We start from the raw sequence: 57671 nt of genomic DNA, 5'->3' as shown, positions 1-57671 counted from the left end.
GGACTACCAAGGCGTTGGCATCAGTGCCAACTATCAAACGGGTATCGAGCCTTCCCTGCAGAAGCAGATGACGGCTAGCGTCGTTGGTGGCTTCGGCAATTTGACCAAGGATCGATTCAACGTCTTGCTGAATGCTGAGTTCTACAAGCGCGAAGGCTATACCCTGGCCGATGCCTTGAGCTCCTATCACCCGTACTACAAGCAGATCGTGAGCCCTGCCCTGGGTGACCCTTCTCTGATTTCCTATCCGGGTAATCTGTTCAAAGGCAACACCCGTACCAAGCCTGTTGCGGGCTGCCCAGCTTCACAGCTGAACGCTGCTGGCGCTTGCACGACCAACATCAACGACCTGAATCAAATCTATGACCCGGCCAAGCGGGTGAACTTGTTCGCTTCGGGCCGATTCCTGGTTTCAGACTCGGTAGAGGCTTTCGCCGAAGCCTCGTACTCAAAGACCGAGACCGAGTATTTGGGTCTGCCCTTTGGTCTGAGTGCACCTGGCACGCAGTACAAGTGGTTTGACGGCAATAGCAAGAAGGTTCAGCTGGTCAACAAGCCCTTGATTGCTGCCAACAATCCTGCGAACTCCCTGGGTGTGCCCGCTGGTCTTGAGTACCGCTTCATGGATGACCTGGGTATGTGGGCTGCGCCGGCTGAAGCCACCCAGTACCGAGTTCAAGCTGGTCTGAAGGGAACTTTTGGCAACTGGGACTGGGAGACTGTGATTGGTCGCCTGGGCGCTGACGGTGAGAAGAATGGCGTTGGCGCTCATCGCACCGACTTCATCAACGCCGTCTCCAGCGGCGAGTACAAGATTGCTGGCTCCAACAGTGCCGATTTGCTGAATCGCATGTTCCGCAAGCACAGCCTGAATGGCTCGAACAGCACCAATTTCATCGATGCCAAGGTCAGCGGTGAATTGTTCAGCCTGCCTGCCGGTCCTGTGATGGGTGCTTTCGGTGTTGAGCATCGTGAAGAGAACGTCAAGATCAAGTCTTCCGAGAACCTGTTGAACGCTGAAATCATCGGCAATGGCTCGGTCTGGATCGAAGGTGATCGCAAGCTCGATGCCGCTTTTGCGGAAGTCGAAGCGCCGTTGTTCAAGGGCTTCACCGCCAATGCGGCTGTTCGCTATGACAAAGCCACCGGCTTTGAGGGCCATATGTCGCCCAAGCTGGGTCTTCGTTACGAAGTGCTGCCGCAAATGCTGATGTTGCGCGGTACTTTGTCGGAGGGTTTCCGCGCTCCCAACATCCCGGAAACCCTGGGCAAGGTGGGCTTGACCGGCTTCTTCAACAACACGGTTGACCCCAAGCGCTGCGAAACGGCCACCCAGATTCGCGACATCCTGAAGAAGGGCAATGCCAACGACGTTCAAGACGCCACGGCTGCTTTCAACTCGGGTTGCCTGGTCTCGGTTCCCGCCATGATCTCGGCCAATCCCAATGTCAAGCCTGAGTTGTCGCGCAGCGCAACCGTCGGCTTTGTGTTCGATCCGGTCAAGAACCTGTCCATCGCGGTGGACTATTACAAGATCGAGCGTCGCGATGAAATCTCCTACCGTGACCCGGCTTATGTGCTGGATCGCGAGGGCGACGCTGGATACAAGGATCTGATCGCTCGCGTGCCCGTCAGCGGTACCGACCAAGCCCGTGCCGATCGTGCAAACCAACTGGACCCCACAGCCAATGTGTCCTGGAAGGCCGGTGAGTTGGTCACCTTGCTGCTGCAGTATGAAAACTTCGGCAAAACCGAATCCTCGGGTATTGACGTAGACATCAAGGGTCAGGTCGGCAACGCTGAGTTCGGTACCCTGCGCATGGGCCTGTCGGCGACTTACGCTTTGACTGCCCGCGAGTGGGACATTGAGGCTAATTCCTATCGTCCGAATCGTGTTGGTCTGCGCAATACCCCGCGTCTGCGCAGCATCTTCAGCTTGGCCTGGGCCAAGAATGATTGGACAACCGGCCTGCGCTTCAACTACACCTCGGCTACCAAGCTGAATGACAGTGAAGCAGATGAGTCCAGCTGGAGCGAGGCGGCTTGCCAGGCTCGATTGAAGCCGGGCGCTTATCCTTGCTTCGTCGAAAGCTATGTGCGCACGGACTTGAATGTTAGCTACCGTGGCTTCAAGGGTCTTACCCTGAGCCTGAACGTTGGCAACCTGTTGAACAATCCAGCTCCCATCAATTTGCGCGATACGTACTCGATTCGTCCGCGCACCGTCAAGGTGGGTGCTGAGTACCGTTTCTAAGCCTAAATCTTGAGGTCCAGTGGCAGAGTTTTGCCACTCGCGACTCAACCCGAAAAGCCCGGCCAGTGCCGGGCTTTTTTTCGTTTGCCGCCAGGAATTATGACCACCCCCTCTATTTGTGCGAATGGCGAATGAGTCGGATGCATTTCGATACCTTTGTGCGACGCATCTGAAAATTAATGTCGAAATCTCAGCCAGTGCCTTAGGTCATATATGCCGTTGCTAACAAGCCAATTTGTCGGGCTCTGTGCAAGGTAAATGCCTTCTGGTGTGCGTTTGTCGCCCGTTTTGCCAAAAGTCATATATGCGGCAGCGAAGCAAGTATTTGTCGCGTTAGACCCATAGGTATTGACCCCTTGTAGGCATTCACATAGGCACTCCTAGACTTTCTTCGGCACACAGCTCCTCGGGTCTCTAGGGCGTAAACCTTAACGTCTGCGGACTTGCAATCAGAGCTCGGCATATCGCCAAATCCACGGAGGAAATTTGATGTTGAAGCAAGCAAAAGTCAGCGCTATCAGCGCTGCGGTTTCTCTGGCCCTGGGCGCCCTGGCGACCCCGGTGTTCGCTCAGCAGGCCAGCACCCAGCAACAGCTGGAGCGCGTTGAAGTCACCGGCAGCCGCATTCTGTCGATGAATGCCGAATCGTCGGCACCGATTCAGGTGATGACGGCAGCCGATATCGCTACGTCTGGCGCAGCCAATCTGCAGGACTTGTTGTTGAAGAGCCCGGTGTTTGGTACCCCGGGCTTGAGCCGCAGCAATTCCAACTTCTTCACCACTGGTGCGGGCGTTGCGACCATTGATTTGCGCAATCTGGGCTCTAGCCGAACCTTGGTCTTGGTCAACGGACGCCGGTATGTCTCAGGCGTTCCCGGTGACTCCGCCGTGGACTTGAACACGATTCCTACTGACTTCATCGAGCGCGTTGAAGTCATGACTGGCGGCGCATCTTCGACCTATGGTTCGGACGCTGTCGCCGGTGTGGTCAACATCATTTTGAAGCGCAACTTCAGCGGTCTGACTCTGGATGCTCAGCTTGGGCAAAGCCAGAAGGGCGACGATCAGAAGAAGAAGTTCAGTGCGACTTGGGGTACTTCGTCTGCTGACGGCGGATCCAATTTGATGGCTCACTTCGGTTTCAGCCGTCAGGGTGAAGTGAACTCGCGCGATCGTTCCGCGTCGGCCGTGGACCAAAACTCCTTGGTCGTTGGTGGCCGCTCGGTCGATCCGGCTGATTTGTACAAGGGCTATGTGTCCTTCTCGGGTTTCGCACCGGCCGGCCGCTATCAAGGCACCGACGCCAATGGCAAAGTCATTGACTTCACCTTTGACGCCAACGGCAAACAAATTCCTTGGAGCCAAAACGGCCCCGCCGGCGATGGCGTGAACGCCACGGGCTTCAACCGCTCGGCCTATCGCCGTATTGCTGTGCCGGTGGACCGCTTGTTGCTCGCCGTGAAGGGCGATCGCACTTTTGCCGAAGCACATCAGGCCTTCTTTGAAGCCACCTATGCTTCGACCAAAGCACAAACCAATATCGAACCCTTCCCCCTGGGTTCTGACTCCATCTATCCGGACTCTGGCGGTGACGTGCCCGCCAGCTTCACGGTTGACGGCAAGACGGTTCGCAACCCCTTGGTGCCCGCCAACTTGGTCGGCGACGTCTACTCCTTCCAGCGCCGTATGTCGGACTTCGGCCCCCGCACCTACACCGTTGAGCGCGACACTTTCCGCCTCGTGACCGGTGTGAAGGGCGAGATCAACAAGACTTGGAACTACGAAGCGTTTGCAGGCTACGGCTTCACCAAGGAAGCTCAGAACGGCACGGGTCAGGTCAATGTCTTGAACTTCCGCAGCGCCCTGGAAGCGATTCCTGACGGCAAGGGTGGAGCCATGTGCCTGGATGCGAATGCGCGTGCACAAGGCTGCGTGCCGCTCAATATCTTCGGTCTGAACTCGATGTCGCCCGAAGCCATCGCGTATGTCCAGGCGCCTCAATCGCTGACGACCAAGGTGACGCAGAAGACGGCCGGCGCCAGCATCAGCGGCGAGCCCTTCAATCTGCCTGCCGGTCCGGTTGGCATTGCGGCTGGTCTGGAGTGGCGTGAGGAAAGCTCCAGCTCGATCAACGACGCATTGACGGTGGCCGGCCTCAACGGTGGCAACAAGACGCCCAACACCATGGGTAGCTTCAACGTCAAGGAAGCCTTTGTCGAAGCTCGTCTGCCCTTGCTGAAGGATCTGCCGCTGGTCAAATCGCTGGACGGTACTTTGGCCTTCCGTACGGGTGACTACTCCACCGCGGGCAAGGCCAATAGCTGGAACGCAGGCCTGGACTGGGCGGCTAACTCGACGGTTCGTGTGCGCTTGACACGAGCCGTTTCGACCCGCGCCCCCAATATCGGTGAGCTGTATCAAGGCCCCTCGCAAGACTTCCCCTCGGTCAATGACCCTTGCGACAAGGTGAAGGCCACTGATACCGGTGTGTTGGCCGACCGCTGCAAGGCTGCACCTGGCGTCTTGGCCAATATGAACGCCAATGGCGGCGTTTTCACTTTGACTCAACCTGATACCCAAGGCGTCAGCGGCTTCAATAGCGGCAACCCCAACCTCAAGTCGGAGCAAGGGACTTCGTCGACCTTGGGCTTTGTGATCACGCCCAAGACGATTCCTTTGCTGAAGAACTTTGCTTTCACGGCAGACTACTTCGACATCTCGATCGACAAGGCCATTGCCAACCCCGGCCGTCAGTACGCGCTGAATCAGTGCTATGACGGAGGCGACCAATCGTTCTGCAAGTTCATCACCCGTCGCGCGGTCGCTAACAGCGCTGGCAGTGCAGGCGCGTTGACCTACATCGACCAAGCACCGGTGAACAGCGGTGGTTTGAATACCCGCGGCGTTGACTTGACTGCTAGCTATGCAGAAAAGGTCGGCCCGGGTCGTCTGAGCAGCCGTCTGTCGTATACGCATCTGATTGATGCCTGGAACCAAGCAACGCCGGAATCGACCGCTGACACCTACCGTGGTGAAGTCGGCGCCCCCGCCAACAAGTGGACCCTGAATCTGGGTTACGACTACGGCAACTGGAGCCTCAGCACCACGACCACCTATATCGGTGAGTCCTACTTGGACGATCAGTTCGCGAGCAAGTACCTGAACAATCCCAAGAAGTACCCCTTGTTCACCAAGAACAGCTTCAAGATTGCTTCCAAGGCTTACTTCGACATGCAGGGCAGCTACAAGTTTGGCAAGGCGCAGGTCTATGTGGGCGTTGATAACGCCTTCGACACCAAGGCACCTCCGATCATCACCGGCCTGCCTGGCAATACCACGGGTGCAGAAACGGCCGCGGCGGTTTACGACCCCATCGGTCGCCGCTACTACGTCGGCATCCGCTACAGCATGTAATTTCGTCTAACGAGCTGCCGCGGCGGCTCTTCTAGACGCATGCCTCCAACCGGCCCATCGGCAACGATGGGCCGGTTTTTTCTTGGCGATGTCGCCTTGGATGTGTGCCCGAAGTTCTCGGCTGTGCGGTGAGCAAATGCGCTGTCTCGCTTTGCCAGCAGGTCTTGCACAGCCGGTGGACGCTGAGGCGAGCCTGCCAGGCAGGGTTTGGCGTCGATGGCGTGCGAGGCTCGCCCCCGACTGCGGGTCGCAGACTTCGCCCGCTGTTGCCTTGCGTCCACAAGCCGTGGATTTCTTTCCTAGACTTGCGCCCCCTGCCATCTTGCCGGGCGCCCGCGCGCGGAGGTTTTGCCTTCCTGGACCGCGGCCCCGTGTCCCCTGGAAAGAAGCGCTGTTTGTTGTCCTCGTTCAAGCAATCCAAATTCAAGCTCGCGCCTGCGGCTGCTCTTCTGTGTCTTGGCGCGCAGGTCTCAACGCCCTGGGCGGCCGATGATGCCCCGCCCCGCCTGAGTCGTGTCGAGCTCACCGGCAGCCGCCTGCTGGCCATGACGGCCGAATCGGCGGCACCGCTACAGGTTTTGACGGCGGCCGATATTGCGGCCTCAGGCGCCGTCAATCTGCAAGAGCTTTTGCTCAAGAGCCCGTTGATGGGCGCGCCGCTGATCAGCCGCAACAACTCCAATATCAGCACCTCCAGCGCCGGCATCGCCACGCTGGATTTGCGCAATCTGGGTGTCGACCGAAGCCTGGTGCTGGTCAATGGGCGCCGCCATGTGGCGGGCATGGCCGGCTCCTCGGCGGTGGATCTGAACACCATCCCCGCGGACTTTGTCGAACGGGTCGAGCTGCTGACCGGCGGCGCCTCGGCCGCCTACGGCTCGGGCGCCGTGGCCGGAGTGATCAACATCATTCTCAAGCGCGAGTTCGAGGGCTTGCTGCTGGACGCTCAACTGGGCCAAAGCCAGCATGGCGACGATGCCAAGCGCAAGTTCAGCGCCACGCTTGGGCGCAAGTTCTCGCAAGGCAGTTTGATGCTGCACGGCGCCATCACCCGCCAGGGCGCGGTCTATTCGCGGGACCGCGCCGCCACGGCCAAGGACCAATACTCGCTGGTGCTAGACCCGGGTTCTAGCGACCCGGCCGATCTGTTCCGGCCCGGCCCCTGGCCTTCCAGCTATGCGCCGCAAGGCCAGTTCTTCGGCGTCGACGCGGCGGGCCAGGCGCAAGACTTCAGCTTCGATGCACAAGGCCGCCAGATCCCCTGGTCCTTGAACGGCCCCAACAACGATGGCGTGGGCGCCACCAGCTTTAACCGGGCGGACTACCGCGCCATTGCCGTGCCGGTGGATCGTTATCTGCTGGCGGCGAAAGGCGATCTGGTCTTGAGCCCGGCCCATGCCTTGTTTTTTGAAGGCACTTGGGCGCGCAGCCAGGCGAAGTCGTATATCGAGCCCTTCGCGCTCAGCTCCAGCGACATCTACCCCGCCACCGGCTGGGTGCCCACGGTGTTCGAGCACGAGGGTCAGGTCTTGCGCAACCCCCTGGTGCCGCAGAACCTGCAGGGCGACTACGCCTTCACCCGTCGGCTCTCCGACATCGGGGCCCGCCTGGTGAACGCCAAGCGCGACAGCCTACGCCTGCTGTTGGGCCTGCGTGGTGAGTTGAGCCCGGCCTGGTCCTACGAGGCCTATGCCGCCCATGGCCAGACCCGCGAGGCGCAGAGCAGCGCCGGCCTGATCGATGTGCGCAAGTTCCGCCATGCCCTGGAGGCGGTGCCGGACGCCAGCGGCCGTGCCATCTGCCGCGACGCCGAGGCGCGCGCCCAAGGCTGTGTGCCCCTGAGCCTGTTCGGCTACAACAGCATCAGCCCCGCGGCCGCGGCCTATGTGGCTGCGCCGGGCCAGATGGACACCCAACTCACCCAGCAGTTCGCCGGCTTCAATCTGAATGGTGAGCCTTGGCAGCTGCCCGCCGGCCCGCTGGCCCTGGCCCTGGGCGGCGAGCTTAGGCGTGAGAGTTCGGACATGGCCTTCGACGCCGTCTCCCAAGCCGGCCTGAACGCCTCCAATGCCCTGCCCAATACGCGCGGCTCGTTTGAGGTCAAAGAGCTGTTCGCTGAGGTGCGTCTGCCCCTGCTGAAATCCTTGCCCGCGCTGCAGCGCCTGGACGCCTTGCTGGCCTACCGCCTCAGCGACTACAGCACGGCCGGTTTGAACCACAGCTGGAATCTGGGCCTGGACTGGGCCATCAGCCCCAGCCTGCGGGCCCGCTTCAGCCGCGCCCAGTCCAGCCGTGCGCCCAATATCGGCGAGCTTTACCAGGCCCGCATGCAGAACTACCCCACGGTGCAAGACCCTTGCGAGGGCGTGCGGGCCAGCGAGACCACGGTGCTGGCGCAGCGCTGCATGGCGGCGGCCGGCGTGCAGGCCAATATGGCCACCCATGGCGGCGTGTTCACGCTGACACCGCTCGATCTGCAATCGGTCAGCGGCTACGACAGCGGCAACCCCTTGCTGCAGGCCGAGGTCGGCCGTTCCAGCACCTTGGGTCTGGTGCTCACGCCCAAGGGGCTGCCTGGGCTGAGCCAGGCGGTGTTCAGTGTCGATTTCTTTGACATCCAGATCGCCCGCGCCATCAACAACCCCGGTCGCCAGTACGAGCTGGATCAGTGCTACAACGGTGGCGCGCAGTCCTTCTGCCGTTTCATCAGCCGCCGTGCCGAGGCCAGCGTGGCGGGCAGTGCCGGTGCGCTGAGCCTGATCGACCAGCAGCCGGTGAATAGCGGTGGCCAGCAGGTGCAGGGCCTGGACTTCGCCGCTAGCATCAGCGAACCGATCGGCGCCGGCCGCCTGAGCGCGGGCCTGAGCTGGACCCATCTGCTGCGCGCCTGGCAAAAACCTAGCGACACCGCCGAGCGCGACAGCAGCCTGGGCGAGCTCGGTAATCCGGTCAATAAGTGGACGCTCAATCTGGGCTACGAGCAAGGCGCTTGGGGCCTGGGCGGCCGCGCCAGCTATCTCGGCGCCAGCGAGCTGGACGATCAATTCCAGAAGTCCTTGCCCGAGTTCCCGCGCTCGGCCTTCCGCGTGCCGGCCAAGCTTTATGTCGATCTGCAAGCCCGCTACCGCTGGGGCCGGGCCGAGCTTTACCTCGGCCTGGACAATGCCTTCGCCACCCAGGCGCCGCCCGTCATTGCCGGGCTGCCCGGCAGTGTGGATGGCAGCGAGACCGCGGCCGGCAGCTACGACCCCATTGGCCGGCGCTACTACCTGGGTCTGCGCTTGAGCCTTTGATTGCGAGCTTTCGGCCGGGCGGGGCGCGCCCTCTGCCTAAAATGCCGCGTCGCCCGGAGGAATAGAACAATGTCAGAGCAAGCAGCCAGCCCCGCCACCGCCAAGCCCCTGCCCTTAGAGGCCTTGCCGGATCGCTGCGAGGTGCTGATCGTAGGCGCCGGCCCGGCCGGCAGCGCCTGCGCACGCGTGCTGGCCCAAGCCGGTGTGGACGTGCTCTTGATCGACCAACAGCCCCAGGGCCGCGACAAGATCTGCGGCGATGGTCTGATCCCCGATGCCCACAAGGCCTTGCAGCGCTTAGGCCTGCTGGAGCCGGTGATGAGCTTGGCCCAGCATGTAGCCCATGTGGGTTGCATAGGCCCGCGCGGCGGCCGCATCGATGTGCCCGGCACCCTGGCCGTGCTGCCGCGCCGCCAGCTGGATCAGCTGCTGAGCCAGGCCGCCCGCGAGGCCGGCGCCAAATTCATCGCCCCGGCCCGTTTCGAGAAGCCGCTGGAAGACGAGCAGGGCCGCGTCATCGGTGCTTTGCTCAAGGTCGGCGACGCCTTGGTCGAGGTGCAAAGCCAATGGCTGATCCTGGCCACCGGCGCCGTGCCCAAGGCCTTGAGCGCCGCCGGCATGTGCGAGCGCCACACGCCCAGTGGCATCGCCCTGCGCGGCTATGTGCGTGCGCCCAGCATGGTGGGCCGCATCAAGGCCATGGACGTGGTCTGGAGCCAGGCGGTGCGGCCGGGCTATGGCTGGATCTTCCCGGCGCCCGACAACTGCTTCAATATCGGCGTGGGTGTCACCGACAGCCACAGCGCCGTCGGCGGCAAGGGCTCCAAAAAAGAGCTCAATCTGCGCGCCATCTTCGACGCTTTTGTGGCCAGCTACGAGCCCGCCGCCCAGCTGATGCGCGAAGGCGAGTTGGTGGGCGACTTGAAGGGCGCGCCCCTGCGCTGCACCCTGGAGGGCGCACGCTGGAGCCGGCCCGGCCTGATGGTGACGGGCGAGGCCGCGGGCAGCACCTATTCCTTCACTGGCGAGGGCATTGGCAAGGCCATGGAGACGGGCATTCTGGCCGCCGATGCCTTGCTGGCCGGTCGCCAAAAGAGCTGGAGCGAGGGCCAGGTGCGCGAGGCCTTTGAGCAAAGCCTGCGCGCGCTCAAGCCCAAGTTCGACCTCTATCAGCGCGCCAACAAGGTCAATGCATTCCCGTGGTTAGCCGACTTGCTGATCTGGCGTGCCCAGCGCAGCCCGCGCCTGCTGCAGCGCATGAGCGGGGTCTTGAACGAGACCAGCAATCCGGGCAATCTGGTCAGCCTCAAAGGCTTCTCACGCCTCTTTCTTGAATAGCCAAAACCATGTGCCAACTCCTGGGCATGAATGCCAACACGCCGACCGATGTGATGTTCAGCTTCACCGGCCTGGCCAACCGTGCCGAGGAGCACAAGGACGGCTTCGGCATCGCCTTCTTCGAGGGCCGCGGCCTGCGGCATTTTGTGGATCACCACAGCGCCCGCGTCTCGCCCCTGGCCAAGCTGGTGCAGGACTATCCGATCAAGAGCGATAACGTCATCGCCCATATCCGCAAGGCCACCCAAGGCCAGGTCGCGCTGGAAAACACCCACCCCTTCCAGCGCGAGCTCTGGGGTCGCTACTGGGTGTTTGCCCACAACGGCAATCTGAAAGACTTCAATCCCCGACTGCACGCCGCCTTCAAGCCGGTGGGTCAGACGGACAGCGAGCGCGCCTTTTGCTGGCTGATGCAGGAGCTGGCCAAGGCGCACTGCGATGTGCCCAGCATCGAGGAGCTGACGCACACCCTGCGTGAGTTGATGCCGCAGCTGAACGCCTACGGCACCTTCAATATGCTGCTCTCCAACGGCCAGGCCCTGTGGGCCCATGGCTCCACCCATCTGCACTACCTCTTGCGCAGCCACCCCTTTGGCCGGGTGCAGCTGCAGGACGAGGACCTGAGCGTGGACTTCGCGCCCCAGACCACGGCGCAAGACCGGGTGGTGGTGATCGCCACCGAGCCCCTGACCCGGGGCGAGCCCTGGATCGCCTTTCAGCCGGGCGAGCTGAAAGTGTTTGTGGACGGTTTGCCGCAGGGTTGATCCATTCGCCGCCGTTGTCGGCCAGTTATCCAAGCAATCCGCAGCTCGCCGCATCCTCAGCCGCCGAGCGGGTTGGCTCGCCTAGACTGCGGGCCATGCAAGACAAACAAGCCCCTCGCTTTGACTGGTCGCTGCTGCTGTGCCCAGGCCCCAAGCGCCGCTTCACGCCCGAGGAGATGCGGCGCGGCGGCAATCAGCCTTGGCCCAAGGCGATTGATGCTTATGTGGCGCTTAATATTTTCTTGCTGCTGATCCCCAGTGCGGTGAGCTTCCGTAGCCTGCCACCCGTCGTCACCGTGGGGGCCATGGTCGTCGAGGCCTTGATCGGCTGGATCGCCTTGCTGGTCGCCCGTCATTTGTGGCGTAAGCCCACCCGCTTACGCCTCAACCTCATCTCCTTCGGCTTTTCCCTCGTGCTCGTTTCTCCTTTGGGCTTGGACAAGTACTGGCTGCCGGAGGGCGTGACGCATAAGGACTTGGCTTTTCCCCTGGTGGGCGGCCTCACCCTGCTCATCATGACCCTCAGTTCCTGGTGGTTCCTGGTCATCTACCGCGTGCATCAGATCGACGCCCGCCTGCGCGAGCTGGACGAGCAGGAGCGCAACCTCAAGCTGGCCCGCCGCCTGGCCACGGCCCAGATCCAGCCGCACTTTCTGTTCAACACCCTGGCCTCCGTCCAGCACTGGGTGGACACCCAAGACCCCCGCGCCGGCAGCACCTTGCGCTCCTTCACCGCCTATCTGCGCGCCACCCTGCCCATGTTCGAGCGCGAGAGCTTGACGCTGAGCGAGGAGCTGCAAATCGTGCGCAGCTATCTGGAGGTGATGAAGGCCAGGCTGGGCGAGCGCCTGCAGTGGACGATTGAGCAAGACCCTTCGCTTGACGCGCTGCAACTGCCTCCAGGCCTGCTGCTGACCTTGGCGGAGAACGCCATCGCCCATGGCATCGAGCCCGCGCTCGGCGGCGGCCGTGTGCAGCTGCGGGCGTGTTTGGCTGCGGAGTCCATCTTGCTGGAGGTCGAGGACGACGGCGCGGGCCTCAGCCCCGAAGCGCAGGATCGGGTGGGCCTGAGCAATAGCCGAGAGCGTCTGTTGCAGCGCTTTGGGCCGCAAGCACGGCTGAGCCTCTTAGCTCGGGCGCCCGGCACCCTGGCGCAGATTGCGCTGCCTCTGGCAGCTTTACAAATGCCGACCAAGCAAGAAGAACAATGAACCGTTTGCGCAATTTCTTCCGCCAGCTGGACTGGCGCGTGGCCTTGATGCTGGGGCCGCGCCACCGCTTCAGCCCCGAGCAGTGGCGGCGCATGGCCCATCTGATCGAGATCTCGCCCAATGTGAAGGTGGCGGCGGTGATCAATGCCTTGCTCCTGTCCCTGATGCTGGTTTGGGGCTTGCCCGATGAGCTGATGCTGAGGGTCTACGGCGTGACGCTGCTTTTCAGCCTTGCCGTGCTGGGCCTGGGCGTGGCGGTCTGGCGGCGGCCCACCATGAAGCGCCTGTACCTGGCTTACGGGATCAGCATCTTTCCCCTGGGCGTGATCACCGGCATGGCCAAGGTGCTGTTGCGCGATCGACCCGATCTTGTGCCCTTGGCCCATGAGCTGCTGCTGCGCGGCGCGGCCTTTGCCTTCATCGCGGCCATGAGCATCTGGGTGCTGGCCATGTGGCGCAATGAGTTCCTGGCCGACTGGCTGCATGACGAGGACGAGCGGGCGCAGAAGCAGGAGTTGGCTCAGCGCCTGTCCAGCGCCCAGATCCAGCCCCACTTCTTGTTCAATTCCCTGGCTTCCTTGCAGCACTGGGTCAACACCCGGGATGGGCGAGCCGCTCCCTTGCTGGCGTCTTTGACGGCCTATCTGCGCGCCACCTTGCCTTTGTTTGATCGCCAGCTGCTGGCCATAGGCGAGGAGGCCGAGGCCGTACGGCGTTATCTGGAGGTGATGCAGGCCCGCCTGGGCCCGCGTCTGCGCTTCAGCCTGGAACTCGACAGCTCGGCGGCCCAGCAATGCCTGCCGCCCGGTGTGCTGCTGACCCTGGTGGAGAACGCGGTGGAGCATGGCGTGCAGACCCAGCTCAGCGGCGGCGAGGTGAAGCTGCGAGCAAGCCTGGCCGCCGACGGCGCCTTGCAGGTTCAGGTGCTGGACGATGGCCCCGGTCTGCCGCCCGATTGGTGTGGCGAAGCCGCAGCGGCCCAGCCCTTGAGCCATGCTCAGGGCAGCTTGGGCCTCTTGAATACCCGGCTGCGTCTGCAACAAGCGTTTGGCGCGCGCGCCAGCCTGTGCCTGAGCAATCGCGCGGAAGGCGGCTGCCAGGCCGAACTGCGGGTGCAGGCGCAGGCCTGAGGCTGAACCCATCCAATATCAAAAAACATGGAGGCATAGAGTGATGAGCCCTAGTCAAGCAAACCCCATCCGCGCCCTGATCGCCGACGATGAAGAAGGCCCGCGCGAGCAGCTGCGCGCCGCCCTCAAGCGCCTGTGGCCCGAGTTGGATATCGTGGCCGCCAGCGAGCACGGCGTCGACGCCTGGGACGATTTTTTGGCCCACGAGCCGGCCCTGTGTTTCTTGGACATCCGCATGCCGGGCCTGAGCGGCATCGAGGTGGCGCGCCGCATGGCCGCCACGGCCACACCGCCCCAGGTCGTTTTCGTCACCGCCTTTGGCGACCATGCCGTCTCGGCCTTTGACGCCGGTGCGGTGGACTATGTGATGAAGCCGGTGGATGACGCCCGCCTCGGCCAAGCCATTGCGCGGGTGAAGAGCCGCCTGCAAGCAGTCCAGCCCGGTGCTGCGCCCGGCCCCGATCTGCAAAGCCTGCTCAAGCAATTGCTGCCCGCGGCCGCCGCCCACAAGCCGCGCCCCATTCAGGCCAGCCTGGGCCGCGAGATCAAGCTGATCGCGCCCGAGGACGTGATCTATTTTGAGAGCGACAACCGCTACACCCGCGTGGTCTACCGCGAGCCCGGCGCGGCCAAGGACGGCGAGGCCCTGATCCGCACCCCGCTGAAAGAATTACTGGCCCAGCTGGATGCCGAGGAGTTCTGGCAGGTGCATCGCTCGGTGCTGGTGAACAGCCGCTGCATCGCCAGTGCCCTGCGCATCGATGAAAGCAGCATGGTCCTCAGCCTGCGCGGCCGCGACACGCAGCTGCCCGTCTCGCGGCAGTTCCAGTCGCTGTTCAAGGGGCAGTAAGCGCGAAGGGCACAAGGCCGGCCACCCCCGGTTCAGGTGCCGAAAAAACCCGCAGGCCAGAATCGGGTGGCTTCTTGGCCGGCTTTGTGCACAATCTGCGCCACCTCCCTGTCTTGAGATGCGAGCAGCCATGGCCGTCCTGCCGACCCCCCGATTCGACGAGTTTTATCGTTATGAAGCCCTGACCGAGCTGCTCTTCGCCTACGCCGAGGCCAGGCCCAATCTGGTCTCGGTGCGCAGCATAGGCAAAAGCCATGAGGGTCGTGACATCTGGGTGTTGGTGCTAACGAACACCGCCACCGGGGCCGATGTGGACAAGCCCGCCTTCTGGCTGGACGGCAATATCCATGCGGCCGAGCTGACCGCCTCCACCACCTGCCTCTACTACCTCAACCATCTGGTGACGGGTTATGGCGTGGACCCACAGGTCAGCCATCTGCTCGATACCCGCGCCGTCTATATGGTGCCGCGCCTCAACCCCGATGGCGCCGAGCTGGCCCTGGCGGACCGGCCGCGCCATATCCGCTCCTCCACCCGCGCCTATCCTTTTGATGAAGCGCCGGTGGATGGCCTCACCGTCGAGGACGTGGATGGCGATGGCCGCATCCTCAGCATGCGCGTCCGTGACCCGCATGGCACTTACAAAAAGCATGAACAAGACCCGCGCCTGATGGTGGCGCGCGAGCCCGGCGAATTCGGCGGCGAGTACTACCGCCTGATCCCCGAAGGCTTTATCAAGAACCACGACGGCCTCACGGTCACGGTCAACAAGGACCGCGAGGGCCTGGATTTGAATCGCAACTTCCCCAGCGAATGGCGGCAAGAGCACAAGCAGCTGGGCGCCGGCCCTTATCCGACCAGCGAGCCCGAGGTGCGGGCCATGGTGGACTTCATCGTCGCCCACCCGAATATCGGTGCGGCCATCAGCTATCACACGCATAGCGGTGTGATCCTGCGGCCCATGGGCTGCCAGAGCGATGACGACATGATCCCGGAGGACTTGTGGACCTATAAGCGCTTCTCGGCCCTGGGCGAAAAGTTGAGCGGCTACCCCGCCATCAGCATCTGGCACGACTTCCGCTATCACCCCAAGGAAGTCATCACCGGCACACAGGACTGGGTCTACGAGCACTTGGGGGCCTTGTTCTGGGTGGTGGAGCTGTGGTCACCGAACAAAGAGGCCGGCATCGAGGGCTATAAATGGATCGACTGGTACCGCGAGCATCCGGTGGAGGACGATCTCAAGCTGCTCAAATGGAGCGATGAGCACTGCGGCGGCCAGGCCCATGTGGACTGGCAGCCCTTCCATCACCCCCAGCTCGGCGACGTCGAGATTGGCGGTTGGGACAAGATGAACTTCTGGCGCAACCCGCCACCGGCCCTGCGCCAGCGCGAGGCGGCGCGTTTCCCGGCCTGGATGGACCAGATCGCGCTATCCCTGCCGCGCCTGGAGCTGCTGCGCACCGAGGTGCGCGCCCTGGGCCCGGACACCTGGCGGGTGCGCATGGCCGTGGCCAATAGCGGTTATCTGCCCGCCTATGTGACCAAGCGCGCCCTGGAGCGCAAGATCGTGCGCGGCGTGATGTTCGAGATCTATCTGCCCGCCGGCAACCCCGAGGTCAGCCTGGTCAGCGGCAAGGAACGCATGGAAGGCCCGCAGCTGGAAGGCCATGGCCCCAAAACCTCGCAGCAAGCCTTTCTGCCCAGCCGCGAGGTGACGGCCGACCGCGCGGTGGGCGAATGGGTGCTGCGCGCACCCAAGGGCACGCGCTTGGCCTTGAGCGCTTGTGCGGACCGGGCGGGCACGGTCAGGACCGAGGTGGTGTTGGACTGAGCTTGCGCCAAGCCAGCAAAGCGAGCCCGAGCAAAAGCAAGACCCACTGCTGGGGCTCTGGCACGGCGGCGGTCATCTGGCCGTATTGGACGTGATCCACCTCGATGCCACCGCTGCTATTGCTGATCTGGATGGACTGGATGCCCCCGGCAAACTGCAGGCCGAAGAAGCGATCCTCGGCCGTGGTGGCCGCAGCGCTGCCATCGGGGATGCCGTTGAAGCTGAAGCTGCCCAGGCTTTGCCCATCTGCGCCCTTGGCACTGAAGGTGATGGTGCCGAAGCCATCGGTCCAAACCAAGCCAAAGGCGGTGGGTAAGGCCCCGCTGCCGACAAAGCTGAAGCCCACACCGGGCACACCATTGCCAAACCAGCTGGCGCAGCGCCCTGCGGTTTGCGGCCCGCAGGTGCCGTCTATCGTGCCGTCATCACTGTCCACCGAATCGCGGATGCCGGCAAAGCTGACGCTGATGATGGAGCCGCCGCTGCCCTGCAGGCTGGCGTCCAGACTGCCGTCCTCAAAGGTTTCCAACAGCGTGGGGCTGCCGCCATGATAGAAGCCGGCCGGGATGTCGGCCGGCGAGAGGTAGGCGCTGGGGCCAAAGAAGATTGGGGCGGCTGAGGCGGCCGCCAAGCCCGGCACGGCGCTGGCCATGAGCGCGGCCGTGACCAGGGCGGTGGGCTGAGTTGAACGTGGCATGTCAATACTCCTGATGTGAAGGTGGGGTGCGGTCGATTTCAATTCCTGGGCGTGGTGGCGCTGCGGCGACGCAGGCCTAGAGCCAAAAGCCCTGTGGCCAGCAAGGCCCAGGCGCCGGGTTCGGGCACCGGGCTCAGGCTGGCGGCATAGGCCACGTCGTCGATGGCAAAGCTGCCCGAGCAGCAGCCCTGGCCTTCGAACACGATGCGGTTGAAGGTCTGGTCTGAGCTGAAGCCGATGAACTGCAAGTCCGTGCCTGCCGCGATGGGCATTTCGCCCACATGGCGGTAGGAGCCAAAGCCCTCCAGGCTGTCGGCATCGACCCTGATGCTCGCGGGCGCACGGCTGAACCAGGCGCCGAAGGCCTTGATGGGCTCGGCAAAGCGTAGATCGGCCCAGGCCCCGTAGCTCACGTCGATGAATAGATTGCTGCTGCCGTCCGAGGGCAGGCGGGTGGCGGGGGCATCCAGGGTCCAGGCCCCCTGCACGGCAAAGTCGCTCAGCATGAGGGGGCTACCTCCCCCGCTCTGGTCGACGGTGAAGGCGTTGAAGGTCTCGGTTTTGACCGTGCCTGCCGCAGCCAGAAAACTGGCCAGGCTCGTGTAGGTCTGTGAGGCCGCTTGGGCGCTGGCGCTGGCGGCGAGTGCGGCGCACAGGGTGCAGGCCAGGGCCAGGGGCTGTAGCATCGATGGGCGTTTGAGATCTGGCATGGTCGTTCTCCTTGAGGCCTTGGGGGACAAGGCTTGGTTAAAAGTGCCTGTGGACTTAGGGGGGGATCCGCGCCGGGTCTGCATGGACATGCCTGCAAAATCGCCGGGCTTGGATTTCTTTGGGAAGCCATGGTCGCTGAGGCCTGTCAGGCCGGGCTGATGAAACTCTTGCGCTTTTCTGAAGGATTTCTTTGTCAATGAAATCAACGGTTTACCGAAAGTTCTCATGAGTGATGCCGAGCTCGCAGCAAGGCCGTCCGGGCCACTCAAGATCGGCGATTGGTGGGCCGATCCGCAGCTGGATGAGCTACGCCGTGGCGATCAGGTCGTCAAACTGGAGCCGCGCAAGATGCACTTGCTGATGGCTTTGGCGCGGCGGCCGCAGCAATTGGTGACCCTGGATCAGCTGCTCGATGAGGTCTGGGCCGACCTGGTCGTCACCCCCAGCTCGGTGTATCAATCCATTTCCCAGCTGCGCAGCGTGCTGGGCGATGACGCCAGCCAGCCGCGCTACATCGTCACCGTGCCGCGCAAGGGCTACCGCCTGGTGGCCGAGGTCAGCGAGTGGCAGTCGGAGCCCGCCCCGCCGCCCAGCGTGGCAGCGGCGCCGGCACCCGAGGCGCAGGCAGCCCCCGAAGTCGTGGCGCCTCCGGCGCCTAGCCGGCGTTTGCTGCTGGGCGGCTCGGCCGTCGCCGCTGGCTTGTTGGGCTTGGGGGGCGCCTGGCTTTGGCAGCGCAGGGTGACCCCGGGCGGGCAGGAGATCATGCTGGCCGTGCTGCCTTTTGGCGATGCCTCGCCCAAGGCGCTGGAGCAGCCCCTGGCCGATAGTCTGGCCGAGAGCGTGATCCTCGCCCTGTCACAGCACCGGCAGATTCGCGTGGTCGCCCGCAGCACCTCGTTTCAATACCGCAATCCGCAGGCGCTGGCGCCGCAAGCCGGCCAGCTGGCCATCACCCATGTCTTGGGCGGCGAGCTGCGACGTTGGCAGCAGGGCCTGCAGCTCAAGCTCAGCCTGCATCGCGCGGCCGACAGCGAGCAGCTCTGGCAGCAGGTACTGGATGCGCCTTCGGCGGCCTTGGCCAGTCTGGCCCTGAGCGCCGCCAATGCGGCCTTGCAGGCTCTGGGCCAACCGCCCCTAGCGGCCGGCACGAGCAGCCCGCCCCTGGCCGATGCTTATGAGCTGTATCTGCTGGGCCTGCACCACCAGCGCAGCGGCCAGATCGAGGGCATTCTGAAGGCGCGCGCCTATTTCCAGCGCGCCATCGACAGCGATCCCGGCTTCGCCCTGGCCTATGTGGGCCAGGCCGCGAGCTGGATCGCCGAGTACCACTACGGCAGCGGCCTGAGCTTTCGCGCCATGGATGCTCGCGCCCAGCCCCTGATCGACCGCGCCCTGCAACTGGACCCCGAGCTGCCCCTGGCCCTGGGCTTGCAAGGCCATCTCAAGGCCAATCTCAGCCAGCATGAGGAAGCGCGTCGCTGGCTGAGCCGAGCGGTGGAAAAAGCCCCCAGCGATGCCAGTCTGCTGAACTGGTCGGGTAGCAATGAATCCGACGACGGCTGGCCGGCCCGTGCCCAGCCCTTCTTCAGTCAGGCGGCGCGACTGAGCCCGCTGGCGGTGCAGATCCAGCACCGCGCTGGTTTGGCGGCCATTCATGCCGGCCAGTACCAAGCGGCGGAGGCGGCTTTCCAGCGCGCCATCGGCCTGGCACCCCAGCATGCCAATGGGCATTGGGGTCTGGGCATTCTGGGCTTTGCGCGCGGGCGTTTGGCCGATGCGGTCCTGGGCTATCGCAAAGCGCTTTTGCTCGATGGCAAACGTGAGGCGCTGTGGGGCCAGCTGGCCTGGCTCTATCTGGACCTCGGGCTCGCCGACGAGGCCGCGCGCGCCTTTGCCCAGTTCGAGGCCTTGAGCGCCACCCCGGCGGCCGCCCGCATGGAGGCGGCCCGCCAGTGGGTGCGAGCGGGGGACCCGGCAGCCCTGGCCCTGGCCTTGCAAGCCCAGCCCTTGAAGCCCGCCCAGGCCGCGCTTGAGCGCTATGCCGTCATCGACGCCGCCCTGCTACAGCTCTGGCTGGGGCAGCCGCAGGCGGCGCTGCGCTCGCTGGAGTCCGTCATCGGCCTGGTGCTGGCCGACCCGGTGCCGCTCTATAACAACTGGCTGAGTTTTCAGGGTCACCATATCTTGCTCGATGTGGCCACGATTTACAGCGCGGCCGGGCAGCGGGACAAGGCCGAAGCCTTTATCGAGCAGGCCTCGGCCTTTGTGGAGCGCTATGTTCGGCAGGGCAATGTTTGGCACGCGGCCGGCTATCACCGGGCACGTGTGCTGGCCTTGCGAGGTCAGGTCGAAGCCGCGCTAGCGGCCTTGGAGGAGGCGGTCAGGCTGGGCTGGCGACGCGGCTGGTGGCTGGCCCAGGATCCTGCGCTACAAGGCCTGCGGGAGGCCCCGCGCTTCAAGGCCTTGCTGGCCCGTATCGAGGCCGCGAATCAGGAGCAGCGCGGCAAGCTTTTGCTCAGCTGATGGCCTCGGTCTCTTCCAGCCACGCCTGCAAGGCCTCGGGCAGTTCCTCCCGCTCCTCCTCGGTAGGCCGAGGCGCCCCGGCCGCCAAGAGCCGCTGCAGCGTGGTCAGATAGTCGCCCCCGGGCTGGGGCAGATGCACGGCGGCATGCAGCAGGCTGCCCATCGCATCGCCGCCGTAGCCATTGCGCTCCTGCCAGCTGGCGCCGTGTTCCAGCAGCGATTGCACCAGGGCGGCGTCGCCATTGAAGGCGGCCTGGTTCAGGGCGCTGGCCTCCCAATCACCGCGCACCGCGATCGGCCAGCCTAGCGACAGCATCAAGGCCACCGAATCCCGCGCGCGGCGCTGGGCTTGGTCGGGCAGTAGGCGTAGCTCATGCGCGCCCAGTTGCTGCAGGAGTTCGGCTTGCTCGGCGAGCAAGGCCTTGGCCCTGCGGGCATCGGCGGCCGCGCAGGCGGCCAGGAAGCGCTCCTTGCGCGAGGGCAGTTCCGGCTCCGCGCCCTGCGCCGCCAGCAGCGCCAGCGCCGCACTTTCGCCCAGCAGGGCCGCTAACGTGGCGGGCTTGCGGCCCTCGGCGTCGCGAGCCGAGAGGTCGGCGCCATGGTCGATCAGCTGGCTCAGGCAGGCGTTGGAGCGGCCTCTGCGCAGGGCGTGGTGCAGGGCTGCACCGCCTTGTGGGCCGGGCTCGTTGACGTCGGCGCCCAGGCTCAATGCCAGGCCGAGGCCGCTGGGGTCTTCAAAGTCCAGCAAGCGCAGAAGCGCGTTCGTGCCCTGCCAGCGTGCGCCATGCGCGATCAGCTGGCGGATCTGCAGGGCGGCACGGGGGCGCTCGCTGTCTTCGCAGGCGTGATACAGCGACTCCTCATCGTTGGGGTTGGCTCCGGCGGCCAGCAGTACGGCGGCAAGCGCCGGGCTTTGCGCCCGGGCGATGGCGCCGTAAAGCAGCGGCAAGCCGGGCGAGGGCTCGACTTCAGGGTCGGGCATGCGCAGGGCGTCGAGCGAGCTATAACCCTGTGCCAGCAGGGCTTGGGCGCTGCGCATCAAACCTTCTGCCCAGGGCTCGCCGAGGCGATGCAGGCTGGAGAAGCACACGTAAGCCAAGGCGGGCGCATCGAAGGGGGGCAGTCGCTGGCCGGCAGCGGGCATGCGTTCAAGCGATTCCAGCTCGCCCTTCACCAAGGCCAGGGCCGGGCGCAAGTGTGCTGGGCAAGGGCCGCGCATGCGTTGCATCAGCGCCAAGGCGCGTTCAGGCTGCGGGCTGTCCCAGCCGCGGCCCAGGGCCAGTTTGAGGATGCGGGTGACCAGGGCTGCTTGGTCCAGTAGGCGGGCTTCTTGTTGCGCCGTGACGGCGCGGTGCAGGGCGGGCCAGCTGGCAAAGCCCAGTTCGCGCGCGATCACCAGCTGGGCAAGGCTGAGCGTGGGTGGCGCGGCGCCATGCTCGCCTTGATAGGGCGCGGCGCGCGTCAGGCTGGCGGCCTCGGCATTGCGCCAGCCGCGCAGCAATTCGCGCGCTTGGCGCTTGAGCTGCTGCAGATCGGCAGAGTCGGGAAGGGTGGGCTTGCTGGGCTGAGATGCAGCCGCGGTGTGGCTTGTGTTCACAAAAAACCTCCATGCGTATCAAGCCTGCGATCCGCGCGATCAGGCCGCACAAAGGCAAGACAAGCGGCAATGGAAGTGCGGACGGAGTTCTTGCTGAAGAACGCGCGTCCGTCCGGGTGGCCTCGGGCCTGCCTGCGGATCCAGCAGCGCCCCGGCTGGCGCTGTGGGCGCAGTGTGCCATAAGGCAAGGTGGCTCAGTGCTTGGTTTGCTGGTCCTGCTCGGCCGCCGCCGCTTGCGCCGCGCGCCACAGGCGTGCGGGCAAAAAGGTACGCAGCTGTTCCATGGCCTTGTCCACCAGCTTGGGGTGGAGTTCGTGGCCGACGCCGGGCAGTACATCGGCGGTGATGTCGGCGCCCAGGGACACCAGGGTGCGGGCCATGTTCACCACCGGCGGGTAGGGCACCATGGCATCGTCCAGGCCGTGCAGCAGGTGGATGGACACCTCATGGGGCGCGTGTTTCGGCAGCCGCACATGGCCGCCCGAGAAGGCCAGCACCCGGCCGGCCAAACGGTCTTGCGCTTGCACCGCTTCCAACGCCAGGGTCGCACCTTGCGAGAAGCCCGCCAGGGCGACGCGCTCCCAATCGAGTTCGAAATGTTTTGCCCAGGCCTGCACGCGCTGCACCAGGGCGGGCAGGGCTTGCTCCAGGCGCTCCGCCAGGCGCTGCTCCAGGACTTCCGCGTCCAGATCATTCAGACCCTCGACGGCAAACCAGGCCTGGCCGCCTTCGGCCAAGCTCAGCGGCCCATTCAGCGAGACCAGGGCCGCCTGCGGGTACTGAGCGCGCAGGGCGGCGCGTACCGGCTCCATGCTGGCGGCATCCGCACCCAGGCCGTGCAAGAGCACAAAACACAGATCCACCGGGCCACTGGCGGGCAGATGAACAAGGGCTGGCGGAATGTTCGACTCTTGCGGGGTGACGGAATTCATGGTGGCGGCAGGCGTTTTCTGTAACAAGTTCAGATTGTCGCTTGTGAGCCAATCTCTCGGTGAGGCCTGGGCTATGCTGCGCCGTCCCATGGCCTCATCGGCCGGGCCAGAAGGAGTCAAACACGTGGAATTGAAGGTCAATGGTCAGAGCATGGCGCTGCCCGAACATGCCAGCGATCCGGCCATGCCCCTGCTCTGGGCCTTGCGGGACGGCCTGCATCTCACCGGCACCAAGTTTGGTTGCGGCGTGGCCGCCTGCGGCGCCTGCACCGTGCATGTGGACGGTCAGGCTGCACGGGCCTGCGTCACACCCTTGGGCTCGGTGCAAGGCAAGGCCATCACCACCATCGAGGCCCTGGGCAGCGCCGAGCATCCGCATGCCTTGCAGCTGGCCTGGTTGGCCGAGCAGGTGCCGCAATGCGGCTATTGCCAGAGCGGCATGCTGATGGCCGCCGCCGCCTTGCTGGCCAAGAATCCCAAACCCACGGACGCCGATATCGACGCCGCGATGACGAATCTCTGCCGCTGCGGCACTTACCCGCGCGTGCGCCGCGCCATCCAGCAGGCCGCTGCCCTCGGAGGGGGCAAGCGATGAAGCGCCGCAGCTTGCTGCTCAGCGGCCTGGGCGCCTCGGCCGCCCTGCTGGTGGGCTGGGGCTATCTGCCGCCGCGCAGCCGCCTGGGCCATGCGGGCAGCCTGAGCCAGGTGGAGGGCGAGATCGGCCTGAACGGCTGGATCAAGATCGCCGCCAATGGTGATGTGATCCTGGCCATGAACCGCAGCGAGATGGGCCAAGGCGTGCACACGGCCCTGGCGCAATTGGTGGCCGAGGAGTTGAGCCTGCCCTTGGCACGGGTGCGCCTGATGCCGGCGGGCCATGAATCCATGTACGGCAATATCGCCATGTTCGTCGGCAGCCTGCCTCTGCATCCGCGCCAGACCGAGCCCGGCCATGCCAGCCTGGGGGCGCGCCTGGGCCAATGGACGGTGGCCAAGCTGGCGCGTGAATTAGGCATCAATGCAACCGGAGGCAGCAGCAGTGTGGCCGACGCCTGGGAGCCGCTGCGCTGGGCCGCGGCCACCGCCCGCCAGCAATTGCTGGGCGCCGCCTCCCTGCGCTGGAAGCTGCCCCTGCCGGAGCTGCTGCTGGAGGACGGGCTGATCAGCCATGTCTCCGGCCCCAGCGCGCATTTTGGCGAGCTGGCCAAGGAGGCCGCGGCCACGCCGCCGGGGGAGGTCAAGCTCAAGCCCAAGGCCAAATGGAGCCAGATCGGCAAGCCCCTGGCGCGCTCGGACCTGGCCGCCAAGGTGAATGGCAGCGCCGTCTTCGGCATCGATGTGCGGCCGGGCAAGGATCTACTCTTCGCCGCCGTGCGCCACAGCCCCATGCTGGGCGGCGGCTTAGGCGTCGTGCCCGTCAATGCCTTGTTGCAGCAGCCTGGCGTCTTGCGGGTGGTGCAGCTGGGCACGGTGGCCGGTAGCCATGCGGCCGTGGCCGTGGTGGCACGCAATAGCTGGCATGCACAGCGCGCGGCAGCATCCATAGAAATGGCCTGGCAGCAACGCCCGGCCGGAGCCTTGAACACGGCCGTGATCGAAAGCCGCCTGGCCGATCAAGCCCGCGAGGCGGCCGAGCAGGGCTATGCCTTTTTCTCGCAAGGCGAGGTGGACAAAGCGCTGGCGCAGGCGCCGCGCAAGCTGGAGGCCTTGTACGAGGCGCCTTATCTGGCCCATGCCACGATGGAGCCCATGAATTGCACCGCCTGCGTCAAGAACGGTCGGGTGGAGGTCTGGGTGGGCACGCAGGTGCCAGGTCTTGCCAGGGCCGTGGCAGCGCGGGTGGCGGGCGTGGCCGAGGAGGCCGTAACCCTGCACCTGACCTATCTGGGCGGTGGCTTTGGCCGCCGACTGGAGGCCGATCATGTGGGTCAGGCCGTGCGTGTGGCCATGGATACGGGCGGTGTGCCGGTGCAGCTGCTGTGGTCGCGCGAGGAGGACATGACGCATGACTTCTACCGCCCGGCCGGCGCCGCCTTTTTGCAAGCCGGCCTGAGCGCCGAGGGCCAGCCCCTGGCCCTGCGGGTGGGCAGCGCGGGCGATGCGATCACGCCGCGCTGGATGGAGCGGGTGATCCCGGCCCTGGTCGGCCCGGTGGAGCCGCCCGACAAGACGGCCAGCGAAGGTCTGTTCGACCAGCCCTATGCCATCCCGCACCAGCGCATCGCGCATCAGGCCACGCATAGCGGCGTGCCCATTGGCTTCTGGCGCTCGGTAGGCCATTCCCACAATGCTTTTTTTATCGAGAGCTTTGTCGACGAGTTGGCCCATGCGGCCGGCGCCGACCCCCTGGCTTATCGGCTGGCGCTGCTGGAAGGTTTGCCGCGCCATGCCGCCGTGCTTAAGCGTGCGGCGCAAGAGGCGGGCTGGGGTCAGGTCTTGCCTAAAGGATTGGCACGTGGCCTGGCCCTGCATGAGAGCTTTGGCAGCATCGTGGCCCAGGTCATCGAGCTGAGCAGCCAGGACGGCAAGCCGCGCGTGCACCGCGTGGTCTGCGCCATCGATTGCGGCGTGGTCGTCAACCCCGGCATCGTGGCTCAGCAAATGGAGAGCGCGGTGATCTTCGGCCTGACGGCCGCGCTCTACGGCCGCGTCGACATCAAGGACGGTGTGGTGCAGCAGCGCAACTTCCCCGACTACCCGCTGCTCACACTCGCCCAAACCCCGCGCATTGAAACCCATTTGATGGCCAGCGAGCTGCCGCCCACCGGCGTGGGCGAGCCCGGCACACCACCGGTGGCGCCGGCCTTGGCGAATGCCTGGTTTGCGCTGACGGGGGAGCGGCGTCGCAGCTTGCCCCTCCTCGCAGGCTAGCCACCCTCCAGCACCCGAGGGTCGTCCGTGCTGGCGCTGCTTTGCACCTTGTGCTCGCGATCAAACTTGACGCTGAAGATCTTGCGGCTCTGGCCGTCCAGATAGCGCCACTCCCATTCCTCCTCATCGGGCTTGAGGGCGTAGCGATGGGTCTTGGCGTGGCGGCCTAGGATCTGGCTCACCTCGGCCTGGGTCATGCCGGGCTGGATCTTGGCAAAGTTGTGCGGCGCCAGCAGCTGGCGCAGCGAACTCATCTTGCCGTCGGCGCCGATGATGATTTCGTAATTCGTGCTGCCCTCGGGCTGGCGCGGGTAGGCCAGGACCTTGCTGCCATCGGCCCGCTCGGTGATCTGGGCGGGCTCGCCAAACTGCTGGCGTACATCGGCCTCGGTGGAGACGCCCTCGTTGAGCTTGTCGGCACGCTGCTGATCGCAGCCGGCCAGACATAGCCAAAGCATGAGCAGCAGGGGCGCTAGACGGGCGTGGACGGTCTTGATCTGCATCACGGTCTTTCCATGGCTGCGAGGGCGTATGGGAGGGGTCAATGTACACCGGCTCCCACGCTCGCATAGACAAGCCTGGCTTCGCAAGGTCTACTTGCAAATCTGCATTGTCAATCTGACGAAGGCAAGGGGGCGGGCGCCCCTGTTGCGTGCAAGAACGGAGGTTCGCGGGTGAAGCTGGCTTGGCCGAATCAATCTCTCAATGCGTCTGTGGCGGTGGCGGTATGCGGACCTCGCTGAGAAGCCGCCTGCGCCTGCCCCATGGCGGCGAAGGCCTGGCCGGGCCCCTCGATCTTGACAAGCCCTTGGGCTTGATCCGGCGCGGCTATTTTTTGGCGCTAAGCATTCTGGCCCTGCTGGTATTGGCCAACTATCTGATCATCAACGCCATGATCCAGGCGCAGACCCATGCGGTGGAGCTGACCGAGATCGTGACCAGCCAGCGCGCCAGCCTGCGTCGTGTGGCGCAAATCGTTGAGCTGGTCCTGCGCACCCAGGAGCAAAGCGCGGGCGGCGCGCGTTGGTTGGTGGCTACCCGGGCCGAGCTGGCCGAGCTGGCCGAGCGCCTGGACAGCAATCGCCTGGCCTTTGACCAGGCCTTGTCCAAGGACCAGGGCGTGCTGGTGCGCTGGCTCAGCGGGCCCTTGATCGATGCGAGCCGCGCGCAGCGCTTGGCGCAGATGAGTCGGGAGGCGGCCCAGCATGTGCGCAAGTTTGCTGCCCTGGACGCCAATCAGGTGCAGTGGCGGTTCTCGGTCTGGGCGCCCATCGAGCTGGCCCTGGCCTCGGACGGGCCCTTGCTGAGCGAGGTCGACAGTCTCAGCAGCGAGTTGTACCGGCATGCGGTGGAGCGAGCCCAGCATTTCCAGCGTCTGCATCTGCTGCTGGCGGTGGTCAGCCTGCTGACCTTGTTGGCCGAGTATCTGATGATTTTCAGGCCCATCCTGCGCCGTCTGCGGGAGCGCAATCGGCACATCGGCCAGATCACCGATCAGCTGCGCCATCAGGCCAGCCATGATTTATTGACCGGCGCGGGCAATCGCCTGCTGCTGCAACAGGTCTTGCAAAGACTCGGCCAGGGCAATGGCCAGGCCCAGTCCTATGCCTTGTTCTTGCTCGATGTGGATGGCTTCAAGACCATCAACGATTTGTTTGGCCACGCGGCCGGCGACCATGCTTTGAAAGTCTTGTCGACGCGGCTGAAGGCGAGGCTGGGGCCGGAGGATGAGTTGTTCCGCACCGGGGGCGACGAGTTCACGGTCGTCGTCGTGCCCGCGCCGCGCGATGCCCAGGCCATGCAGGATTTGGCGAATCGCCTGCGCGAGGAGGTCAATCAGCCCGTGCACTTCGAGCCGCATGAGTTCCAGTTGCGCGCGGCCATAGGTGGGGCGGCGGTGTCCAGCGCGGCGGCGGAGGGCGGCGATGTGCTCAAGCAAGCCGACTTCGCCCTGCGTGCCGCCAAACTCTCGGGCCCCGGCGGCGTGCGTATTTTTGATGGGCGGGATGCCAGCCTCAGCGCTGCGCGTGAGTTGCAGGCCCAGCAACTCAGCAAGGCCTTGCCCCAGGGGCAGATCAAGGCCTACTACCAACCCATCGTCGACATTCACAGCCGGCGCATCGAGGGCGTCGAGGCCTTGGCGCGCTGGCATACCGACGACGGCCAGGTGCTGCAGCCGGCCGATTTCCTGCCCACCTTGGAGGAGTTCGGCATGCTGGACCAGCTGACCGTGGCCATCATGCAGGCGGTGGTGGCCGACCGCCAGGCCTGGCGCAGCCAGGGCTTGATGCCGGGCTTTGTGAGCGTGAACTTCCCGGAGGTGAGTCTGGCCGACAAGGGCTTGCTGTGGCGGCTTCAATCGTTGGCCGGGAGTGAGAGCCTGGAGTGGTTGCAGGTCGAGGTGTTGGAGACCGTCTTGCTGAGCCGCAGCACCGACCTGATCGAACGCAATCTGCACGAGTTGGCGCGCCAAGGGGCTCAGGTGGCGCTGGACGATTTTGGCCTGGGCTATGCGTCCCTCAACCATTTGCGCAGCTTTCCTTGCACCTCGATCAAGATCGACCGCAGCTTTGTGGCCGCCATGCTCAAGGACTCGGGGATCTTGCTGATCGTGCGCGGCATGATTGATATCGCCCTGGGCCTGGGGCTCAAGGTCACGGTGGAGGGTATTGAGAATATGGCGCAGCACGAGGTGTTCACCGTCTTCCCCGAGGTGCGAGGCCAGGGCCGTTTGTATGGCGAGGTTTTGAGTGCACAGGGCTTGAGCCTGCTGTTGCAAGTGCAGCAGTCGCGGGCGGTCGAAGACAAGGGCGAGGCCGAGGCATGAAGGCCGTCTTGCTTGTTTGCTCTTGGGCACTGAGCCTGAGCTTGGGCAGCGCCAGAGCGGCCGACGAGGCCCCGCGCATCGAGCTCGCGCATTACTGGATCTCGGCCAGCGAACGCGCCAGCCTGGATTTGATCGCGCAGCAATTCAAGGCCGGTGGTGGGCGCTGGTCCGACACGCCCTCGCCCGACTATGAATTGATGAAGCGCGACGCCGTCATGCGCATTGCCGCCGGCTTTCCGCCCGCCGCCATGTGGTTGGGGGCCGAAGACATCGCCAGCCTGGGCGCGTTAGGCCTGGCGACACCGCTCAACGATATGGCCCAGCAAGATGCCTGGCAGACGCGGCTGTACGGCTTCGTCCTGCCCGAGTTGCGCAATAAGGGCGATCTGGTCGGCCTGCCCGTGACCCTGCACAACGAGAACTGGGCTTGGTTCAATGCCAAGCTCTACCGTCGCCTGCATCTGCCCCTGCCCAAGACCTGGGACGATGTCCTGGCCCAGGCCCCCGCGTTTGTGCGGGCCGGGCTGATGCCCCTGGCCATCAGCGATCAGGCCTGGAATGTGCGTCTGCTCTTCACCACCTTGATGGCCGGCGCGGCTGGGCCCGAGCTGTACCGGCGCCTCTACGTGAAAGAAGACCCCACGGTCTTCGACGAGCCGCGGGTGATACGGGTGCTGGAGATTCTGGGCCAGTTGCGGGCCTATCGCCCGCCCACCGGCAAGGTCAAGACCTGGAACGCCGCCACCGCCCTGGTCATCCAAGGCCAGGCCGCCATGCAGGTGATGGGGGACTGGGCCAAGGGCGAGTTCAAGTCGGTCGGCACCGGCGCGGATCAGGACTTTGTCTGCGCCCCCGTGCCCGAGGCCCAGCAGAGTTTCATCACCGCCATCGATATGCTGAGCTTCCCAAGGGTGCGCGATGCTTCCAGCCAGGCGGGGCAGCGCCTGCTGGCCAAGCTGATTCTGGAGCCGCGCTTGCAGGCCGCTTTCGCGCGCAAAAAGGGCTCATTGCCTGTGCTCAAGGACATCCCGGTGACTGAGCTGGACGCCTGCGCCGCCGACAGCTTGGTGCGCTTGAACAATGCCGACGCGAGGCTGGCCAGCCCGCGCTCGACGACCAGCGAGCGGGCCCGCATCGAGATGCAGGACGAGGTGGGCGCGTTTTGGATGCGACCCGAGATCACGGTGGCCGAGCTGCGCCAGCGGCTCAAGCAAGCCATGCGTAAAAACCAGGGCGCTGGCAAGGCCGCTTAGCCCAATTTCTGGCCGAGCGCCGCTTTCAGCTGCGGGTCTGGTCGTTGTCGCGGTGGCCGATCAAGCGCACCAGGGTGGCACGCAGCTTGGGCGCATCGATGGGCTTGGTGAGGAAGTCGTTCATGCCTGCGGCCAGGGCTTCATCGCGCTCGGACACCAGGGCGGCGGCGGTCAGGGCGACGATGGGCAGCTCCTCGGCCGAGAAGCGCTTGCGCACCTCGCGGGTGGCCTCGTGGCCGCTCATCACCGGCATCTGCACATCCATCAGCACGGCGTCAAAAGGCTTGCCCATGCTGGCGGCGGCAAAGATGGCCTCCACCGCCTGGCTGCCGTCATTGGCCTGTGAAACCTCCAGCCCCCATTGCTGCAGCTGGGCCACGCCAATCATCATATTGACCGGGTGGTCTTCCACCATCAGCACGCGCAGTCCCAGCAGGTCTTCGTTCTCCTTGGCCGCACGCGGGCGGGCGCTGATGGGCGCGGGCGAGGGCGAGAGCGGCAGCTCGGCCCAGAAGGTGGAGCCCTGGCCTAGCCGGCTTTGCACGCCGACTTCGCCGCCCATCAAGGCCGCCAGCTCGCGGCAGATGGACAGGCCCAGCCCCGTGCCCCCGTAGCGGCGGGTGGTGGATTCGTCCGCCTGGGTGAAGGGCTGGAACAGGCGCTCGAACAGGCTCTCGTCGATGCCGGGGCCGGTGTCCGTCACCTCGATGCGCACCCGCTCGTCCGGGCGCGCCAAGACCCGTACCAGCACAGAGCCGCTGGCGGTGAACTTGAGGGCATTGCCCAGATAGTTGCTGAGGATCTGACGGATGCGCACCTGGTCGCCCACGGCCCAGGCGGGCACGGCCTCGTCGATCTGGATGTCAAAGCTCAGGCCGCGGGCCTGGGCCAGGGTGATATAGGCCATGCGTATGGTGGCCAGCATCTCGCGCAGGGCAAAGGGCGCGGCTTCCAGGCTGAGGCGGCCGGCCTCGATCTTGGAGAGGTCGAGGATGTCGGAGATCAGGCCGGACAGGCTCTCGGCGCTGTCCAGCATCTGGTCCAGATACTCGCGCCGGGTGGGCTCGTCCAGATCGGGTTTTTGCAGCATGCGGGCCAGGCCCAGCAAGCCGTTCAGCGGGGTGCGCAGCTCGTGGCTGGTATTGGCAAGAAAAGCGCTCTTGGCCCGGTTGGCGGCCTGGGCCTCGTCCTTGGCCTGGGCCAGGGCGGCCTCGACGCGGCGCCGCTCGGTGACGTCTTCCATGATCCAGATGGTGCCGCCGCGACTGGGGTGGTTGGGGTCCACCGCCTTGGCCAGCAAACGGCACAAAAAGGTGCTGCCGTCGCGCCGGCGCATGGGGCGCTCGACCTCGACCTGCTCGCCCGCCGCCAGCTTGGGGCCCAGCTCCTTGCCGATGGCGTCGTACTCCTCATCGCTGGGCCAGACGACGCGGCCATGCTGGCCCGTCATGCCGCCGACCGGCCAGCCGAACATTTCTTCCACCAGGCGGTTGGCCTGCACAAAATGCTGATCGCGGGTCAGGGCAATGCCGATGGAGGCGTTCTCCAGAATGGCTTGATGGACCAGGCGCGAACGCTCGGTCTCAGTCACGTCACGGGCATTGATGACCAGGTATTGCTCGCCATCCATGGCGAAGGGGGCGGCCGACATCACCATGGAGATGGGCTCGCCCGCCTTGTTGCAGAACATCACTGGCTGCTCGGTCACGCGGCCGTGCTGGCGTATGCCTTCCAAGATGCGCTCGCGGTCGGCCGGGTCGAACCAAACGCCCAGCTCGTCGGATGTGTGGCCCAGCACGTCCTCGATGGCGTGGCCCGAGAGGCGCTCAAAGGTCTTGTTGACCATGGCGTAGCGGCCGGTGTTGATCTCGGTCAGGGTGATCACATCGGGGCTGGTGGCCACCAGATGGGAGAGCAGGGCCTCGGAGCGCCGCAAGGCCTCCTGGGCGCGCGACTGCTCGGTCTGGTCGATGAAAAAGCTCAAGGTGGCGGGGCCGCTGATGGCGTCCACCCGCACGCTGGTGGCGCTGACCAGGCGCCGGCGCCGGGACAAGGTGCGCAAGCGGAACTCGGCCATGGGCAGGATGGCGCCCACGGCCATGGACTCCATCTTGGCCGCACGCTGGCGGGCGCGCTCGTCGTCACCGGGCTCGTAGTGCGAGAACAGGTCTTGGCCAATCATGCTGGCCCGCTGGGTGTAGCCAAACATGGCCATGGCGGCGGGGTTGGCGTCGATGACGCGGCCCCAGCGGTGCAGCACCAGGGGCGAGGGCGAGCGGCGGAACAGCTCGCGGTAACGAGTCTCGGTGGCGTGGATGGCCTGCTCGGCCTGCACTTCCTCGCTGACATCGCGGCCCACGCCCCAGTAGCCGCGGAAATTGCCCTGCGAGTCGAAACGCGGTTCGCCGCTGACTGAGACGTAGCGCAGGCTGCCGTCCTGGCCCAGGCGCCGCACCATCACGCCGTGGAAGGGGCGGTGCGACTCCAGATCGGCCCGGTGGGCATCCATGTCCTCATCGCTGCTTCCCTGCGGGCCCAGCTCCCAGGGCGTCTTGCCCAGGCGGGCTTGCAGGTCCAGGCCGGTGCTGCCGGGTTTGTCTTCGGCCACATGGGTGAAGCGGAACTCGCGGTTCATCTCCCAGTACCAATCGGCCGCCATGCTCAGGAGGCCGCGAAAGCGCGCGTTGCGCTCGGCCGCGTCGCGCGCGCCGCGCTGCACGATGCGCAGCAGGCCCACGCCTATCATCAGGCCCGAGATCAGCAGGATCAGATGGGCCGAAATCCGCAAGCCCAGCGAATGATTGGCCGCATTGCTGGTGGCCCAGCCCTGCAGCTCGGCCATGCCTATGCCACCGAGCAGCAGCAGGGCCAGGCCGCCCAAGCCCAGGCCGGCGCGCACGCCCAGCATGCCGGTGCCCAGGGCCGTCAGCAGGCTTAGCGCGGCCAGGGTGAGGGAATAGGTGCCCAGCTCGCGCGAGACGGCGATGCAGGCGGCCAGCAGCATCATGCCGGCCATCAGCAAACCCAGGGCATGGGGCCCCCAGCGTCTTGGCAGGCGCCAGTAGCTCAGCAAGCTGATCAGGGACAGGCCGGCCGCCAGGGCTGGTGGCAAGAAGCCGAAAAAGGGTTCGGCCGCCGTGCGGCTCAGCAGCAGCACCAGGGAGCCCGCCATCAGGATGAAGGCCGAGACGCTCAGAAACAGCCGTATGGATCGCCAGCGCACGCTGCGCTCCAGCGCCGTCCTTTGTTCGCCAGGGCTCATATCGTGCCCAACGAGGCTGCTCAAATCATCCTGGGAATCTATGCTCACTCCGCCCTCGTCGCCTTTATCGCTCGGGATCGAGCGGCTCGCTGCTTATTCAAGCCAGGAGTTTCCCTGAGGTGCGCATGGCCATCCATTGGTGGAGCACCTGAATTCCCAGCCTATTCGGCGCCCCGTGGCGGGGCTGGGTGAGAGTTCGAGCAATAGTTCTCGAACCGAGCGCCGCCGCTGGGCCTAAACCGGCGGCGGCCTAGGGTTCGTCTGGGCGATCAGCGTGCGCGGTTCAGCAGGGCGCGTGTGTCCAGGGCGACACGGCGGGCCGCGGCGGCAAAGTCATTGCCATTGCTGGCGTAGAGCACGGCGCGCGAGGAGCTGACGATGATGCTGCCGCGCTGGGCCGCCGGCACGGCCGGGCCACCGCGCCAGCCGGCCTTGACCGTGGCCTCGGCATCGCCGCCCTGGGCGCCCACGCCGGGGATCAGCAGAGGCAGGGTGGGGGCCAACTCACGCACCCGGGCGATCTCGCTGGGGAAGGTGGCGCCCACCACCAGACCCAGCTGACCGTTTTTGTTCCACTCGCTCTGGGCCAGGCGGGCCAGATGTTCGTAGAGGCGGGGCTGGCCGTCCACATCGGCTAGGCGCTGCATCTGCCAGTCATTGCCGCCGGTGTTGGAGGTGCGGCACAGCAGGATGGCGCCCTTGTCCGGGTAGCGCAGATAGGGTTCGATGGAGTCAAAGCCCATGAAGGGCGAGAGCGTCACCGCGTCGGCCTGGTAGCGCTCGAAGGCTTCCTTGGCGTACTGCTCGGCGGTGGAGCCGATATCGCCGCGCTTGGCGTCCAGGATCACCGGCACATTGGGGGCCACGCGCTTGATATGGGCCATCAGGCGTTCCAGCTGATCCTCGGCGCGGTGGGCGGCGAAGTAAGCGATCTGCGGCTTGAAGGCGATGGCCAGATCCTTGGTGGCATCGACGATGGCGGCGCAGAAGTCATAAATGCGGCCGGCGTCACCCTTCCATGCACCGGGGAACTTGGACGGCTCGGGGTCCAGGCCCACGCAGAGCATGGAGTCGTTAAGAGTTTCCGCGGCTTGCAGTTGCTGGATGAAATTCATGGGCGATGATGGGCGTGTTTAAGGTGTCATATTGTCCGGGATTTCTCCCGGGGGGAGCCAATTGATGCTGGTTTTGACGACGGAACGCTTGCGTCTGCGCTGGTTTGAGCCCGCCGACGCGCCCCATGTGCTGGAGCAATTGCTGGAGCCCTCCTGGATCGCCAATATCCGCGACCCCGGCGTGCATGACCTGGAGGCCGCCCAGCGCTGGATGGAGGAAAAGCTCTTCGCCGGCTACTGGTCCTCGGGCCTGGGCTTGTGGGCGGTGGAGCGGGCCAGCGACGGGGTCTTGCTGGGCATGTGCGGGCTCTTGCAGCGCGACTATCTGCCTGCGCCCGACATCGGCTACGCCTTTTTGCCGCGCTTCTGGGGCCAGGGCTATGCCCGCGAGGCCGCCGCTGGCTGCCTGCTCTATGCGCAGGAGGTGCTGGGCCAGAGCCGGCTCTACGCTACGACCGCGCCGGAGAACATTGCCTCTCAAAAGGTCTTGCTCGACCTGGGCTACCGCTACCAGGAAGACCTGGAGCTGGACGGCTATGCGGGTGTCTCCAAGCTTTTTGTCTGGGGCGGCCGTGGCCCCGAGCGCAGCGAAGAAACCCGCATCAAGGACCGCTTGATGCGCTTCTATCGTGTCTTCAACAACCGCGCCGGGCGGCTGCCCAATGTCTCGGCCCTGCCTTTTTGGTTGATGCCTCGCGCCATGATCAATCGCAGTGAGAAAGAGGGCTTGCAGCGGGTCGATCTGCGTGACTTCATGCGCCAGCGCTACGAATTGCTGGGGCCCGGCGGGCGTATGCAGGACTATGAGGAAATCGTCTCCACCAAGCGTTTGGAGATGCATGGCCGGGTCGCCCATGTCTGGCTGCGCTGCCAGCAACAGGGGCGGCTGGACGGGCGGCGCTTCAGCGCCCAGGGGGTCAAATCCCTGCAATTGATCAAGCTCAGCGAGGGCTGGAAGATCGCGGCCCTGGCCTCCGAAGACCTGCTCTGAACATCGGGGGCGCACCGCTACACTCGATCGGCACCCCATCACAGAGCACGGAGATCGACCCATGTCGACGGAAGCAGTCACCAGCATCAGCGCAAGAATTCTCTTGGTCGAAGACGATGAGCGCCTGGCCCAGCTGGTGGCCGAGGCCTTGCGCAAGGCGGGCTACCAGGTCACGCACTGCAGCAGCGGCCTGGACGGCGAAGCCTTGATGCGCACCCAGCCCTTTGAGGTGGTGTTGCTGGACGGCCATCTGCCCGACAAGGACGGCTTCGATGTGCTGCGCGATGTGCGGCGCGACTTCGCCGGCCGCATCGTCATGCTGACCGCGCGCGACGACGATATCGACCAGGTGCTGGGCCTGGAAGGCGGGGCCGACGACTACATCACCAAGCCCGTCGCACCGCGGGTGCTGATGGCCCGCATCAAGGCCTTGCTGCGGCGTGACACGACGCCCTTGCTGGCGGCCACCGAGTCGGACGAGATGCGCTTTGGCGAGCTGGTCATCAAGCCCTCGGCCCGCGATGTGCGCCTGGCCGGTGCGCCGGTGGAGCTGACCACGGCCGAGTACGATTTGCTGCATTTCCTGGCCGAGCGGGCCGGCAGCACCGTCAGCCGAGAAGACATCATGCAAGGCCTGCGTGGCATCGAGTTCGACGGCCTGGACCGCGCCATCGACGCCCGTGTCTCGCGCCTGCGCAAAAAGATTGGCGACGACGCCCAGGCCGCCGAGCGCATCAAGACCGTGCGCGGCCAAGGCTATCTCTTCGCCAAGGACTGACGCGCCAGCAGCCTGGCATGCAAGCCATGCAGACCATGCGCTCACCCATGACCCGCATCGCCCTGGGTCTGGGTCTGGCGGCCCTGGCCCTGGTGCTCCTGATTCAGGGCCTGATGACCCTGGCCGTCAACGGCGTCACCGACGACTATGTGCGCCGCTTCATGCGCGGCACCGTCAACATCCTGGTGGCGGAGCTGACGCCGCTCTCCTTCGAGGCCAGACGCTCCCGCATCAAGGTGCTGGATGAGCAGTTCTCCTATCCCGTCACCCTGGTCTCGGCCGATGAGCTGAGCCGCGCCGACCGCCAGGCCCTGGCGCGCGGCGAGCTGGTGGTGCATGGCTTCAACCGGCGCATCTATGCCGCCCTGCCCGAAGCCGCCGGCCAGAGTGAGGGCGAGCGGGGTCAGGTCTTGCGCCTGGGGCCTTTGAATGTGGACGGCGGGCCGGAGAACAGCATCCGCCTGCCGCGTGAGCTGTGGATGCAGCTGATCGCGGGCCTGGGCCTGGCCCTGGCGGTGTTTGCGCTGGCGGCCTGGGTGCTGCGACCCATCTGGCGCGATATCCGCCGCCTGCAGATCGCAGCGGACCGCATGACAGCCGGTCGCTTCGAGCTGGCCATTGCCGAGCCCGAGAGCCGCATCTTCGCGCCCATCGCCGCTGGCGCCCGCGCCACGCTGGAGCGCCTGGCCGCCGCTCTCGCCACCCAGCGCGAGCTGACCGGCGCGGTCTCGCATGAGCTGCGCACGCCGCTGGCGCGCCTGCGCTTCGCCATCGACGCCCTGGTCGATGAGGACGACGCCGGCCGCCGCGAGCTGGCCGTGCAAGCCTGCGAGCGTGATATCGACGAGCTGGACGCCTTGATCGACACCAGCCTGATGATTGCCCGCCTGGACATGGGTGCCTTGCAAGCACGCAGCGAGCTGGGCGACTTGCAGGCCTTGCTGAGCCAGGAGGCGGCCAGCCTGGCGCCCTTGCTGGAAGGCAAGCAGCTGAGCACCGATCTGCGCCTGCCGCGCCCGGTGCGCTTCGATGCCCGTCTGCTGCCCTACGGCCTGCGCAATGCCTTGCGCAATGCGGCCCGCCATGCGCGGGAACGCATCGCGCTGTCGGCCTGGATCGAAGGGGGTCAGGTCTTGTTAGCGGTGGACGATGACGGCGAAGGTGTGCCCGAGGCCATGCGCGAAGCGGTGTTCGAACCCTTCAAACGCCTGGACCGCGCCAAGGAGCGCGGCAGCCGTGGCTTCGGCCTGGGCCTGGCCATCGTGCGGCGCGTGGCCGAGGTGCATGGCGGCCAAGCCCGTATGGATGTGGCACCTGGCCTGGGCGGCGCGCGCTTATTGATCAGCTGGCCGGTGGAGTGAAGCAAGTTCTTGGGAGTGATGAATCATGCAAAGACGAGCGCTACTGACGACTTCGATGATCTTGGGCCTGACGGCTTGTGCCGACAAGCCAGCGCTGATTGAGGCCGCCACGGCCAAGCCCAGCGCCAGCAGCTCCACCACGCTGTGGTTCATCTTCCTGGAGCGCGGCCGTGCCACGCCGGATGACAAGGCGGCGGTGGCCGCCATGCAGCGTGGCCATATCGAGAACTTCAAGCGCTTGTTCGCCGAGAAAAAGCTCTTCTCCGCCGGCCCCTTGCGCGACCCCAGCGGCTTCAAGCGCGGCATCGTGATCGCTCAAGCCGCCACGCGTGATGCCTTGCAGCGCTACTTTGACCCGGACGAGTATGTGCGCGAGGGCTATATGAGCGTTAACGCGAGCCCAGCCCAGGCCATGCGCGCCCTGCATGTGGAGGGCATCGATCCAGACGGCATCGAGGAGTCGCGTATCTTGCTCTTGGGCCGGCCAACGCAAGAGGCCGCCCCGGAGCTGGCGCTGCGGCGCCGCGCCCATTTGCAACTGCTCTTGGACCAGGGCCAGATCGGCGCCTGGTATCGCCTGGCCAGCGGCCCCATCGCCGAGGTCTTGTTCGCTCGCACAAAAGACAACGCCGCCTTGCAGGCGGCGTTGGCGGGCTATCCCGGGGTGGCCGACAAGTCGGTCAGCCTGGAGATTTGGCCGCAGTGGTTGGGCAAGGGCGTTTTGCGTTAAGCCCCAAGCAAAACCGTCAGATCTTCTTGGCCAGCTCCGCCGCCTTGCCGGTATAACTGCCCGGCGTCATCGCCAGCAAGCGGGTCTTCTCGGCTTCGGGCAACTCCAGCCCAGCGATGAACTCGGCAATTGCTTCGCGGGTGATGGCCTTGCCGCGAGTCAGCTCCTTCAGGCGCTCGTAGGGGTTGGGCAGGGCGTAGCGGCGCATCACGGTTTGGATGGGCTCGGCCAGCACTTCCCAGGCGGAATCGAGGTCTTCGGCTAGGCCGGCTTCGTTGATTTCCAGCTTGTCCAAGCCCTTGAGCAGGGACTCGTAACCCAGCACCGCGTAGCCCAGGGCCACGCCCATATTGCGCAGCACGGTGGAGTCGGTCAGGTCACGCTGCCAGCGGCTGATGGGCAGCTTTTGGCTCAGGTGCGTCAGCAAGGCATTGGCCAGGCCGAAATTGCCTTCGGCGTTCTCGAAGTCGATCGGGTTGACCTTGTGCGGCATGGTGGAGCTGCCGATCTCACCCGCCTTGGTGCGTTGCTTGAAGTAGCCCAGCGAGACATAACCCCACACATCGCGTGACCAGTCGATCAGGATGGTGTTGGCGCGGGTCACCGCGTCGAACAGCTCGGCCATGTAATCGTGCGGCTCGATCTGGATGGTGTAGGGGTTGAAGGTGAGGCCCAGCTGCTGCTCGATGACGCGCTGGCTGAAGGCTTCCCAGTCATGTTCGGGCCAGGCGCTCAGGTGGGCGTTGTAATTGCCCACGGCACCGTTCATCTTGGCCAGCAGCTTCACGTCGGCGATGCGGGCACGCGCATTGCGCAGGCGGGCCACGACGTTGGCGATTTCCTTGCCCACGGTGGTGGGGCTGGCGGTCTGACCGTGGGTGCGGCTGAGCATGGGCACGGCGGCCAAGCTGTGGGCCATCTCGCTCAGCTTGGCGCTGATGCGGTCCAGGGTGGGCAGCAGCACCTCGGCGCGGGCGGCTTTGAGCATCAGGCCGTGGCTGGTGTTGTTGATGTCTTCGCTGGTGCAGGCGAAGTGCACGAACTCACCGGCGGCCTTCAGCTCGGGGTTGGCATCAAAGCGCGACTTCAGCCAGTACTCCACCGCCTTGACGTCGTGGTTGGTGGTCTTCTCGATGTCCTTGATGGCATTGGCGTCGGCCTCGGAGAAGCGCGTCACCAGGCCGCGCAGCAGGCCGCGCGAGGCTTCGGACAAGGGCTTGAACTCGGCAAAACCGGCGTCGGACAGGGCGATGAACCACTCCACCTCCACCTGCACGCGGCGGTGCATCAGGCCGTACTCGGACAGCAGGGGGCGCAGCGGGGCGACGCGCGAGGCGTAGCGGCCGTCCAGGGGCGAGAGCGCGCTGATGGCGGAAAGAGTCGGCGAAGTAGTCATGGCGGTGAGCGGCCGGCTGCCGCTGGGCTGATGAGGGGGGGATGGATCCGGAAAAACCCGCGAATTTTAACCGCCCCGTTTGGGCCGCCCTGGCGGCTTGCTTTCGGCCTCACTCGCTGCGCCCGGCGTCGGCCTTGTCCCTGGAACAGAGGGCAAGCCCTGCGGTGTAGAGCCAGGTAGCCAAGCCTTGATTTCAAGAGTGAAGGGCTAGTATTAAAACTACCGAATCCCTGAATTTTATTGAATGACTCATCGGGAAATCACCATCTATCGACTGTAGTTTTACTTCACTAGCATCGCCCTGGCTCAGCCGCCGGTGTCTTCGCGCCGTGCGCATCGCTGGGCCTGGTCTGGAGGCTTGAGCTATGAAATCCCTCGCGAACGCGCGTTCACCCCTGTTGGGCAGCGCCCTGGCCCGCCGCTTTTTGCTGGGGCTTTTGCTGCTCGTCCAACTCTTGCTGAGCGCCTGCGGCGGCGGTGGTGCCAGCCCCGAGGCCATGGCCCAAGCCCAGGCGGCTGAAGAACTCGGCAGCACTACCTTGGCGGCCGTGCCGGGCAGCCAGGCCAAGGCCTTGTCGGCCGGCTTGAAGGCCGATAGCGCGGCTGCGGGAGCGACGAGCTTGCGGGTGCATTACCGCCGCGCCGACGGCGACACCAGCGGCTGGCAGATCCACAGCTGGGGCGCGGCGCAAAGCCCGGCCTGGAACGGCGGCTGGAACGCCAGCGGCAGCGATGAGTTCGGTGCCTATTACGACGTGCCTCTGGCCAGCGACAGCGGGGTGGTGGGCTATCTGCTGCACAAGGGCGATACCAAGGACTGGGGCAATGCCGACCAGGCCTACACCTTGCAGCCCGGCGCCAACGAGATCTGGCGGGTGCAGGGCGACTACACCACCTACACCAGCAACCCTCTGGGCCAACCCACGCCCGACATTACGACGCTGCGCGTGCACTACAAGCGCTTTGATTCGGCCTATAGCGCCTGGGGCCTGCATCTGTGGCAGGGCAGCGGCCTGAACGCGGCCGGCCTGCCCGCCGGTGTCGTGATCGACCAATGGGGCTCGCCCGTGGCCCTGAGCGCCATGGCGGGCTATGCCCCGGGCGAGGGCGAGGTGGTGTTTGACATCCCTGTGCTCAACCCCAAGCAGGACGCCACGCGCAAGTCCCTGGAGTTCATCATCCACGGCATGGCGCCCAATCAAAACGACAAGGATGGGCGCGAGGCCAATATCCATGTGGACTACGCCGGCCTGAGCATCAAGAACCAGGTGGGCGAGATTTGGCTGGTGCAGCAAGACCCCACCGTTTACCTGGCCCCGCCCGATCTGCGCTCGGTGTCCAGCACCGACGCGCGCGCCGTCTGGCTCAACAAGCAGCTGCTGCAATGGCCGCGGGTGACGGCCAATGCAGCGGGGCGCGGCGAGCTTCGTTTGTACTACTCGGCCCTGGGCCAGATCCAGGTGCAAAAAGACCTGGCCGTGCAGGGTGCCGATGGCTTCATCGTGCTCGATGCCTTCAGCGGCACGGTGCCGGCGGCCGACGCCCTGCGCTTCAAGTACGTGGGCGCTGGCGCCGTGTTCCGCGTGCGCGACGCCGATCTGCCGCGCCTGCCGCAGCTGCACACCCAGCAACTGGTGCTGGTGCAGGTCAACGCCAGCGGCCAGACACAGAACGCGACCACGACCCAGATCGCCGGGGCACTGGATGATTTGTACGCCCCCGCCTACGCGGTGGAGGACTTCGGCGCCCGCGTGCTGGCCGGTGGCGCCAACACCCGCTTCAAGCTCTGGGCGCCCACGGCCCAGGCGGTGCAGGTCTTGGTGGGGGCCGACCCCATGGGCACGCGTTTGTCCAGCAGCTTCACCCTGGACCTGCAGCGCGACGCCGCCACCGGCGCCTGGAGCGTGGACAAGGCGGGCAATTTGCAGGGCCGCCCTTATCGCTACGCCGTCACCGTGTTCGTGCGCGGTGTGGGCCTGGTGCGCAATCTGGTGACCGATCCCTACTCTCTGAGCTTGACCCTGGGCAGCCAGCAAAGCGTGGTCGCCGATCTGCAAAGCGCCGCGCTCAAGCCTGCGGGCTGGGACGCCAGTGCACCGCCCAATACCGTGGCCGCCGCGCCGGACATGAGCATTTACGAGCTGCATGTGCGTGACTTCTCGGCCAATGACGCGACGGTGCCGGCCGACAAGCGCGGCAAGTATCTGGCCTTCACCGAGAGCAATGCCAATGGCATGCGCCATCTACGTGCCCTGGCGCAGGCCGGCCTGACGGATGTGCATCTGCTGCCCAGCTTTGACATCGCCAGCGTGAACGAAAAGAGCTGCGTCACGCCCAGCCCCAGCGGCGCAGCGGACGGCGAAACCCAGCAGGCCGCCGTGGCTGCTGTGGCCTCTACCGACTGCTTCAACTGGGGCTATGACCCCTATCACTTCACCACCCCCGAGGGCAGTTATGCCAGCACGGCGCTGGACCCGGCGGCGCGCATTCTTGAGTTCCGCCGCATGGTGCAAGCGCTCAACGCGGCCGGCCTGCGGGTGGGCATGGACATGGTCTACAACCACACCAGCGCCTCGGGCCAGAACGCCGCCTCGGTGCTGGACAAGGTGGTGCCCGGCTACTACTACCGCCTCAACGCCACGGGCGGCATCGAGCGCTCCACCTGCTGCGAGAACACCGCCGCTGAGAACAAGATGATGGCCAAGCTGATGTTCGACTCGGCCATCGTTTGGACGCGCGACTATCACATCAGCTCCCTGCGCTTTGACATCATGGGCCACCACCCACGCTGGGTGATGGAGGAGCTGAAGGCGCGCGTCAGCCGCGCCGCCGGCCGCGAGGTTCAGATCATTGGCGAGGGCTGGAACTTCGGCGAGGTGGCCAACGGCGCCCGCTTTGTGCAGGCCGATATGTTGTCCATGAATGGCACGGGCATAGGCACTTTCAACCCCTTCATCCGCGACGCGGTGCGCGGTGGCAGCGGCTTTGACAGCGGCAACGCCCAGTTCGCCAACCAAGGCTTCATCAACGGCCTGGTCTACGACCCCAACAGCTTTGGCGGCGGCAAGACGCGGGGTGATCTGCTGTGGGCGGGCGACCAGATCCGCGCGTCTCTGGCCGGCTCCATCCGCAGCTATGTGCTGCGCACCAGCTGGGACGCCGATGTGGCGCTGGAGAACATCAATGTCGGCGGCCTGCCCGCGGGCTATGTCTTGCAGCCTTCCGAGGCGGTGAACTATGTGGAGAACCACGACAACCTCAGCCTGTTCGATAACAACGTCTTCAAGCTGCCTCTCTCCACCAGCCGCGAGGACCGCGCTCGCGTGCAGATCCTGGGTGCGGCCATCAACGCCTTCAGCCAGGGCGTGGCCTATTTCCATGCCGGGGTGGACACCTTGCGCAGCAAGTCCATGGACCGCAACAGCTATAACGCGGGCGATTGGTTCAACCGCCTGGACTGGAGCTATGCCGACAACAACTTCGGCGTCGGCCTGCCCATGTATAGCGACAACGCCGACAACTGGCCCTACGTCAAGCCACTGCTGGCCAATGCCGCCATCAAGCCTGCCCCGGCCGATATCGCCTGGACCCGCGACGCCTTCCGCGACCTGCTCGCCATCCGCGCCAGCAGCAGCCTGCTGCGCCTGCGCACGGCGGATGACATCAAGAGTCGATTGACCTTCTACAACACCGGCTCCAAGCAGGACCCCACGGTGTTGGTGGGCAGCGTCAACGGCGAGGGCTATGCCGGCGCCAACTTCCGCCAACTGGTCTATCTGGTCAATGTGGACAAGTTTGACAAGCATCTGAGCATCCCCGCCCTGGCGGGCCGCTCGCTGGAGCTGCATCCGGTGCACCGCGCCGCGGGCGCTGCCGACCGTCGCGCCGCCGCGGCAGGCTTTGATGTGGCCAGTGGCACCTTCTTCGTGCCGGCCCGCACCGCGGTGGCCTTTGTGATGCGCTGAGAATTAGGGTTATGAAACGCAGTATTGTGAAAGGGCGCAGAGCGCGCAAACTTCCCCCGCTGAGGTGATAGCCAAGACGGGGTGTCTTGCTGAGAATGGTGGCCAACGGAGCACAGCAATGGGCTCCGTTTTTTCTTTTTGTCCCCCTTCATCTATCAAGCAAGTCCCTTCAAGATTTCTTGCGGGCAGGCCTTCATCACCATGTTGCAAAAAGTAGAAAACCTATACCTCGCCATTCTTCGTTTCGTTGTGCTCCTGGTCGCCGGGCTTTTGCTCGTTGCCGTCGTGGGCTTAGGCGTAAGCTCCTTCTCGCTGTGGAAGTCGGCACCGGCCGAGCAGGCCGTCGTGCCCGCCGTCAGCGACAGCGTGCTGAAGAAAAAGCTGCTGGCGCAGGACGATGCTGCCACGCCCGAGGCGGCGGCCTCGGCAGCCGCCACCGCCGCCCAGAAAGCCGACCCCAACAAGGTCTATTTCGAACGCGCAGCCACGGCCATCGTCGCCTTCGTCAAGGCGCACTCCGCTGATATCGACGGCCCCAACCACGCCACCGTGGTCGAGGTGACCCGCGACCATGCCGCCAAGTACGAGACCGAGGCCCAGATTGGCAACTTCGGCAAGGGCTTTGCCGAAAGCCTGGAGCGTTTGTTGAAGGACCCGGCCGTGATCGCCCAGGCCAAAAAGACCTCGGCCCTGGACCTGGTCAATCTGCTGCTGGACTCCTACACCGAAGAGTTCGATGCCCAGCTGGAAAAAGGCAATGCCGCCAACGCCGCCAAGCTGATGGCACACGAAGAGCAGCGCGATGAAGGCAAGCGCAATCTGTATGTGGCCGGCGGTGCTTTCGGCGCCTTCCTGATGTTGGTGTTCCTGTCGATTAGCATCCGCATCGAGCGCAATCTGCGCCATCTGGAGCGCGTCGCCAAATAAGGCGATGCCCCGACCTCAGCCTGGACCTGCCATGAGCATCCCAACATCGTTTGACGGACTTGAGTTGCACACCGAGCGCATGGTTCTGCGCGGCTTTGCCGAGCAGGACGCGCAGGCGGTGTTGCCGATCTACGCCGACCCCGAGGTGATGCGGTATGGCAGCCGCCTGCCCTGGACCTCCATCTCGCAAGCGCATGAATTCATCGCCCAGCACCGGGCTTGGATGGCCGAGGGCAGCTCGCTGCGTCTGGCCATGTTCAGCAAGGAGGACGGGGTCTTGCTGGGCGATTGCAGCCTGTTCAATTGGCAGCGGCAATGCCGCCGCGCGGAGATAGGCTACGGCCTGGCCCGCGCGGCCTGGCATCGCGGCTTCATGGGCGAGGCCTTGCAAGCCCTGCTGGCCTATGGCTTTGGAACGATGGACCTGAACCGCGTCGAGGCCGATATCGACCCGCGCAACAAGGCCTCGGCCAAGACCCTGGAACGGCTGGGATTCAGGCAGGAGGGCTTGCTGCCCCAGCGCTGGATCGTCGGTGAGGAGGTGTCGGATTCGGCGCTCTACGGCTTGCTGCGCAGCGACTGGGAAATGCGTTCAAACCAGGCGGTCGGCTGAGGCGGCCTGGTTTCGCCGCGCCTCCCAGTCGGCGCGCACCATGCCCAGCAAGTCGCCGTCCTGGTAGGCGCCGTTCATAAAAACGACGCCGCGCAAAAAGCCCTCGTACTGGAAGCCGGCCTTCTCAGCCACCCGCCGTGAGGCGAGATTGCCCGGCGCCATGCTGCAGGCTAGGCGGTTGATGGGCAGGTTGAGAAAGAGATAGTCCACCAAGGCCTGCACGGCGGCGCTGCCATAGCCGCGCCCACGCAGCGAGGGCTCGTGAATGCTCCACCCCAGCTCGCGCGCCGTGGCATAGCGGTGCGCCAAGAAGTGCGAGACGCTGCCGATCACGGCCCCGCTCTCGTCGCACACCAACAAGCGCTCGGCCGCATCGCTGGAGAAGCCGTCCTCGGCAAAGCGCTTGCGCATGGCTTGCGGGCTGCGCAACAAGCCGGACTCAAACTCACCCCGCGTTTCGGCACTGGCGGCCAGCTGGCAGAGCAGGGGCAGATCGTTTTCGCTGACGTGGCGCAGGCTGATTTTCCGGGGGCTGGGCATGGACATCTCCTTTGCCCCAAGCGTAGCAAAACCTGACCCTCACAATAGCCCCATGCGAGCCGAATTAAGAAACAAGATCCTGCAAGTCTGCGCCGACAAGATGGCCAAGAAGGGCCCCGATGTGGGCTTGTCCTTCTACGCCTTCTTTGCCAATAAAAACGATGACCCGGCCTTGTTGATGGAGGCAGCGCGCTGGTGGATTGAGGAGCAGCGCCTGGATCATTTCGAGAAGGCCGCGAAGATTCGCTCGCTCTTGAGCGACTCACCCTAGGCCAGTACAAGACCCGTCCTGAATTCCCCGCAGGAGCCCCAGCCCATGTACAAAGTCTCCATCAAGGCCGTGCTGCCCGCGCCCGACGGCCGCATTGTTTTGCTGCTCAACGAGCGTGAGGAATGGGAGCTGCCCGGCGGGCAAATCGAGCTGGGCGAGACCCCGCCCGAATGCCTGGCTCGCGAGATCGCGGAGGAGTTGGGTCTGCAGGTGGCGGTGGATGCCGCGCCGCTGGACAGCTATTTGTTCGAGGTCATCCCGGGTCGTCACGTGTTCATCGTGACCTATTGCGCCAGACTCGTCGGGCCCTTCGAGCCACAGCTGAGTCATGAGCATAGGCGCTGGGCCTTGTTCGCGCCCCAGGCCTTGCCCAGCAATTTGCCGGCTGGTTATCGCGCCAGCATTTTGAGTGCTACAAAGGCTTTCCCCACTTAAGACGCCTTCAGCCCTCCGCCCATGTTCCACATCCTTGCCCTGTCCGGCAGCCTGCGCGCCGCCTCACTGAACTCTGCTTTGCTGCGGGTGGCCGCGCGTCAGGCGCCGCCGGGCATCGACTTGCGCGTGTTTGAGGGCTTGGGCCAATTGCCCTTGTTCAACCCCGATCTGGAGGCGGCGCCGGGGCGGGCGGTGCAGGAATTGCGCGAGGCGGTGGCGCGTGCCGATGCGCTCATCATCGCCAGCCCGGAGTACGCCCATGGCGTCACGGGCGTGATCAAGAACGCGCTGGATTGGTTGGTCAGCTACGAGCCCTTTGCCTACAAGCGGGTGGCGGTCTTGAATGCCTCGCCGCGCGCCAGCCATGCCGATGCGGCCCTGCGCGAAACGCTCAAGACCATGGCCGCTCATATCGTCGAGGAGGCCTCGCTCACCATCCCCCTGCTAGGCCGGGGCTGGGACGAGCAGGCCATGCTGCAGTCGGATGAAATCAGCGGCGCCTTGCGCGCCGTGTTTGCCGGTCTGCAGCAGGCCGGGGACTGAACTCAAGGCGCGCCGAAGAAGCGCTTGCGCTCCGCGTCCGCCGGATGGCTGGCGAAGGCGATGGGCAGGCTGTCGCGGTCGCCTTTTTTCTTGCGCAAGGCCTCGATGCGATCGAAGAAGTCCAGCATCACGCGAGGCTTGATATCGGCATCGAGCATCAGCTGGCGGGCCAGCGCGTCTGACTCGCGCTCGAAGTCACGCGAGTAGGCGGCCTGGGCCATGACGGTGGGCACGCCGGCGATCAGGGCCGAGAAGTCGCCCACCACCAGGCCGGCAAGGGTGCCAACCATGCCGGCCTGCAAAACCGCGCGCATGCCATGCTGGTGCTGCACATGGCCTAACTCGTGGGCCAGGATGCCGACCAAGGCCTGGGGGCTGTCCTTGTCCAGCAGCTGCACCAGGGCATCGGTCATGACGATATTGCCGCCCGGCAGGGCGAAGGCATTGGGCCCCATGGCCTCACCCGCATCGCGGAAGTGCAGCTGGTAGGCGGGCCAGGGCTTGGCGCCCCGGTCGCGGGCCATGGCCTTGGCCTGTGCCTTTTGCAAGGCCTGGGCAAAGCGCTCGGCGATCTGGTCTTGCTGCGCGCGAGCAAGCTTGGACGGCTTGAGCATTTTTTGGTCGAACCAGCTCAGGGCCTGATCGCCGATCTGCTGCTCCACCGCGGGCGGGATCAGGGCCACGCCTTTGTCGGCCGCCCAGGGCACGCCCCAGGCCCAAAGGCCGGCGACCGCAGCGATGCTCAGCACAAAGGCCAGGGCCACATAGCGCCAGCTCTGCATCCAGCGCACGGTCAATGAGTCCCGCAGGCCCGAGGCCTGGGCCCAGTCGTCCCAGGTCCCTGCCTCGTGGTGGCTGAGCAGGCCGCCGCCGGGCAGCTCGGCCTGGCGCTGGCCATGGCGTTGCCGTTCCGGCCACACCACCTCCCGCAAGGGGAAGTGGCGCAGGCTTTGGTCCTCCTCGGATTGCAGATGCAACTGGCCTTCGTGGACCCAGGCTTGCACCCGCTGGGGCCGGGCACTGCGCCCGTCAAAGAAATGGGCTTGCAGCCGCGCCGAGGCGGCTGGATTTGGGAGATCCATCGGGGCTTACCAACCCATGTCGAAGCCGAAGAAGTCGCCCGCAGCCTCGCCGGCCGTCTCGCTGCTGCCCTGGCCAGCGCGTGCAATCCAACGGTCCAGATCACCCTGCAGATCGATGCTGACCGACTCCAGGCGCAGGCGCGCCGTGGCGACGGCCGCGAAGGGGCGGTACAGGCTCAGGGTCAGGGCGGTCAGCAGCCAGTTCTTGAAGGTCAGGATGACCAGGCGGCGAGCCTTGAGCTGGCTGTCGAACTGCAGGCTGGGGCTGCGTGTGTTCGACCAGACCAGGTTCTGCAAGCGTGCGTTGAACAAGGGCCCGCTGACGGCAAAGAAGAAGAGATAGGCCAGGAACAGGGCGATGAAGACAAGGGGCAGGATCTCGGGCCGACCCTTGAACATGGGCAGCAGCACGGCGGCCAGAACGCCGGTGAGGACGAGCGGCAAGATGCCCATCAGAAAGACCTTCAGACCCAAGCCGTAGAAGCGCCGGGTCGGCGTGTCCAGCTGGGTTTGTTCCTCGGCGTACTGATAGCCATTGTGCTGATAGCGCTTGATGCAGGCCAGGGCCCAAGGCGCCAGGCCCAGCATCAAGAGGCCGCAGACGCCGGAGATGGCCAGATACACCTTTGCCGAGGCCTCGATCTGAGCTGCGGCTTCGGGCGTGGTGGCCGGGTTCATATCGCCCAGCAAGAAGTACTGAGCCAGCATCAGGCCGATGGCGGGCAGATAGACCGGCAGAAAGGCCTGATAGGCGGAGCGCAGATCACCGGCGAAGCCAAAGCGCAGGCCGCGCCAGCTGGTGTTGGCCAGGCGGAACTGCATGCCGGCGCGCCACAGCGCGGGCCAGAGCGCGCACAGCAGCAGATAAGCCAGCAGGCCGGCCGTGGGCGAGAAATTGCTGGCCAGGGCGTAAGAGCCCATCAAGGCCAGCAGCAGCACAAAGCCGCGGAACATGGGCCAGGGGCGGCCATGGAAGCTCAGGGCTTCACCGTCCACCTGGGTGTTGGCGTAGAAATACTTGATGCGCCGCACCTTGGCGAAGGGCAGGTAGAGGCCCAGGGTCAGCAGGATCAGCAGCATATTGACGATCCAGATGCGGAAGTACTCGCTGCCGGAGCCGGTGAACCGAATCTTCAGCTGGCGCGGGGGCGAGCTGGCCGTGCGGCTGGGTGCTGTGGCGAAATCTTCTACGGCGATGGTGTCCGCGAACGGGTCTGCCCCGGTGTGAGCGTCTGACATGGTCCTCCCAGCTTTTTTATGCGCTTTTGATGCCAATGAATTTTGGCGAAGGCGGCAGTCTGCGTTTCTTACGCGGCCGTGACAAGAGGACAAATCACTTCGCGTCGGGCCAACAACGTGACATATGCACGCTGGCTTGACGCCACAAGGGCCTCGTTAGAATGCATTCAACAGGGATGACGCAGTTACAGCATTACTTATGAAATTAATTGGATCACTCGCCAGCCCCTATGTGCGCAAGGTGCGCATCGTGATGGCCGAGAAGAAACTCGACTATCAGTTCGTCCTCGAGGACGTCTGGGCCAGTGATGCCATTCTCAAGATGAACCCGCTGGGCAAGGTGCCTTGCCTGGTCATGGAGGGGCAGGACTCGATCACCGGTGCGGTGTTCGACTCACGCGTCATCGTCGAGTACGTGGACACCTTGTCCCCCGTGGGCAAGCTGATCCCCGAGCGCGGTCGCGAACGCACCGAGGTGCGCACCTGGGAGGCATTGGCCGATGGCATTCTGGACGCCGGTGTGCTGGTGCGCCTGGAAAAGACCTGGGCCGGTCGCCCGGACGAGCAGCGCTGCGAGGCCTGGGTGGATCGCCAGATGAGCAAGGTCCTGGCCGGCCTCAAGGCCATGAGCCAAGGTCTGGGCGAAAAGCCCTGGTGCTCGGGCAATCACTTCAGCCTGGCCGACATCTCCCTGGGTTGCGCCCTGGGTTGGTTGGACTTCCGCTTCCCGGCCATCAACTGGCGTGAAGAGCATCCCAATCTGGCCCGCCACTTCGAGAAGCTCAGCGCTCGCCAGAGCTTTATCGACACGGCGCCACGGCTGGCCTGAGCGAAGCCGGGTGAGCCCAGCGCCCCTTTCTTCGCTGCCCGTTCTCTACTCCTTCCGTCGTTGCCCCTACGCCATGCGGGCGCGCCTGGCCTTGCGCCAAGCCGGCCAGCAGGTGGAGTTGCGCGAGGTCGCTTTGCGGGCCAAGCCCGCCGAGCTCCTGGCCGCCTCAATCAAGGGCACGGTGCCGGTGCTGGTTTTGCCGGGCGGGGAGGTGCTGGAGCAGAGCTTGGACATCATGCGCTGGGCCCTGGCAAGATCTGACCCCCAAGGCTGGCTGAGTGCCGCGCCCGAGGCCGAGCAGCTGCGCTGGATCGAACTCAACGACACGCAGTTCAAGCCCTTGCTGGACCGCTACAAATACCCTGAACGCTTTCCCGAGGCTTCGGCGCTGCAGTATCGCGAGGCCGCCTGCGCCCTGTTGCTGCGGCCGCTGGACCAGGCCCTGGCCGCCACACAGGCCTGGATCTTCGGCCCGCAATGCAGCCTGGCCGATATGGCCTTGCTGCCTTTTGTGCGCCAGTTCGCCGCCGTCGACGCGGCCTGGTTTGACGCGCAAACCGAGTTGCCCGCCCTGCGCAACTGGCTGCAGGGCTTTGTGGACAGCGCCTTGTTCAAGGCCGTGATGCAGCAGCGCCTGCCGCCCTGGGCACCCGCTCAGCCCCCTGTGTATTGCTGAGCGTTTTCTGCCCCCGCAGCCGGCCGTCCGGCCTGGGGCAAACCCCTGCCATGTCTTTCGTTCGACTGGCCTAGTTCCTGCACAATCTGCGGCACAAATAGCTATGCAATTGCAGCGGAGTGAGTATGGGCGTCAAAAGCGTTTTCTCGGGTCTTTGGTGGGTGGTGAAGAAGTTCTGGGGCGCGTTGGACGCGACCCGGCGCGCGATTTTCAACCTGCTGATCTTGTTGATTCTGATCGCCTTGGTCAGCGGCTTGATCAACCGCGGCCCCAAGCCTTTGCAGGACAAAACAGCCCTGGTGCTGAATCTGCATGGCCCGCTGGTGGAACAGTTCTCCGGCTCGCCCCGCGACACCGCCATGGCCCAGCTGCAAGGCACAAAGCAAAAGCAGACCCGCTTGCGCGATGTGCTGGCGACCCTGGATGCCGCTGCCAAAGACCCCAAGATCACGAGCGTGGTGCTGGACCTGGACGAGTTCGGCGGCGCCGGCATGGCCGGCCTGAACGAGGTGGCGGCCGCGCTGGACCGCTTCAAAGCCAGCGGCAAACCCATCCTGGCCTATGGCGACAGCTATAACCAGAAGGGCTACTTCCTGGCCGCGCGCGCCAACGAGATCTATCTGCACCCCATGGGCATGGTGATGATCGAGGGCTTTGGCCGCTATCGCACCTATTACAAAGATGCGCTGGACCGCCTGGGCGTGAGCGCCAATGTCTTGCGTGTCGGCGCCTTCAAGAACGCCGCCGAGCCTTACTTCGCCAACGCGCCTTCGCCGGCTGCGCTGGAGGCCGAGAGCTATCTCTACGGTGATCTGTGGGCCCGCTACACCGCCTCGGTGGAAGCCGCTCGCAAGCTGCCCAAGGGCAGCATTGCCCAAGGCATTGAAAAGCTGCCCGAGGCCATGGAAGCCGTCAAGGGCGACACCGCCAAGCTGGCCTTCCAAAGCAAGCTGGTGGACGGCATCAAGACCCGCGACGAAATGCGCGATCTGCTGATGGCCCGTGGTGCCAAGGACGAGAAGGGCAAGAGCTATCGCCGCATCTCCTTTGACGAATACCAGGCCTATCTGAAGCCAGGCGTCCAGCATGGCCCCTCGGTGGGCGTGGTGGTGGCCGAGGGTGAGATCGTTGACGGCGACGCCGCCGCCGGCCGCATCGGTGGCGACTCCACCGCCCGCCAGATCCGCCAAGCGCGCGAGGACGAGAACGTCAAGGCTGTGGTCTTGCGCGTCAACTCGCCCGGCGGCAGCGCCTTTGCCTCCGAGATCGTGCGCCGTGAGTTGGAGCTGACCAAGAAGGCCGGCAAGCCGGTGGTGATCTCCATGGGTGATGTGGCGGCCTCGGGCGGCTACTGGATCTCCATGTCCTCCGACGAGGTGATTGCCGACCCGGCCACCGTCACCGGCTCCATCGGCGTCTTCGGCATGCTGCCTACGGCCGACAAGCTCTTGGACAAGCTCACCATCCACACCGGCGGCTACACCAGCACCTGGCTGACGGGCGGCTTCGACCCACGCCGCCCTCTGGACCCGCGCCTGCAGGCCACGGTGCAGCAAGGCATCAACCACATTTACGACGAGTTCACCACCAAGGCCGCGGCCGCCCGCAAGAAGAATGTGGCCGAGATCGACGCCGTTGCCCAAGGCCGTGTCTGGACCGGTGCCCAAGCCAAGGAGCGCGGCCTGATCGACCGCCTGGGTAGCTTTGACGACGCCGTCAAATCGGCCGCCAAGCTGGCCAAGCTGGAAGGCCAGCCGCGCCTGAACTACATCGAGCGCGAGCTGGGTCGTTTTGAGCGCCTGCTGGCCAGCCTGGACGAAGTGGTGGCGCCCGCGGTCGCGACATCGATTGGCAATGCTCTGCGCGCCGAGCTGGGCTTCAGCGTGCCCAAGGCGATGCAGCAGGTGCAGGGCGAGCTGGCTTTTGCGGCCGAGCTGAGCGAGGGCAAAAAGCCCTTCTCGGCCGTGGTGCACTGCCTTTGCACGGCCCCCTGAGCCGGCCCCCAGACCGGCGATCGGAAGGGCTTGAACCGCATCGCCGGCATCACTGATCTCGCCGCATAATTGCTGATCAGCGCTGCATTTCAGGCGCCGAGGGGCTTGGCATGGGGTGGTGGAATCCGGTTCTTGGATTGACGCGATTCGGCGGCGCAGCCACAGGCCGCAGCCGCCGACTGCAGGGCTGGGCCTTGCTTGGCGCGGCCTTGCTGAGTCTTGGCCTGAGCTCATGGGCTCAGGCCACCCACCACGCTTTGCTCGACCCGGCCGAGTCGGCTGCCTCGGCCAATCTGGTCTCTTCGACAAGCCCCGCCCCAGCCCCGAGTGCGCGTCCGCTGCTGCTGGTCAGCAGCGAATTCCCGCCACTGATTTACTCACGCGGCAGCGGCTCGCCCGGCGCTCTGGGCGATCTCTTGCATGAGCTGGGCCAGGAGCTGGGCCAGCCCTTGGACCCCAGCTTCTACCCCTTTGCCCGCGCCCTGGCGCTGACGCAGCGCGGCCCCGGCGTGTTGATGGCGCCGCTGGCTCGCACACCCGAACGAGAAAAAACGCTGCGCTGGGTGGCTGTGCTGTATCAGAACCGCTATGTGCTTTACGGCAAAAAAGACCGCTGGGCTCAGCTGCCGCCCGAGCCGGACTTGAAGGCCGGTCGGGTGGCCGTGCTGCGCGGCGCCATCGGCCGCGATCGGCTGCGCGGCCTGGGTTTTAAGCACATCGTCGAGGAGGCTGATTACCCCCGCATCCTGCGCCGCCTGGACGAGGGCACGGTGGACTTTGTCTACGCCGCCGAGCCGACTTTTCTGGGTGCTTTGCAAACAAGCGGGCGTGAGCCCGCGGCTTTTGTGGAAGGCCCGAGCTACGACACCCGTGACATCTGGCTGGCCGCCTCGCCCGACCTCAACGAGGCCCAGTTGAACCAGCTGCGTGCAGCGCTGGACAAGCTCAAGCGCGACGGCCGTTACGCCAAATTCCTGCAAAGGGCCAGGCTCAAGCTTTGAGCGAGTGAAGGCGGCGGCGATATACTTCCGCCCACAGCGCTGATTTGTTCCGAATTGCGGGCGCTTAAAAAATGCAGCTAAAGAGGGACTCCGTCAACCGGCGTCCGCTTTTTTTGCGGAGCCGGTTTTTGTTTTTGGAGGATGCATCAAAGTGGCAGTCGGAGACATCGGGCAGGTCAGCCCGCAAACCATGCACTTCAACACGCCCCTGCCCCTGCGCAGTGGCGCGCAGTTGGCGAGTTATCAGCTGGTCTACGAGACCTATGGCCAGCTCAATGCCGAGCGTAGCAACGCCGTGCTGGTCTGCCATGCGCTCAATGCCAGCCATCATCTGGCCGGCACTTATGCGGGCCAGGAGAACAGCGAAGGCTGGTGGAACAATCTGATCGGCCCGGGCAAGCCGCTGGATACGAATAAGTTCTTCGTCATCGGCATCAACAATCTGGGTTCCTGTTTCGGCTCTACCGGGCCCATGCACGTCAACCCGGCCACGGGCCAGATCTATGGTGCGGACTTCCCCGTCGTCACGGTGCAGGACTGGGTCGATGCCCAGGCCCGTGTGCTGGATGAGTTAGGCATCACCCAGCTGGCGGCTGTGCTGGGCGGCTCGCTGGGCGGCATGCAGGCGCTGGACTGGTCGCTGCGCTACCCCGAGCGTATGCGCCACTGCATCGCCATCGCCACCGCGCCGGCCCTGTCGGCGCAGAACATCGCCTTCAACGAGGTGGCGCGGCGCGCCATCATCACCGACCCCGATTTCCACGGCGGCCATTTCTACGCCCATGGCGTCGTGCCCAAGCGCGGCCTGCGGGTGGCGCGCATGATCGGCCACATCACCTATCTCAGCGACGATGTGATGGAGCAAAAGTTCGGCCGCCAGATGCGCGCCGCCGAGCTGGGCTACAGCACCCAGGACATCGAGTTCCAGATCGAAAGCTATCTGCGCTACCAGGGCGATAAGTTCAGCAATTACTTCGACGCCAACACCTATTTGCTGATCACCCGCGCGCTCGATTACTTCGACCCCGCGCGTGAGCATGGCGGTGATCTGAGCCGGACTTTCGCCAGCGCGCGCTGCAAATACCTGGTGGCCAGCTTCAGCACCGACTGGCGCTTCTCACCAGCGCGCTCGCGCGAGATCGTCAAGGCCTTGCTGGACAACAAACGCGATGTGTCTTACGCGGAGATCGACGCCCCGCACGGCCACGACGCCTTCTTGCTGGAGGACCCGCGCTATCACGGCCTGTTGCGCGCCTACTTTCAACGCATTGCAGGAGAGCAGGCATGAGCAGCAGCCAATCGGTGATGGAACAAATCGCGGCCCTGGTGCCCGAGGGCTCACGCGTGTTAGACCTCGGCTGCGGCACCGGCGCCCTCTTGGACTATCTGCAAAAACACCGGGGCTGCACCGGCTACGGCGTGGAGCTGGACGACGCCAATCTGCTGGCCTGCGCCCAGCGCGGTGTCAATGTGATCCAGCTCAATCTGGAAGATGGCCTGTCCATCTTCGAGGACCAGAGCTTTGATGTGGTCTTGCAGCTGGAGACTCTGCAGCATCTGCGCAATACCGAGCTGATGCTGCGTGAGACCGCGCGGGTGGGCCGCATCGGCATCGTCAGCTTCCCCAACTTTGCCCACTGGCCCAACCGCCTGCAGGTGATGCTGGGCCGCATGCCGGTGACCCGGGTGCTGCCTTACGAGTGGTATGACACGCCCAATATCCGCGTCGGCACCTACGCCGATTTCGAGGTGCTGGCGCGCAAGAACCGCCTGCGGGTGCTGGACAGCTTTGGCATCCAGAACGGCGAGGCGGTGCGGACCCTGCCCAATCTGCTGGCCAGTATGGCGGTGTTCAAGTTCGATCGCGGTTGAGTCAAACTAAGGACTCCTATTCACAAGCAACGGAGTCCCGCATGATCGGCTACACCACTCTGGGCACCAATGATCTGCCCCGCGCCACGGCTTTCTATGACGAATTGTTTGGCGTCATCGGCATCAAGCGCATCATGGATTTCGGCCGTGGCTATGCCTGGGGCACGACCATGGACAAGCCGGGCTTCGGCGTCATGAAGCCTTTTGACGGCCAAGCCGCGACGGTGGGCAATGGCGTGATGGTGGCCTTGGTGGTGGACAGCCAGGACAAAGTCCGTGCCCTGCATGCCAAGGCCCTGGCACTGGGCGGCAAGGACGAAGGCGCGCCGGGCCCGCGTGGCGAAGGCTTTTACGCCGCCTACTTCCGCGACCTGGATGGCAACAAGCTCAACGCCTTTTGCGTGGGCTAGGCGCCAGCGTGGTGTGAGTCCAAGGGCTGGGGTGACGCGACTTTTGTCCCTCACAAGAGCCTCTTCCTCGTCCCCCGAATGACAGGCGCGAGGCTGCCGCACTGCTACGCTGCGTAGCGGCGTTCTTCGACGTCATGCAGGGGCCCCTCGCCCGGATCGTCTGGGGGATGGATGCTTGGATGATTTGGCGAAGGGCTTGGCCCACAGGAAAGTTTTGGATCCTTATCGCGCTCTGCCTGGCCGCGCCGCTTGGGGCCTCCGCCGGCTGCAGTCAGCCGGTTCAGGTACCGGTCGCGCCCACCGGATTCAATGTACTGCTGCGCGCTGAGATGGGCGGTCGGGTTGAAGGGGTCTACCCCGACCTGCTGCGCCAGTTGGGCCCGTCGCTGGCTTGCGAGTTCGTCTTCCCCGTAGTGCCGCGGGCCCGCGTGGCCCTGATGTTTTTTGAGACGCAGGAGGCCGATGTCTTTCTGCCCGCCTCGCGCACGGCCGAGCGTGACCTCAAGGCCCAGTTCGTGCCCATGCTCAGGCTCACGCCCAGCTTGATCACCCTGGCCTCGCGGCGCCTGGTGGTGGAAGATGTGGGGAGTCTTTTGCACGCCAAAACCCGTTTGCGCGGCGCCATGGTGCGCAGCTACACCTGGGGTGATGATTACGAGGCCTTGATGCGCCAGCTGGTGGCCGACAAGCGGGTGGACTTTGTGGCCGATTTGCGCACCGTGGCCCAGATGCTGCGCAGTGGTCGGGTGGACTTCACCATCCTGCCGCCGACCCTGCTTTACTCGGCCTTGCAAGAGCCGGGCGTGGCCGCGACGGCAGCCGCCAGCTCGACTCGCGACGGAGAAACCGCCTTCAGCCGTGAGTTCCGCTTCGCCGCCTTGCGTGGCCTGCCGCGCTCCGAGGTTGGTGCCTACCTCTCCCGCCAGACCTTGTCGGCCAGCGATCTGCAACTGCTGCGCGATGGCCTGAGCCGCGCCGCCCGCGACGGCAGCTTGATGCGCAGCCTGCAGCGCTACTACCCGGCCGAGGTTTTGCGGCAGGACGTGCAGATCATCACCAACTGAGCATTTGCTCGCCCGCCGCCGCCCGACTCAGCTGCTATATTTTTTGCCTCGCCCCGAGGTTTGAGGGCGCTGCATGACCGAGGGCTTTCGATGTCAGCTAAGTCCCAAGACGAGTTTCTCGCCCCCTCCCATCAGGCCCTGGCCGGCCGTTTCACCGGCTTGTTTGAGGCCACGCCCCAGCTGGTGGCCTTGTTTGATGCCGCCGATGTCTTGCGCTATGCCAACCCCGCTTTTCGAGCGGCCTTCGCGCTGGCGCCCGAGGCCCAGCCCAGCTGGCAAACCATGATGCGCGACTGCTATCTCCAAAGGCGGGGGAATGTGGTCAAGACCAAGGATTTCGAGGCCTGGTTGGCCTCGGCCACGGCGCGCCGAGGCAAGCAGGCTTTTCGCAGCTTTGAGGCCGATCTCTACGACGACCGCTGGATCTGGATGAACGAGACCGTCGATGAGCAGGGCTGGATGCTGTGCGTGGCCAGCGACATCACCCCTCTCAAGCAAGACGGCCGCGAACTGCGCCAGGCCCGTGATCTGGCGCTGCGAGCCGCCCAGACCGACAGCCTCACCGGGCTGAGCAATCGTGGCCATGTGCTGGGCCTGCTGGATCAGTTCTTGGCGGAGTACCGTGACGGGGGCGATGCCTTGGCGCTGGTCGTGCTGGACCTGGATTTCTTCAAGCGCATCAATGATTGCCAGGGCCATGCGGTCGGTGACCGGGTCATCAGGGACTTTGCTCAGCTCTTGCAATCGAACTGCCGCCGTGTGGATGCCTGCGGTCGCGTGGGTGGTGAGGAGTTCTTGCTCTTGCTGCTCGGTGTCGATGAACTGGATGCCGCGCAGGTGGTGGAGCGGCTCTTGGCCCAGGTGCGGGCCTCCCGGCCCTTGATCGAGCAGCCTGACTTCGCCTACACCGCCTCGGCGGGCATGGCGTTTTGGCGCCCCGGTGAATTGGCTAGCGAGCTGCTCAAGCGGGCCGATGAGGCCTTGTATGCCGCCAAATCTGCTGGGCGCGACCAACTGGTGCTGGCCGCCCCGGCCGACTGAGCGAGCGGAGGCTGTTCGCCTTGTATCTTTAAGCCTC

44 protein-coding genes and 1 riboswitch (1 of these 45 running past the window's edge) are annotated in these 57671 nt (G+C 65.0%); of the genes, 33 read left to right on the top strand and 11 right to left on the bottom strand.

The genetic code is table 11. From position 1 onward, the window contains the following. The 9 genes from DBR47_RS08435 to DBR47_RS08395 form a co-directional block, all read left to right on the top strand. A protein-coding gene (locus tag DBR47_RS08435) for a TonB-dependent siderophore receptor (RefSeq protein ID WP_197046943.1) crosses the window boundary here: on the top strand, window positions 1-2254 show its 3' portion. It extends 512 nt beyond the left edge of the window; 2254 of the gene's 2766 nt are visible here — the last part of the coding sequence; its start codon lies off the left edge, out of view; the stop codon is at window positions 2252-2254. Between the two features lie 489 nt (window positions 2255-2743). Beyond that, complete coding sequence (locus DBR47_RS08430) at window positions 2744-5668, top strand: TonB-dependent receptor domain-containing protein (RefSeq protein WP_124448908.1); 2925 nt, start codon at window positions 2744-2746, stop codon at window positions 5666-5668. 395 nt (window positions 5669-6063) lie between these two features. Continuing rightward, window positions 6064-8961 (top strand): TonB-dependent receptor domain-containing protein, encoded by a 2898-nt coding sequence (locus tag DBR47_RS08425; RefSeq protein ID WP_231512201.1) that lies wholly within the window; start codon window positions 6064-6066, stop codon window positions 8959-8961. Between the two features lie 69 nt (window positions 8962-9030). After that, complete coding sequence (locus tag DBR47_RS08420) at window positions 9031-10299, top strand: NAD(P)/FAD-dependent oxidoreductase (RefSeq protein WP_124448906.1); 1269 nt, start codon at window positions 9031-9033, stop codon at window positions 10297-10299. An 8-nt stretch (window positions 10300-10307) separates the two neighbouring features. Next, the gene (locus DBR47_RS08415) at window positions 10308-11063 is read left to right on the top strand and encodes a class II glutamine amidotransferase (protein WP_124448904.1); all 756 of its coding nucleotides are present in this window, start codon (window positions 10308-10310) and stop codon (window positions 11061-11063) included. Between the two features lie 95 nt (window positions 11064-11158). Then, window positions 11159-12274, top strand: coding sequence for a sensor histidine kinase (locus tag DBR47_RS08410; protein WP_124448902.1), 1116 nt, complete (start codon window positions 11159-11161; stop codon window positions 12272-12274). Then, window positions 12271-13404, top strand: a complete 1134-nt coding sequence (locus tag DBR47_RS08405) for a sensor histidine kinase (RefSeq protein WP_124448900.1) — start codon at window positions 12271-12273, stop codon at window positions 13402-13404. Before DBR47_RS08410 ends, DBR47_RS08405 begins: the two co-directional genes overlap by 4 nt. Before the next feature lie 43 nt (window positions 13405-13447). Further along, entirely contained in the window at window positions 13448-14254 is an 807-nt protein-coding gene (locus tag DBR47_RS08400; RefSeq protein WP_124448898.1) for a LytTR family DNA-binding domain-containing protein, read from the top strand. A gap of 130 nt (window positions 14255-14384) precedes the next feature. Next, entirely contained in the window at window positions 14385-16088 is a 1704-nt protein-coding gene (locus tag DBR47_RS08395) for a M14 family zinc carboxypeptidase (RefSeq protein WP_124448896.1), read from the top strand. Here DBR47_RS08395 and DBR47_RS08390 read toward each other — a convergent pair. Beyond that, on the bottom strand, window positions 16063-16785 hold the full coding sequence (locus DBR47_RS08390; protein WP_124448894.1) for a PEP-CTERM sorting domain-containing protein: 723 nt from the start codon (window positions 16783-16785) through the stop codon (window positions 16063-16065). The two genes, DBR47_RS08395 and DBR47_RS08390, sit on opposite strands and share 26 nt — an antisense overlap. Window positions 16786-16823: 38 nt before the next feature. Then, window positions 16824-17495 carry a PEP-CTERM sorting domain-containing protein gene (locus tag DBR47_RS08385; RefSeq protein WP_197046942.1) on the bottom strand — a complete coding sequence of 224 codons (672 nt, stop codon included), beginning with the start codon at window positions 17493-17495 and terminating at the stop codon, window positions 16824-16826. A 226-nt stretch (window positions 17496-17721) separates the two neighbouring features. Between DBR47_RS08385 and DBR47_RS08380 the strand changes: the two genes are divergently transcribed. Further along, window positions 17722-20019, top strand: coding sequence for a winged helix-turn-helix domain-containing protein (locus DBR47_RS08380; RefSeq protein ID WP_124448890.1), 2298 nt, complete (start codon window positions 17722-17724; stop codon window positions 20017-20019). On the opposite strand, the gene DBR47_RS08375 is transcribed toward DBR47_RS08380, so the two are convergent. Then, window positions 20012-21616 (bottom strand): ankyrin repeat domain-containing protein, encoded by a 1605-nt coding sequence (locus DBR47_RS08375; RefSeq protein WP_124448888.1) that lies wholly within the window; start codon window positions 21614-21616, stop codon window positions 20012-20014. The genes DBR47_RS08380 and DBR47_RS08375 overlap by 8 nt on opposite strands. A 194-nt stretch (window positions 21617-21810) precedes the next feature. Beyond that, a complete protein-coding gene (gene ypfH, locus DBR47_RS08370) occupies window positions 21811-22548 on the bottom strand; it encodes an esterase (RefSeq protein ID WP_197046941.1) in 738 nt (245 codons plus the stop codon). 124 nt (window positions 22549-22672) lie between these two features. Between ypfH and DBR47_RS08365 the strand changes: the two genes are divergently transcribed. Then, complete coding sequence (locus tag DBR47_RS08365; RefSeq protein ID WP_370454889.1) at window positions 22673-23143, top strand: (2Fe-2S)-binding protein; 471 nt, start codon at window positions 22673-22675, stop codon at window positions 23141-23143. Continuing rightward, on the top strand, window positions 23140-25419 hold the full coding sequence (locus DBR47_RS08360; RefSeq protein WP_124448884.1) for a molybdopterin cofactor-binding domain-containing protein: 2280 nt from the start codon (window positions 23140-23142) through the stop codon (window positions 25417-25419). Before DBR47_RS08365 ends, DBR47_RS08360 begins: the two co-directional genes overlap by 4 nt. On the opposite strand, the gene DBR47_RS08355 is transcribed toward DBR47_RS08360, so the two are convergent. Continuing rightward, window positions 25416-25922, bottom strand: coding sequence for an outer membrane protein assembly factor BamE (locus DBR47_RS08355; protein WP_124448882.1), 507 nt, complete (start codon window positions 25920-25922; stop codon window positions 25416-25418). The genes DBR47_RS08360 and DBR47_RS08355 overlap by 4 nt on opposite strands. A 224-nt stretch (window positions 25923-26146) precedes the next feature. Here DBR47_RS08355 and DBR47_RS08350 point away from each other — a divergent pair, with 224 nt between their 5' ends. Both DBR47_RS08350 and DBR47_RS08345 read left to right on the top strand, forming a co-directional pair. Then, on the top strand, window positions 26147-28246 hold the full coding sequence (locus tag DBR47_RS08350) for a bifunctional diguanylate cyclase/phosphodiesterase (protein ID WP_124448880.1): 2100 nt from the start codon (window positions 26147-26149) through the stop codon (window positions 28244-28246). Further along, on the top strand, window positions 28243-29499 hold the full coding sequence (locus DBR47_RS08345; protein WP_124448878.1) for an ABC transporter substrate-binding protein: 1257 nt from the start codon (window positions 28243-28245) through the stop codon (window positions 29497-29499). Before DBR47_RS08350 ends, DBR47_RS08345 begins: the two co-directional genes overlap by 4 nt. Before the next feature lie 25 nt (window positions 29500-29524). On the opposite strand, the gene DBR47_RS08340 is transcribed toward DBR47_RS08345, so the two are convergent. Beyond that, window positions 29525-32809 (bottom strand): PAS domain S-box protein, encoded by a 3285-nt coding sequence (locus tag DBR47_RS08340; RefSeq protein ID WP_124448876.1) that lies wholly within the window; start codon window positions 32807-32809, stop codon window positions 29525-29527. Window positions 32810-33030: 221 nt separating this feature from the next. Next, entirely contained in the window at window positions 33031-33876 is an 846-nt protein-coding gene (gene pyrF, locus DBR47_RS08335; protein WP_124448874.1) for an orotidine-5'-phosphate decarboxylase, read from the bottom strand. A 64-nt stretch (window positions 33877-33940) separates the two neighbouring features. Here pyrF and DBR47_RS08330 point away from each other — a divergent pair, with 64 nt between their 5' ends. The 4 genes from DBR47_RS08330 (at window position 33941) to DBR47_RS08315 (ending at window position 37736) form a co-directional block, all read left to right on the top strand. Beyond that, the gene (locus DBR47_RS08330; protein ID WP_124448873.1) at window positions 33941-34867 is read left to right on the top strand and encodes a GNAT family N-acetyltransferase; all 927 of its coding nucleotides are present in this window, start codon (window positions 33941-33943) and stop codon (window positions 34865-34867) included. An 85-nt stretch (window positions 34868-34952) separates the two neighbouring features. Then, entirely contained in the window at window positions 34953-35645 is a 693-nt protein-coding gene (locus DBR47_RS08325) for a response regulator transcription factor (protein ID WP_305037014.1), read from the top strand. 17 nt (window positions 35646-35662) lie between these two features. Then, window positions 35663-37006 (top strand): ATP-binding protein, encoded by a 1344-nt coding sequence (locus DBR47_RS08320; protein ID WP_124448870.1) that lies wholly within the window; start codon window positions 35663-35665, stop codon window positions 37004-37006. Between the two features lie 25 nt (window positions 37007-37031). Continuing rightward, the gene (locus DBR47_RS08315) at window positions 37032-37736 is read left to right on the top strand and encodes a YciI family protein (protein ID WP_124448867.1); all 705 of its coding nucleotides are present in this window, start codon (window positions 37032-37034) and stop codon (window positions 37734-37736) included. Between the two features lie 16 nt (window positions 37737-37752). On the opposite strand, the gene purB is transcribed toward DBR47_RS08315, so the two are convergent. Beyond that, the gene (gene purB, locus DBR47_RS08310) at window positions 37753-39132 is read right to left on the bottom strand and encodes an adenylosuccinate lyase (protein ID WP_124448865.1); all 1380 of its coding nucleotides are present in this window, start codon (window positions 39130-39132) and stop codon (window positions 37753-37755) included. Window positions 39133-39497: 365 nt separating this feature from the next. Between purB and DBR47_RS08305 the strand changes: the two genes are divergently transcribed. The 3 genes from DBR47_RS08305 (at window position 39498) to DBR47_RS08295 (ending at window position 44637) form a co-directional block, all read left to right on the top strand. Next, a complete protein-coding gene (locus tag DBR47_RS08305) occupies window positions 39498-43097 on the top strand; it encodes an alpha-1,6-glucosidase domain-containing protein (protein WP_231512200.1) in 3600 nt (1199 codons plus the stop codon). A 201-nt stretch (window positions 43098-43298) separates the two neighbouring features. Next, a complete protein-coding gene (locus DBR47_RS08300) occupies window positions 43299-44024 on the top strand; it encodes a hypothetical protein (protein WP_124448863.1) in 726 nt (241 codons plus the stop codon). 31 nt (window positions 44025-44055) lie between these two features. Beyond that, complete coding sequence (locus DBR47_RS08295; RefSeq protein WP_370454888.1) at window positions 44056-44637, top strand: GNAT family N-acetyltransferase; 582 nt, start codon at window positions 44056-44058, stop codon at window positions 44635-44637. Here the strand turns inward: DBR47_RS08295 and DBR47_RS08290 are convergent. Further along, complete coding sequence (locus tag DBR47_RS08290; protein WP_197046940.1) at window positions 44617-45177, bottom strand: GNAT family N-acetyltransferase; 561 nt, start codon at window positions 45175-45177, stop codon at window positions 44617-44619. The two genes, DBR47_RS08295 and DBR47_RS08290, sit on opposite strands and share 21 nt — an antisense overlap. Before the next feature lie 52 nt (window positions 45178-45229). Between DBR47_RS08290 and DBR47_RS08285 the strand changes: the two genes are divergently transcribed. Genes DBR47_RS08285 through DBR47_RS08275 form a run of 3 tightly spaced genes read left to right on the top strand, consistent with a single transcriptional unit; the run spans window position 45230 to window position 46426 of the window. After that, window positions 45230-45448 (top strand): DUF6500 family protein, encoded by a 219-nt coding sequence (locus tag DBR47_RS08285; protein ID WP_124448859.1) that lies wholly within the window; start codon window positions 45230-45232, stop codon window positions 45446-45448. A gap of 45 nt (window positions 45449-45493) precedes the next feature. Next, window positions 45494-45883 carry an NUDIX domain-containing protein gene (locus DBR47_RS08280; RefSeq protein ID WP_124448857.1) on the top strand — a complete coding sequence of 130 codons (390 nt, stop codon included), beginning with the start codon at window positions 45494-45496 and terminating at the stop codon, window positions 45881-45883. A 21-nt stretch (window positions 45884-45904) separates the two neighbouring features. Then, window positions 45905-46426: an NADPH-dependent FMN reductase gene (locus DBR47_RS08275; RefSeq protein ID WP_124448855.1), complete on the top strand. Its 522-nt coding sequence runs from the start codon at window positions 45905-45907 to the stop codon at window positions 46424-46426. Window positions 46427-46428: 2 nt separating this feature from the next. Here DBR47_RS08275 and DBR47_RS08270 read toward each other — a convergent pair whose 3' ends face one another. Both DBR47_RS08270 and DBR47_RS08265 read right to left on the bottom strand, forming a co-directional pair. Further along, complete coding sequence (locus DBR47_RS08270; RefSeq protein WP_124448853.1) at window positions 46429-47508, bottom strand: M48 family metallopeptidase; 1080 nt, start codon at window positions 47506-47508, stop codon at window positions 46429-46431. A gap of 6 nt (window positions 47509-47514) precedes the next feature. After that, entirely contained in the window at window positions 47515-48747 is a 1233-nt protein-coding gene (locus tag DBR47_RS08265; protein WP_124448851.1) for a YjgN family protein, read from the bottom strand. Between the two features lie 199 nt (window positions 48748-48946). Between DBR47_RS08265 and DBR47_RS08260 the strand changes: the two genes are divergently transcribed. The 9 genes from DBR47_RS08260 (at window position 48947) to DBR47_RS08220 (ending at window position 57634) form a co-directional block, all read left to right on the top strand. Beyond that, the gene (locus DBR47_RS08260) at window positions 48947-49576 is read left to right on the top strand and encodes a glutathione S-transferase family protein (RefSeq protein WP_124448848.1); all 630 of its coding nucleotides are present in this window, start codon (window positions 48947-48949) and stop codon (window positions 49574-49576) included. A gap of 10 nt (window positions 49577-49586) precedes the next feature. Further along, window positions 49587-50252: a glutathione S-transferase gene (locus tag DBR47_RS08255; protein WP_255420735.1), complete on the top strand. Its 666-nt coding sequence runs from the start codon at window positions 49587-49589 to the stop codon at window positions 50250-50252. 125 nt (window positions 50253-50377) lie between these two features. Then, entirely contained in the window at window positions 50378-52246 is a 1869-nt protein-coding gene (sppA, locus tag DBR47_RS08250; RefSeq protein WP_124448846.1) for a signal peptide peptidase SppA, read from the top strand. Window positions 52247-52383: 137 nt separating this feature from the next. Next, window positions 52384-53247 (top strand): ABC transporter substrate-binding protein, encoded by an 864-nt coding sequence (locus DBR47_RS08245; RefSeq protein ID WP_231512199.1) that lies wholly within the window; start codon window positions 52384-52386, stop codon window positions 53245-53247. Between the two features lie 26 nt (window positions 53248-53273). Next, a riboswitch (SAM riboswitch) is annotated at window positions 53274-53349 on the top strand. A 49-nt stretch (window positions 53350-53398) separates the two neighbouring features. Further along, window positions 53399-54535, top strand: a complete 1137-nt coding sequence (locus DBR47_RS08240; RefSeq protein WP_255420733.1) for a homoserine O-acetyltransferase — start codon at window positions 53399-53401, stop codon at window positions 54533-54535. Beyond that, window positions 54532-55119 (top strand): methionine biosynthesis protein MetW, encoded by a 588-nt coding sequence (metW, locus tag DBR47_RS08235; protein WP_124448842.1) that lies wholly within the window; start codon window positions 54532-54534, stop codon window positions 55117-55119. Before DBR47_RS08240 ends, metW begins: the two co-directional genes overlap by 4 nt. A 41-nt stretch (window positions 55120-55160) precedes the next feature. After that, on the top strand, window positions 55161-55529 hold the full coding sequence (locus tag DBR47_RS08230; RefSeq protein ID WP_124448840.1) for a VOC family protein: 369 nt from the start codon (window positions 55161-55163) through the stop codon (window positions 55527-55529). A 329-nt stretch (window positions 55530-55858) separates the two neighbouring features. Next, window positions 55859-56593 (top strand): ABC transporter substrate-binding protein, encoded by a 735-nt coding sequence (locus DBR47_RS08225; RefSeq protein WP_197046939.1) that lies wholly within the window; start codon window positions 55859-55861, stop codon window positions 56591-56593. A gap of 90 nt (window positions 56594-56683) precedes the next feature. Further along, a complete protein-coding gene (locus DBR47_RS08220) occupies window positions 56684-57634 on the top strand; it encodes a GGDEF domain-containing protein (protein WP_124448836.1) in 951 nt (316 codons plus the stop codon). Window positions 57635-57671: the final 37 nt, after the last annotated feature.

Origin of the sequence: Paucibacter sp. KBW04 (assembly GCF_003852425.1) — a bacterium.
In the GTDB taxonomy this organism is placed as follows: domain Bacteria; phylum Pseudomonadota; class Gammaproteobacteria; order Burkholderiales; family Burkholderiaceae_C; genus Paucibacter_A.
The sequence above is the reverse complement of the archived record's forward strand: the minus strand, read 5'-3'. Positions and strand labels throughout refer to the sequence as shown.

Excerpts from the sequence above, each read along its gene's own strand:
- metW (WP_124448842.1), top strand. The coding sequence starts at position 54,532 with ATGAGCAGCAGCCAATCGGTGATGGAACAAATCGCGGCCCTGGTGCCC.
- DBR47_RS08320 (WP_124448870.1), top strand. The coding sequence starts at position 35,663 with ATGCAAGCCATGCAGACCATGCGCTCACCCATGACCCGCATCGCCCTG.
- DBR47_RS08225 (WP_197046939.1), top strand. The coding sequence starts at position 55,859 with ATGGGCGGTCGGGTTGAAGGGGTCTACCCCGACCTGCTGCGCCAGTTG.
- DBR47_RS08330 (WP_124448873.1), top strand. The coding sequence starts at position 33,941 with ATGCTGGTTTTGACGACGGAACGCTTGCGTCTGCGCTGGTTTGAGCCC.
- DBR47_RS08415 (WP_124448904.1), top strand. The coding sequence starts at position 10,308 with ATGTGCCAACTCCTGGGCATGAATGCCAACACGCCGACCGATGTGATG.
- DBR47_RS08360 (WP_124448884.1), top strand. The coding sequence starts at position 23,140 with ATGAAGCGCCGCAGCTTGCTGCTCAGCGGCCTGGGCGCCTCGGCCGCC.
- DBR47_RS08300 (WP_124448863.1), top strand. The coding sequence starts at position 43,299 with ATGTTGCAAAAAGTAGAAAACCTATACCTCGCCATTCTTCGTTTCGTT.
- DBR47_RS08230 (WP_124448840.1), top strand. The coding sequence starts at position 55,161 with ATGATCGGCTACACCACTCTGGGCACCAATGATCTGCCCCGCGCCACG.
- DBR47_RS08305 (WP_231512200.1), top strand. The coding sequence starts at position 39,498 with ATGAAATCCCTCGCGAACGCGCGTTCACCCCTGTTGGGCAGCGCCCTG.
- DBR47_RS08390 (WP_124448894.1), bottom strand. The coding sequence starts at position 16,785 with ATGCCACGTTCAACTCAGCCCACCGCCCTGGTCACGGCCGCGCTCATG.
- DBR47_RS08270 (WP_124448853.1), bottom strand. The coding sequence starts at position 47,508 with ATGGATCTCCCAAATCCAGCCGCCTCGGCGCGGCTGCAAGCCCATTTC.
- DBR47_RS08420 (WP_124448906.1), top strand. The coding sequence starts at position 9,031 with ATGTCAGAGCAAGCAGCCAGCCCCGCCACCGCCAAGCCCCTGCCCTTA.
- pyrF (WP_124448874.1), bottom strand. The coding sequence starts at position 33,876 with ATGAATTTCATCCAGCAACTGCAAGCCGCGGAAACTCTTAACGACTCC.
- DBR47_RS08345 (WP_124448878.1), top strand. The coding sequence starts at position 28,243 with ATGAAGGCCGTCTTGCTTGTTTGCTCTTGGGCACTGAGCCTGAGCTTG.
- DBR47_RS08410 (WP_124448902.1), top strand. The coding sequence starts at position 11,159 with ATGCAAGACAAACAAGCCCCTCGCTTTGACTGGTCGCTGCTGCTGTGC.
- DBR47_RS08290 (WP_197046940.1), bottom strand. The coding sequence starts at position 45,177 with ATGCCCAGCCCCCGGAAAATCAGCCTGCGCCACGTCAGCGAAAACGAT.
- DBR47_RS08280 (WP_124448857.1), top strand. The coding sequence starts at position 45,494 with ATGTACAAAGTCTCCATCAAGGCCGTGCTGCCCGCGCCCGACGGCCGC.
- DBR47_RS08275 (WP_124448855.1), top strand. The coding sequence starts at position 45,905 with ATGTTCCACATCCTTGCCCTGTCCGGCAGCCTGCGCGCCGCCTCACTG.
- DBR47_RS08355 (WP_124448882.1), bottom strand. The coding sequence starts at position 25,922 with ATGCAGATCAAGACCGTCCACGCCCGTCTAGCGCCCCTGCTGCTCATG.
- DBR47_RS08260 (WP_124448848.1), top strand. The coding sequence starts at position 48,947 with ATGAAATTAATTGGATCACTCGCCAGCCCCTATGTGCGCAAGGTGCGC.
- ypfH (WP_197046941.1), bottom strand. The coding sequence starts at position 22,548 with ATGAATTCCGTCACCCCGCAAGAGTCGAACATTCCGCCAGCCCTTGTT.
- DBR47_RS08430 (WP_124448908.1), top strand. The coding sequence starts at position 2,744 with ATGTTGAAGCAAGCAAAAGTCAGCGCTATCAGCGCTGCGGTTTCTCTG.
- DBR47_RS08400 (WP_124448898.1), top strand. The coding sequence starts at position 13,448 with ATGAGCCCTAGTCAAGCAAACCCCATCCGCGCCCTGATCGCCGACGAT.
- DBR47_RS08315 (WP_124448867.1), top strand. The coding sequence starts at position 37,032 with ATGCAAAGACGAGCGCTACTGACGACTTCGATGATCTTGGGCCTGACG.
- DBR47_RS08385 (WP_197046942.1), bottom strand. The coding sequence starts at position 17,495 with ATGCCAGATCTCAAACGCCCATCGATGCTACAGCCCCTGGCCCTGGCC.
- purB (WP_124448865.1), bottom strand. The coding sequence starts at position 39,132 with ATGACTACTTCGCCGACTCTTTCCGCCATCAGCGCGCTCTCGCCCCTG.
- DBR47_RS08220 (WP_124448836.1), top strand. The coding sequence starts at position 56,684 with ATGTCAGCTAAGTCCCAAGACGAGTTTCTCGCCCCCTCCCATCAGGCC.
- DBR47_RS08295 (WP_370454888.1), top strand. The coding sequence starts at position 44,056 with ATGAGCATCCCAACATCGTTTGACGGACTTGAGTTGCACACCGAGCGC.
- DBR47_RS08380 (WP_124448890.1), top strand. The coding sequence starts at position 17,722 with ATGAGTGATGCCGAGCTCGCAGCAAGGCCGTCCGGGCCACTCAAGATC.
- DBR47_RS08350 (WP_124448880.1), top strand. The coding sequence starts at position 26,147 with ATGCGGACCTCGCTGAGAAGCCGCCTGCGCCTGCCCCATGGCGGCGAA.
- sppA (WP_124448846.1), top strand. The coding sequence starts at position 50,378 with ATGGGCGTCAAAAGCGTTTTCTCGGGTCTTTGGTGGGTGGTGAAGAAG.
- DBR47_RS08405 (WP_124448900.1), top strand. The coding sequence starts at position 12,271 with ATGAACCGTTTGCGCAATTTCTTCCGCCAGCTGGACTGGCGCGTGGCC.
- DBR47_RS08285 (WP_124448859.1), top strand. The coding sequence starts at position 45,230 with ATGCGAGCCGAATTAAGAAACAAGATCCTGCAAGTCTGCGCCGACAAG.
- DBR47_RS08265 (WP_124448851.1), bottom strand. The coding sequence starts at position 48,747 with ATGTCAGACGCTCACACCGGGGCAGACCCGTTCGCGGACACCATCGCC.
- DBR47_RS08395 (WP_124448896.1), top strand. The coding sequence starts at position 14,385 with ATGGCCGTCCTGCCGACCCCCCGATTCGACGAGTTTTATCGTTATGAA.